The organism is Streptomyces caeruleatus, from assembly GCF_001514235.1.
GTDB lineage: Bacteria > Actinomycetota > Actinomycetes > Streptomycetales > Streptomycetaceae > Streptomyces > Streptomyces caeruleatus.
Window position 1 is genome coordinate 226650 of record NZ_KQ948935.1, and the last position, 57671, is coordinate 284320.

At 72.8% G+C, this 57671-nt stretch carries 31 protein-coding genes (2 of these 31 cut by a window edge); 15 read left to right on the forward strand and 16 right to left on the reverse strand.

The window, feature by feature from the left end:
• From AQJ67_RS32725 to AQJ67_RS32750, 6 genes are all read left to right on the forward strand, one after another.
• Positions 1 to 6429, forward strand: partial view of a non-ribosomal peptide synthetase gene (locus AQJ67_RS32725; RefSeq protein WP_062722965.1) — the 3' portion only. The gene continues 1161 nt to the left of window position 1, outside the view; 6429 of the gene's 7590 nt are visible here — the last part of the coding sequence; its start codon lies beyond the left edge, outside the window; the stop codon is at positions 6427 to 6429.
• Entirely contained in the window at positions 6426 to 14090 is a 7665-nt protein-coding gene (locus AQJ67_RS32730; protein WP_062722966.1) for a non-ribosomal peptide synthetase, read from the forward strand. Before AQJ67_RS32725 ends, AQJ67_RS32730 begins: the two co-directional genes overlap by 4 nt.
• A gap of 138 nt (positions 14091 to 14228) precedes the next feature.
• Positions 14229 to 31691, forward strand: a complete 17463-nt coding sequence (locus AQJ67_RS50255; RefSeq protein ID WP_062722967.1) for a non-ribosomal peptide synthetase — start codon at positions 14229 to 14231, stop codon at positions 31689 to 31691.
• A gap of 25 nt (positions 31692 to 31716) precedes the next feature.
• Positions 31717 to 31929 carry an MbtH family protein gene (locus AQJ67_RS32740; RefSeq protein ID WP_062722968.1) on the forward strand — a complete coding sequence of 71 codons (213 nt, stop codon included), beginning with the start codon at positions 31717 to 31719 and terminating at the stop codon, positions 31927 to 31929.
• A 21-nt stretch (positions 31930 to 31950) separates the two neighbouring features.
• Positions 31951 to 33177: a cytochrome P450 gene (locus tag AQJ67_RS32745; protein ID WP_062722969.1), complete on the forward strand. Its 1227-nt coding sequence runs from the start codon at positions 31951 to 31953 to the stop codon at positions 33175 to 33177.
• A gap of 223 nt (positions 33178 to 33400) precedes the next feature.
• Entirely contained in the window at positions 33401 to 33895 is a 495-nt protein-coding gene (locus AQJ67_RS32750) for a Rieske (2Fe-2S) protein (RefSeq protein ID WP_062722970.1), read from the forward strand.
• Here AQJ67_RS32750 and AQJ67_RS32755 read toward each other — a convergent pair.
• Positions 33882 to 34529 (reverse strand): cysteine hydrolase family protein, encoded by a 648-nt coding sequence (locus AQJ67_RS32755; protein WP_062722971.1) that lies wholly within the window; start codon positions 34527 to 34529, stop codon positions 33882 to 33884. The genes AQJ67_RS32750 and AQJ67_RS32755 overlap by 14 nt on opposite strands.
• 160 nt (positions 34530 to 34689) lie before the next feature.
• Between AQJ67_RS32755 and AQJ67_RS32760 the strand changes: the two genes are divergently transcribed.
• Positions 34690 to 35157: a pyridoxamine 5'-phosphate oxidase family protein gene (locus tag AQJ67_RS32760; RefSeq protein ID WP_062722972.1), complete on the forward strand. Its 468-nt coding sequence runs from the start codon at positions 34690 to 34692 to the stop codon at positions 35155 to 35157.
• 38 nt (positions 35158 to 35195) lie between these two features.
• Here AQJ67_RS32760 and AQJ67_RS32765 read toward each other — a convergent pair whose 3' ends face one another.
• Positions 35196 to 36098 carry a LysR family transcriptional regulator gene (locus AQJ67_RS32765; RefSeq protein ID WP_062722973.1) on the reverse strand — a complete coding sequence of 301 codons (903 nt, stop codon included), beginning with the start codon at positions 36096 to 36098 and terminating at the stop codon, positions 35196 to 35198.
• A 38-nt stretch (positions 36099 to 36136) separates the two neighbouring features.
• Between AQJ67_RS32765 and AQJ67_RS32770 the strand changes: the two genes are divergently transcribed.
• Positions 36137 to 37123 (forward strand): DMT family transporter, encoded by a 987-nt coding sequence (locus AQJ67_RS32770; protein WP_062722974.1) that lies wholly within the window; start codon positions 36137 to 36139, stop codon positions 37121 to 37123.
• 123 nt (positions 37124 to 37246) lie between these two features.
• On the opposite strand, the gene AQJ67_RS32775 is transcribed toward AQJ67_RS32770, so the two are convergent.
• Entirely contained in the window at positions 37247 to 38578 is a 1332-nt protein-coding gene (locus tag AQJ67_RS32775) for an aminotransferase class I/II-fold pyridoxal phosphate-dependent enzyme (protein WP_062722975.1), read from the reverse strand.
• A 65-nt stretch (positions 38579 to 38643) separates the two neighbouring features.
• Here AQJ67_RS32775 and AQJ67_RS32780 point away from each other — a divergent pair, with 65 nt between their 5' ends.
• Both AQJ67_RS32780 and AQJ67_RS32785 read left to right on the forward strand, forming a co-directional pair.
• Complete coding sequence (locus AQJ67_RS32780) at positions 38644 to 39327, forward strand: pyridoxamine 5'-phosphate oxidase family protein (RefSeq protein WP_062722976.1); 684 nt, start codon at positions 38644 to 38646, stop codon at positions 39325 to 39327.
• Positions 39327 to 39959 carry an FMN-binding negative transcriptional regulator gene (locus AQJ67_RS32785; RefSeq protein ID WP_062722977.1) on the forward strand — a complete coding sequence of 211 codons (633 nt, stop codon included), beginning with the start codon at positions 39327 to 39329 and terminating at the stop codon, positions 39957 to 39959. Before AQJ67_RS32780 ends, AQJ67_RS32785 begins: the two co-directional genes overlap by 1 nt.
• A 51-nt stretch (positions 39960 to 40010) precedes the next feature.
• Here the strand turns inward: AQJ67_RS32785 and AQJ67_RS32790 are convergent, their stop codons facing one another.
• The 3 genes from AQJ67_RS32790 to AQJ67_RS32800 form a co-directional block, all read right to left on the reverse strand.
• The gene (locus AQJ67_RS32790; protein WP_062722978.1) at positions 40011 to 40955 is read right to left on the reverse strand and encodes a DMT family transporter; all 945 of its coding nucleotides are present in this window, start codon (positions 40953 to 40955) and stop codon (positions 40011 to 40013) included.
• Positions 40956 to 41131: 176 nt separating this feature from the next.
• Positions 41132 to 42124, reverse strand: coding sequence for an EamA family transporter (locus AQJ67_RS32795; RefSeq protein WP_425264196.1), 993 nt, complete (start codon positions 42122 to 42124; stop codon positions 41132 to 41134).
• 93 nt (positions 42125 to 42217) lie between these two features.
• Positions 42218 to 42802 (reverse strand): Clp protease N-terminal domain-containing protein, encoded by a 585-nt coding sequence (locus AQJ67_RS32800; protein WP_062722980.1) that lies wholly within the window; start codon positions 42800 to 42802, stop codon positions 42218 to 42220.
• 259 nt (positions 42803 to 43061) lie between these two features.
• Here AQJ67_RS32800 and AQJ67_RS32805 point away from each other — a divergent pair, with 259 nt between their 5' ends.
• Positions 43062 to 43511: a type II toxin-antitoxin system Rv0910 family toxin gene (locus AQJ67_RS32805; RefSeq protein ID WP_062722981.1), complete on the forward strand. Its 450-nt coding sequence runs from the start codon at positions 43062 to 43064 to the stop codon at positions 43509 to 43511.
• A gap of 144 nt (positions 43512 to 43655) precedes the next feature.
• Here AQJ67_RS32805 and AQJ67_RS32810 read toward each other — a convergent pair whose 3' ends face one another.
• Positions 43656 to 44279 carry a PadR family transcriptional regulator gene (locus tag AQJ67_RS32810; protein ID WP_062723029.1) on the reverse strand — a complete coding sequence of 208 codons (624 nt, stop codon included), beginning with the start codon at positions 44277 to 44279 and terminating at the stop codon, positions 43656 to 43658.
• A gap of 126 nt (positions 44280 to 44405) precedes the next feature.
• Between AQJ67_RS32810 and AQJ67_RS32815 the strand changes: the two genes are divergently transcribed.
• Both AQJ67_RS32815 and AQJ67_RS32820 read left to right on the forward strand, forming a co-directional pair.
• On the forward strand, positions 44406 to 45056 hold the full coding sequence (locus tag AQJ67_RS32815) for an HAD family hydrolase (protein ID WP_062722982.1): 651 nt from the start codon (positions 44406 to 44408) through the stop codon (positions 45054 to 45056).
• A 103-nt stretch (positions 45057 to 45159) separates the two neighbouring features.
• Entirely contained in the window at positions 45160 to 45972 is an 813-nt protein-coding gene (locus tag AQJ67_RS32820; RefSeq protein WP_062722983.1) for a PhzF family phenazine biosynthesis protein, read from the forward strand.
• A 6-nt stretch (positions 45973 to 45978) separates the two neighbouring features.
• On the opposite strand, the gene AQJ67_RS32825 is transcribed toward AQJ67_RS32820, so the two are convergent.
• A complete protein-coding gene (locus AQJ67_RS32825) occupies positions 45979 to 46758 on the reverse strand; it encodes a CPBP family intramembrane glutamic endopeptidase (RefSeq protein WP_244190644.1) in 780 nt (259 codons plus the stop codon).
• A gap of 189 nt (positions 46759 to 46947) precedes the next feature.
• Entirely contained in the window at positions 46948 to 48465 is a 1518-nt protein-coding gene (locus tag AQJ67_RS32830; RefSeq protein WP_062722985.1) for a glutamate-cysteine ligase family protein, read from the reverse strand.
• Positions 48466 to 49025: 560 nt separating this feature from the next.
• Here AQJ67_RS32830 and AQJ67_RS32835 point away from each other — a divergent pair.
• Together AQJ67_RS32835 and AQJ67_RS32840 are read left to right on the forward strand one after the other, a co-directional pair.
• Positions 49026 to 49628: a hypothetical protein gene (locus AQJ67_RS32835; RefSeq protein WP_062722986.1), complete on the forward strand. Its 603-nt coding sequence runs from the start codon at positions 49026 to 49028 to the stop codon at positions 49626 to 49628.
• Positions 49629 to 50085: 457 nt separating this feature from the next.
• Positions 50086 to 50292 (forward strand): DUF5999 family protein, encoded by a 207-nt coding sequence (locus AQJ67_RS32840; RefSeq protein WP_062722987.1) that lies wholly within the window; start codon positions 50086 to 50088, stop codon positions 50290 to 50292.
• A 130-nt stretch (positions 50293 to 50422) separates the two neighbouring features.
• On the opposite strand, the gene AQJ67_RS32845 is transcribed toward AQJ67_RS32840, so the two are convergent.
• From AQJ67_RS32845 to AQJ67_RS32875, 7 genes are all read right to left on the reverse strand, one after another.
• The gene (locus AQJ67_RS32845) at positions 50423 to 51466 is read right to left on the reverse strand and encodes an endo-1,4-beta-xylanase (protein ID WP_062722988.1); all 1044 of its coding nucleotides are present in this window, start codon (positions 51464 to 51466) and stop codon (positions 50423 to 50425) included.
• Positions 51467 to 51519: 53 nt separating this feature from the next.
• On the reverse strand, positions 51520 to 52284 hold the full coding sequence (locus tag AQJ67_RS32850) for a carbohydrate ABC transporter permease (protein WP_244190652.1): 765 nt from the start codon (positions 52282 to 52284) through the stop codon (positions 51520 to 51522).
• Positions 52285 to 52355: 71 nt separating this feature from the next.
• Positions 52356 to 53360 (reverse strand): carbohydrate ABC transporter permease, encoded by a 1005-nt coding sequence (locus AQJ67_RS32855; RefSeq protein ID WP_062722990.1) that lies wholly within the window; start codon positions 53358 to 53360, stop codon positions 52356 to 52358.
• A gap of 6 nt (positions 53361 to 53366) precedes the next feature.
• Positions 53367 to 54662, reverse strand: a complete 1296-nt coding sequence (locus tag AQJ67_RS32860; RefSeq protein WP_062722991.1) for an extracellular solute-binding protein — start codon at positions 54660 to 54662, stop codon at positions 53367 to 53369.
• A gap of 185 nt (positions 54663 to 54847) precedes the next feature.
• Complete coding sequence (locus tag AQJ67_RS32865) at positions 54848 to 55498, reverse strand: type III PLP-dependent enzyme domain-containing protein (RefSeq protein ID WP_062722992.1); 651 nt, start codon at positions 55496 to 55498, stop codon at positions 54848 to 54850.
• Positions 55495 to 55863 carry an SAV_915 family protein gene (locus tag AQJ67_RS32870; protein WP_062722993.1) on the reverse strand — a complete coding sequence of 123 codons (369 nt, stop codon included), beginning with the start codon at positions 55861 to 55863 and terminating at the stop codon, positions 55495 to 55497. Before AQJ67_RS32870 ends, AQJ67_RS32865 begins: the two co-directional genes overlap by 4 nt.
• Before the next feature lie 204 nt (positions 55864 to 56067).
• Positions 56068 to 57671: the 3' portion of a sensor histidine kinase gene (locus tag AQJ67_RS32875; RefSeq protein WP_062722994.1), read on the reverse strand. Its footprint extends 940 nt past the window's final position; only the last 1604 of its 2544 coding nucleotides appear in the window; its start codon lies beyond the right edge, outside the window; it ends in the stop codon at positions 56068 to 56070.

Here is a 57671-nt window from a genome sequence, read left to right on the forward strand (position 1 = left end):
AGGATCGACCTGGACGCGAGCTCCGCTCACTACACGGACTCCGAACTCACCGCGCACCACCGGCGGTTCACCCGCTTCGTGGAAGAGTTCGCCGCCGCCGCGGTAGGCCCCGGCACGCCCGTCGGGCGGGTCGGGACGACGCTGCCCGAAGAGCGGACACAGCTGCACGGCCGTACCGCACGGGACGACGAGTCGACCGTGCCCGCCGCGTTCGCGGCCCGCGTGGCGGCCGATCCGCACGCCGCGGCGCTCGCCCACGGCGACCGCGTCCTGACGTACGCCGAACTCGACGTCCGCGCCAACCGGCTCGCCCACCGCCTGCTGCGCCTCGGGCTCCGCCCGGAGGACCGGGTCGCGGTCCTGATGCGCCGGTCCGACAACCTTGTCATCGCGCTGCTGGCCGTCCTCAAGGCGGGCGGCGCCTACGCCGGCCTGGACCCGCGCGCGCCGCAACGGCGGCTGCGGCAGATCCTCGCCGGGACCGGCGCGCGGATCCTGCTGACGGACGGGCCGGCGGACGCGTACGACGACATGCGTCTCGTCACCGCCGACGATCCGACCCTCGCCGGTGAACCGGACACCGACCCCGACGCGCCCGTCCACCCCGGTCAACTGGCCTACGTCAGCTTCACCTCGGGTTCCACCGGCGCCCCCAAGGGCGTCGCCGTCACCCATCGCGACGTCATCGCGCTCGCCGCCGACTCGGTGTTCGACGGCGGTGCGCACGAGCGGGTGCTGGTCCACTCGCCGACCGCGTTCGACGCCTCCACGTACGAGATGTGGGTGCCGCTGCTGAACGGCGGCACCGCGGTGGTCGCGGGACCGGACGAGGACGTGGACGCCGCCACCGTCCACCGCCTGACGCGGCGTCACGACCTGACGGCACTGTTCATGACGACGGCACTGTTCCGGCTCGCGGCGGAGGAGGACCCTGCGTGCTTCGCCGGGCTGCGCCAGCTGTGGACCGGTGGGGAGGCGGTGCCGGCGGACGCCGTGCGCCGGGTCCGCGCCGCCTGCCCGGGCTTGACGGTCCACAACGTCTACGGCCCCACCGAGACCACCACCTTCGCCACCTGCCGCCCCTGCCCGGACGGCACCCCGGTGCCGGACCCGCTGCCCATCGGCCGCCCCTTCGACGGCATGCGCGCCCACGTGCTCGACGGTGCCCTGCGGCCCACTCCGCCGGGCACGGTGGGCGAGCTGTACCTGGCCGGCCCCGGCGTCGTACGCGGGTACCTCGGCCGCCCGGCCACGACCGCCGAGCGATTCGTCGCCGACCCCTACGGCCCGCCCGGCGCCCGTATGTACCGCACCGGCGACCGCGTCCGGCTCACGCCCGACGGCGAGCTGGAGTTCCACGGCCGTGCCGACGGTCAGGTCAAGCTGCGCGGCTTCCGGGTCGAACCCGGCGAGATCGAGGCCGTCCTCACCACCCACCCGGATGTCGCCCAGGCCATCGCCGTCGTCCGCGAGGACCGGCCCGGTGACCGGCGGCTCGTCGTGTACGCCGTCCCGTCCGACGGCGCCGTCGCCGACCCTGACGCCTTGCGCGAGCACCTCGCCGCACGTCTGCCCGACTCCATGGTGCCGTCCGTCGTGGTCCCGCTGGACCGGCTGCCGCTGACCGCCAACGGGAAGCTGGACAGGCGCGCGCTGCCCGCCCCCGCCGAGGTCGCCTCCGTCCGCTCCGAGGGCGCCGGGCGCACCCCGCGGGAGGAGGTCCTGTGCGCCCTGATCGCGGACGCCCTCGGCCTGAGCGACGTCGGCCCGCAGGACAACTTCTTCGACCTCGGCGGCCACTCACTGCTCGCCCTGCGGCTCGTCGGGCGGATCCGCACCGCGCTGGGCGCGGAGCTGACCCTGCGGGACGTGTTCGGGTCGCCCACCGCGGCAGGGCTGGCCCGGCTGGTCGACACGGGTACCGAGGCACCGCCCAGGCCGCGACCGACGCGGCGCGCGGACTCGGGCGCCGCCCCGCTGTCCTCGGCCCAGCGACGGCTGTGGTTCCTGCACCGGCTGGAGGGGCCCTCGGCCGCGTACAACATCCCCTACGCGATCCGGCTGATCGGCGGCCCGCTCGACTCCGACGCCTTGCGCACCGCCCTCGCCGACCTCGCGCAACGGCACTCGATCCTGCGTACCGTCTACCCGGACGCCGAGGGACTGCCGCGTCAGCGGACTCGTGAGAGCGTACGGCCCGAGCTGCGGGTCGAGCAGGTCGCGGAGGCCGAACTGGACGACCGGCTCACCGAGTTGGCGGCTCGGGGCTTCGACCTCGCCGAGGACATCCCCTTCCGCGCCCACCTCCTCGTCCTCGGCCCCGAGGACCACGTCCTGCTGCTCCTGCTGCACCACATCGCGGCCGACGGCTGGTCCCTCGACCCCCTCGCCCGCGACCTGGCCACCGCCTACCGTGCCCGCCAGGCCGCAACGGCACCCGACTGGGCCCCGCCGCCCCTTCAGTACGCCGACTACGGCGCCTGGCAGCAGGAACACCTCGGCCAGGACGAGGAACGTCAACTCACCTACTGGCGCTCGGCCCTCGCCGGCCTCCCGGACGAACTCCCGCTCCCCGCCGACCGGCCACGCCCGGCCCGCGCCACCCACCGGGGCGGCGACATCCCCGTCCGGCTGGACACGGACCTGCACCGGCGCCTGCGCCGACTCGCCACCGAGAGCGGGACTACCGTGTTCATGGTCGTCCAGGCCGGACTCGCCGCCCTGCTCACCCGGCTGGGCGCGGGCACCGACATCCCGCTCGGCACCCCGGTCGCGGGCCGGGCCGACGAGAGCCTCGACGACCTGGTCGGCTGCTTCCTCAACAACCTGGTCCTGCGTACCGACACCTCCGGCGACCCGACCTTCCGGGACCTGCTGGTCCGCGTCCGCGAAACGGACCTGGCCGCCTACGCCCACCAGGACCTGCCGTTCGAGCATCTCGTCGAGGCCCTCAACCCGCCCCGCTCCCTCGCCCGGCATCCGCTCTTCCAGGTGATGCTCGCCTTCCGCCCCACGTCCGGTCCCCGCCCGGACCTGCCCGGCCTGAGCGCCCGGCCCCTGCACGTGGAGACCGGCGCCACCAAGATCGACCTCACCTTCAATCTGGGCGAGCAGCGCGCGGCCGACGGCTCCCCGGACGGCATCGAGGGCGTCCTGCAGTACAGCGCCGACCTCTTCGACCGCGACACGGCAGAGGCACTCGCCGCCCGGCTGGAGCGGCTGCTGCGGGCCGCGGTGAACGATCCCGACCGGGTGATCGGTGCCCTCGACATCCTCGCGGACGGCGAACGGCACCGCCTGCTGGCCGAGTTCAACGACACGGCGCACGACGTGCCGGACACCACCTTCCCCCGCATGGTCGAGGAGCGTGTCGCCGAGCACCCGGACGCCGTCGCGGTGTCGGACGCCCTGTCCTGCCTGACGTACGCGGAACTCGACGCCCGCGCCGGGGCATTGGCGCGCGCCCTGACCTCGAACGGCGCCGGACCGGGCCGCATCGTCGGCTTCGCGCTGCCCCGGACGGTGGACCTCGCGGTCGCCGTGCTGGCCGTCCTCAAGGCCGGCGCCGCCTATCTGCCGCTCGACCCCGACCACCCGGCGGAGCGCACCGCGTTCCTGCTCGCCGACGCGGCCCCCGTGTGCGTGATCGCCACGGAGCCGCTCGCCGCCGACTGTCCGGTCGTGCACCCCGGGGCGGAGGGCCACCCGGACGTCCCGCTCGCCGCGGCCCGCCCCGCCGACCCCGCGTACCTGATCTACACCTCCGGCACCACCGGCCGCCCCAAGGGCGTCGTCGTCGAGCACCGCAACCTCACCACCTACGTGGCCCGGTGCGCCGAGGCGTATCCCAGCCTGCGCGGCGCCTCGCTGCTGCACGCCACCATGTCCTTCGACGCCACGGTGACGACACTGCACGGGGCGCTCGCCGCCGGCGGCCGTGTCCACATCGCCGCCTTCCACGAGGCCGGTGCAGCGCCCCTGCCCGACGGCTACACCTTCCTCAAGGCCACCCCCAGCCACCTCCCACTGCTCCCCGCGCTCCCGCACGACCTGTCACCCGCCGAGGAGTTCATGCTGGGCGGCGAGGCCCTGGTCGGCGAGGCCCTGCGGGCCTGGCGTGAGCATCACCCGGACGTCCGGCTGATCAACCACTACGGCCCGACCGAACTCACCGTCGGCTGCACCGACCACCGCATCGACCCCGGCGACGACCTCCCCACCGGCCCGGTGCCCGTCGGCCGCCCCATGTGGAACACCCGGGCCTATGTGGTGGACACCCGCCTGAACCCCGTACCGGTCGGCGTCGAGGGCGAGTTGTATGTGGCCGGCGACCATGTGGCGCGCGGCTACTGGAAGCGGCCGGGGCTGACCGGCGAGCGGTTCGTCGCCGACCCGTTCGGGGCGCCCGGGGAGCGTATGTACCGCACCGGTGACCTGGCCGTGTGGCGTGCCGACGGGACGCTGGAACTGCGCGGGCGGGCCGACGGCCAGCTCAAGATCCGGGGTCTGCGGATCGAGCCGGGCGAGGTCGAGGGTGTGCTCACCGCCCATCCCGCCGTCGTCCAGGCAGCGGTGGTGGTGCGCGAGGACCAGGCGGGCGTACGGCGCCTGGTCGGCTACGTGGTCGGGGCCGCAGAAGCCGACCTCCCGGCCGTCAGCGCCCACTGCGCCCGGCAGCTGCCCTCCCACATGGTGCCCGAGGCGCTCGTGACGCTGGACGCCCTGCCGATGACCGGCAACGGCAAGCTGGACCGCGCGGCACTGCCCGAGCCCGCCCGGGAGCCGGCCGCTACGGGCAGAGCGCCCGGCACACCTGAGGAGCGCGCTCTGCGGTCGCTGTTCGCGGAGGTCCTCGGCGTGGCCGAGGTAGGGGTGGACGACGGCTTCTTCGACCTCGGCGGCGACAGCATCACCTCGATCCACCTGGTGAGCCGCGCGCTCGCCGCGGGACTGAACCTGAGCCCGCGCGATGTGTTCGAGCAGCGGACCGTGGCCGCGCTCGCCACGCTGGCGGCCGGCCGGCCGGCTCCCGAGGGCCCTTCCGCGGCGGAGGAACCGGCGATCGGTGAGCTGCCGCTCACCCCGGCCCTGCACCGGCTGCGCGAACGCGGCGGCCCGATCGGCGCGTTCAGCCAGTCCGTCCTGCTCGTCACACCCGCCGACGCCGAAGAGAAGCGCCTCGCGGCCGCACTCCAGGCCCTCGTGGACCGCCACGACGTCCTGCGGATGCGGCTGAGCACCGACGGCTGGACGGCCGAGATCCCGCCACCGGGAAGCGTCGACGCGGGGGCGCTGCTGGAGCGGGTGGACCTGTCCGACGCGGCGCCCCGGCCTCAGCTCGACCCGGAGCGAGGCAGGTTGCTGCACGCCGTGTGGTTCGACGGCGGGACCGGCCGTCCCGGACGCCTCCTGCTGACGGTCCATCATCTCGCCGTGGACGGCGTCTCGTGGAACATCCTGTGCACCGACCTGGCCGCCGCCTGGCGCGAGGAGGAGCTGTCCGCGCCGGGCACCTCCTTCCGGCACTGGGCCCTGCTGCTGGAGCGGGCGGCGCGGGAGCGGTCGGCCGAACTCGACGTGTGGCAGCGGAGGTTGGAGCAGCCTGCCCCGCTCCTCGGCACCCGACGCCCCGACCCTGAGCGGGACCTGGTCGGCGCCATGCGCCACCTCACCCGGGAACTCCCGGCCGAGGTCACCGACGGACTGCTCAGCACCGTCCCGGCCGCCTTCCACGCGAGCGCCGAGGACGTACTGCTCGCTGCCCTGGCCACCGCCTTCGCACGGCGACTGGGGCACCGGGCGATGTTGATCGACATCGAGCGGCACGGCCGGGAGGAGATCGCCGACGGAGTCGACCTGTCGCGCACGGTCGGCTGGTTCACCAGCGTCGTGCCCGCCCGGCTCGACCTCACCGGTGTCGACCTCGGCGACCGGACGGACCTCCTCAAGAGCGTCAAGGAGCAGCTGAGGTCCGTGCCCGACCACGGCGTCGGCCACGGCCTGCTCCGGTACCTCAACCCCGAGACCGGTCCGGCCCTCGCCGCCCTCCCGGTCCCGGAGGTCGGTTTCAACTACCTGGGCCGCAGCGCCCGTCCGGCGGACACCGACTTCTCGCCGGCACCGGAGCCGCTGCGGAACCTGGGCGCGGCCCACGACCCCGCCACGCCCGTCGCGCACGGCCTGGAGGTCACCGCGGTGACCACGGCCGACGGCCGGCTCGACACCACCTGGTCCTGGGCGCCCGGCATCTGGTCCGAGGACGACGTCCGCGCCCTGGCCGACCTGTGGTGCGAGGAGCTGACCGCCCAGGCCGCCGGGACACCGGCGGGCGGACACACGCCGTCCGACCTGCCCCTGGTGTCCCTGTCCCAAGCAGAGATCGACGAACTCGAAGCCGAGTTCGGAACGAGTGGAGGTAACACACGGTGACACGGTCCGGAATCGCCGACATCCTGCCCCTGTCGCCGTTGCAGGAAGGGCTGCTCTTCCATGCCCTCTACGACGACGAGCAGTCGCCCGACGTCTACGCCACCCAGCAGGTGCTGGAGCTGACCGGCGCCGTCGACGCCGCCGCCGTACGCGCCGCCGGTCAGGCCCTGCTCGACCGCCACCCCAATCTGCGCGCCTGCTTCCGCCGACGCGACGCCGGACAGCCCGTGCAGATCGTGCCGGCGGACGTCGAACTTCCCTGGGCGCAGGCCGACCTGTCCGACCTCGGCGACGCCGAGCGGGACAAGGAGTGGGAGCGACTGCTCGACGAGGAGCGCACCCGTCGCTTCGACCTCGCGAAGCCCCCGCTGATCAGGTACCTGCTCGTCCGCCGGTCGGCCGACCGCCACCTGCTGGTGATCACCAACCACCACATCCTGCTCGACGGCTGGTCGAAGCAGTTGCTGGTCCGGGAGTTCGCCGCCCTGTACGCGGGCGAGCACCCGACCGCCCTGCCGCACGCGCCGGCGTACCGGGACTACCTCGCCTGGCTGAACCGGCAGGACCGCCCCGCCGCTCGGACGGCCTGGCAGGACGCCCTGACCGGCGTGAGCGAGCCCACCCTGCTAGTGCCCCGGCAGGCAACGTTTGCCGGGGCACTGGCGTCCGCGGCGGCCGGCGGCAGCAAGGCCGTCATCCCGGACGAACTCGTCGTCGAGCTGCCCGAAGAGGCATCCAGGGCGGCCCAGGCCACGGCCCGCTCACTCGGCATCACCCTCAACACCTTCGTCCAGGCCGCCTGGGGGGTGCTGCTCGGTCGGCTGACCGGCCGCACCGACGTCGTGTTCGGCCAGACCGTCACGGTCCGCCCACCGGACCTGCCGAACGTCGCCTCGCTGGTCGGTTTCTGCATCAACACCGTGCCCACGCGGGTGCGTTGGGACGACCGCGGCACCGTCGCCGACCTGCTCACCGGCCTCCAGGAGCGGCAGACCCTCCTGCTGCCGCACCAGCACCTGGGCCTGGCCGACATCCAGCGGGCGGCCGCCGTCCCCGAACTGTTCGACACCCTGCTCGCCTTCGAGAGCTACCCGGGCTCCAACGCCGCCGCGTCGCAGGTGACCCAGCTCACCGGCCGCGACGCCACCCACTACCCCCTCACCCTTTCCGTCCTGCCCGCCCAGCGCCTGGCACTGCGCCTGAGCTACCGGCCGGACCTGTACGACGAGACCGGCGCCCGTACGCTGCTGGACCGCTTGGCGGTCGTGCTGGAGGCCCTGGCCTCGGACCCGTCCCGTCGGGTGAGCGCGGTCGACGTGCTGTTGCCGGCGGAGCGGGAGCGGTTGCTGTCGCTGTCGCGGGGCGAGGTGTCGCAAGCGGCGGCCTCGACCCTGCACGGGCTGGTGGAGACGCAGGCGGCGCGTACTCCGCAGGCGTGTGCGGTGGCCTGTGCGGGCGTGGAGGTGTCGTACGGCGAACTGGTGCTGCGTGCCGAGAACTTGGCGCGGGCTCTGGTCGAGCGCGGTGCCGGGCCGGAGCGGGTCGTCGCGGTGGCCGTGCCTCGGTCGGTGGACACGGTGGTGGCGCTGTTGGCCGTACTCAAGGCCGGGGCGGCGTATCTGCCGGTGGATCCGGCGTACCCGGCGGAGCGGATCGCCTTCCTGCTGGCCGACGCGAAGCCCGTGTGCGTGATCACCCGGGTCGGCGTGGAGCTGCCCGAGGCCGGGGTGCCGGTGGTGGACGTGGACGTGGCGGGCGGCCGGGCGGAGCTCCCCGCTGCGTGCGACCCGCAGGGCGCCGCCTATGTGATCTACACATCCGGGTCGACGGGCCGCCCGAAGGGCGTCGTCGTCGGGCACGCGAGTGCGGTGAACCTGGTGCGCTGGGCGGTGGCGGAGTTCGGCGCCGAGGCCCTCGCGCGGACGGTGTGCTCGACGTCGTTCACCTTCGACGTGTCGGTGTTCGAGCTGTTCGCGCCGCTGGCCTGCGGAGGCCGGGTCGAACTGGTACGGGACGCGCTGGCGTTGGCCGAGCGGCCACAGGCCGGTCTCGTGAGCGGGGTCCCCTCGGCGCTGGCGACGGTCGTGTCGGCCGGGCGCCTGCCGGAAGGCGTGGGCACGGTCGTGCTGGCCGGCGAGGCCCTGCCGGCCTCGCTGGTGCGGGAGGTGTTCGAGGCGGCGCCCGAGGCGCGCCTGATGAACGCGTACGGGCCGACGGAGGCCACCGTGTACGCGGCGACCTGGTCGACCCGCGAGGCGGTCACGGGCGTCCCGCCGATCGGACGGCCGGTCGCCAACACGCGTACGTATGTGCTCGACGCGGGCCTGCGACTCCTGCCCCCGGGCGTGGCGGGCGAGCTGTACCTCGCCGGGGACGGTCTGGCGCGCGGCTACCTCGACCGTCCCGGGCTGACCGCCGGACGATTCGTGGCCGACGTCCACGGCGCCCCGGGCGAGCGCATGTACCGCACCGGTGACCTGGTGCGCTGGTCGGCCGACGGCGATCTGGAGTACCTCGGCCGGTCCGACGACCAGGTCAAGGTCCGCGGCTTCCGCATCGAACCCGGCGAGATCGAAGCCGTGCTGACCCGGCACGCGGACGTGACACAGGCCGTGGTCGCGGTGCGGGACGGGCGCCTGGTGGCCTACGTCGTCCCGAACGGCGCCGCCGACCCGGCCGCCCTGCGCCGCCATGTCGGCGCCACCCTGCCCGAGTACATGGTGCCCTCGGCCGTCGTCGTCCTGGACGCCCTGCCGCTGACGGCGAACGGCAAGCTCGACCGCACGGCCCTGCCCGCGCCCGAGACCCCGGGCGATACCGGCAAGCGGGCCCCGCGCACCCCGCGGGAGGAGATCCTGCGCGACCTGTTCGCCGGCGTGCTCGGCCTTCGGCCGCACCAGGTCGGCGTCGACGACGGCTTCTTCGACCTCGGCGGCGACTCGCTGCTCGTCATGCGGCTCGTCGACCGGATCCGGACGGCGTTCGGCACCGCCCTGCCCGTCCGCGCCGTCTTCGACGCGCCGACACCCGCCGAGCTGGCCGTCCGGCTCGATGCCGACGAGGACGTGCGGCGGCCCGAACTCGCCGTGCGCGAGCGGGACTCGGCGCCGATTCCGCTGTCGTACGCCCAGCAGCGTCTGTGGTTCATGAGCCGCATCGACGGCGGGAACACCGGCTACACCGTGCCGTGGGCCCTGCGTCTGACCGGGCCGGTCGACCATCCGGCGCTGGAGGCGGCCCTGGCCGACGTCGTGACCCGGCACGAACCGCTGCGCACACTCCACCCGGACTTCCAGGGCACCCCGTACCAGCGCATCCTCGACCCGGAGGCGGGACGCCCGAGCCTGTCCGTCGTGGCGACCACCGAGGCCGAACTGCACCCGCTGCTGACCGCCGCCGCCGCCCACCGCTTCGACCTGTCCACGGAAACTCCCCTGCGGGCCATCCTGTACACAATCGACGCGGATGTGCACGTTCTGCTGCTGCTCGCCCATCACATCGTCCTCGACGGCTGGTCACTGGCGCCGCTGATGCGCGACCTGAGCACGGCCTACGCCGCCCGTACGGCCGGGGAGAGCCCGGCCTGGGCACCCCTGCCCGTGCGGTACAGCGACTTCGCGCACTGGCAGCGTGACCTGCTCGGTGACGCGGCCACCACCGGCAGTCTGATGAGTCGTCAGATCGCCTTCTGGCGTGACGCGCTGGCCGGGGCGCCGGAGGAACTGCCACTCCCGGCCGACCACCCGAGGCCCGCGGCACCCAGCGGCCTCGGTGGCCGTGCCGACCTCCACGTCGACACGCAGTTGCACGCCGCGCTCGCCGACCTCGCCACGTCCTGCCGGGTCACCCCCTTCATGGTGCTCCAGGCCGCGCTCGCCGCGCTGCTGACCCGGCTCGGCTCGGGCACCGACGTCCCCATCGGCACCCCGGTCGCCGGCCGCCCCGACGGCAGGCTGGAGGACCTGGTCGGCTTCTTCGTCAACAGCCTGACCCTGCGCACCGACACCTCCGGCAACCCGACCTTCCGTGAACTGCTGGGCCGCGTACGCGACTTCGACCTGGCCGCCTACGCCCACCAGGACGTTCCCTTCGATCTCCTCGTGGACGCCGTCAGCCCGGAGCGCACCCTGTCCCGGCACCCGCTGTTCCAGGTCATGCTGGCCTTCACGGGCCATACGTCCGACGTCGGCCTGTCCCTGCCCGGTCTGGGCGTCGAGCGCGAGCTCGTCGAGACGGGGGCGGCCCGCTTCGATCTCTCCCTCTACCTGAGCGAGCACCGCCACGGCGACGGCACCCCGGCGGGCATCGACGGGGTCGTCGAGTACAGCACCGACCTGTTCGAGCCCGCCACCGCCGAGCGGCTCAGCCGGCAGCTCGTCCGCTTCCTGGCCGCTGTCGTCCAGGAGCCCGGCCTGCGGGTCGAGGACGTGGACCTCCTCGGCGACGAGGAGTACCGGCAGCTCGACGAGTGGAACGCCGCCGCGGCGGACGGGACGGTCCGCCCGATGTCGCTGGCCGAACTCTTCCGCGAGCAGGCGGGACGTACCCCGCAGGCCCCGGCGCTGGAGTCAGGGGCAGGCGTATCCACCTACTCCCAACTCCTCGCGCGTGCCGAACGGTTGGCGCGGGTGCTCGCCGGGCGCGGCGTCGGCCCCGGGGACGTCGTGGCCGTGCGGCTGCCGCGCTCGGCCGACCGGATCGTCGCCGTGCTGGCGGTGGCGCTGGCCGGGGCGGCCTTCCTGCCCGTGGACCCCGCGCTGCCTCGCGAACGCATCGACCTGATGCTGGCCGACGCCCGCCCGGCCCACGTGCTCACGGACGTGGACCTGGACGGCGAGCCGGGCGAACTGCCCGCCGCGTACCACCCGGGCTCGGCCGCCTACGTGATCTACACCTCTGGCTCGACCGGTGTCCCCAAGGGCGTGGTCGTCGAGAACCGGGGACTGGCCGCCCTCGCGGCGACCCAGATCGAGCGGTTCGAACTCGGCCCCCAGGCCCGGGTGTTGCAGTTCTCCTCGCCCGGCTTCGACGCCTCGGTGATGGAACTGCTGATGGCGTTCGCCGCGGGCGCGACCCTCGTCGTGCCGCCGGAGGGACCGCTGGTCGGCGAGATGCTTCACCAGGTTCTGACGGACGGGCGGATCACCCACGCCCTCATCCCGCCCGCCGCCCTCGCCACGCTCGCGACGCTCGCCACTGCCGAACTGCCCGGTCTGCGCACCCTGGTGGTGGGCGGCGAGGCCTGCTCCGGCGCGCTCGTGGCCCGTTGGGCGCCGGGCCGCCGTATGGCCAACGCCTACGGTCCGACCGAGTCGACGGTGTGCGCCACCATCAGCGTGCCCCTGAGCGGCGACCGGGCTCCGGCCATCGGGCGACCGGTCACGGGCACCCGGGCGCACGTCCTGGACGAGCGGTTGCGAGCGGTTCCGCCCGGTGTGGTGGGCGAGTTGTACGTCGCCGGTGACTCAGTGGCGCGCGGGTACCTGGACCGTCCCGGGCTGAGTGCCGGACGGTTCGTGGCGGACCCGTTCGGCGGGAGCGGTGAGCGGATGTACCGCACGGGGGACCTCGTCCGCTGGTCGGCGGACGGTGAGCTGGAGTACGCCGGACGGGCGGACGACCAGGTCAAGATCCGCGGCTTCCGCATCGAGCCGGGCGAGATCGAAGCCGTGCTGTCCCGGCACCCCGCGGTCGACCAGGCGGCCGTCGTCGTCCGCGAGGACGAGCCGGGTGAGAAGCGGCTCGTCGGCTACGTCGTCGGCCGGGCCGCCGAGCCGGAGGAACTGCGCCGCCACGCGGCCGCGTCGCTGCCGGACTACATGGTCCCGTCGGCCGTGGTCGTCCTGGACCGCATCCCGCTGACTCCGAACGGCAAGGTGGACCGCAAGGCGCTGCCCACACCCGACGCCGGCTCCGCGCCGACGGCGACCGGGCGAGCGCCCGAGACCCCCGCCGAGAAGGTACTCGCGGGTCTGTACAAGGAGTTGCTGAAGCTTCCGGACGTCGGTCTCGACCAGGGCTTCTTCGACCTCGGCGGGGACAGCATCACCTCGATCCGGCTGGTCAGCCGGGCTCGCGAGGCAGGTGTGGTGATCGGTCCGCGCGATGTGTTCGAACACCCGACGGTGGCCGCTCTGGCGGCTGCCGCCCGGGGGCCGGTCGGCGCGGCGGGGGCGCGGGGTGCGGGTGACGCCGCCCCTGACGACGGTGTCGGTTCGATACCGCTCACTCCGGTGATGCGGTGGTTGCTGGAGCGCGGTGGCCCGATCGGGAGGCTCAGCCAGTCCGTCCTGGTCACCGTCCCGGCCGGCGCCGAACTGCCGCGCGTGGCCGAGGCGTTGCAGGCTCTCCTCGATCACCACGCCATGCTGCGTTCCCGGCTCACCTCCGACCGGCGGCTCGACGTCAGCCCGGTCGGTCGAGTCCGGGCCGGCGACCTGCTCGACCGCCGTGACATCTCCGGCACCGACGACGTCCACGCCGCCGTGGCCGAGGAGTTCGACCGCGCGGTGGCCTCGCTCGATCCGACGACCGGCGCGATGGTGCGCGCCGTGTGGTTCGACGCCGGGCCGGATCGAGCCGGGCGCCTGCTGCTGACCGTGCATCACCTTGCCGTGGACGGGGTGTCCTGGCGGATCCTCGTCCCCGACCTGCGGGCCGCGTGGGAAGCGGTCGCAGCAGGCCGCAAGCCTGAACTGCCGCCCGTCGGCACGTCGTTCCGCCGGTGGTCGGCCCTGCTCGGCGAGGAGGCACGCCGGCCCGCCCGGGTTGCCGAGGCCGCACTGTGGCGCCGTACGGCAGCGGCCCCGCGTACCCCGCTGGGCGCCCGGCCGCTCGACCCCGACCGGGACACCGCGGCCACCGCGCGCACGCTGCGCCTCACCCTGCCGGCCGACGTGACCGGGCCCCTGCTCACCGCCGTACCGGCCGCGTTCCAGGCCGGTGCGCAGGAAGTGCTGCTCAGCGGGCTCGCGCTCGCCGTCGCCGAGCGGCAGGGCGGCGGGCATGTCCTGGTCGACGTGGAGGGGCACGGGCGTGAGGAGATCGCGGACGGGATCGACCTGTCCCGCACGGTCGGCTGGTTCACCTCGCTCTACCCGGTCCACTTCGACCTGAACGGCGTGGACGTGCGCGACGCGCTGGCCGTCGGGCCCGCCGCCGACACCGCCGTCCGGCACGTTCGCGACCGGCTGCGGGAACTGCCCGACCACGGCATCGGACACGGTCTGCTGCGGTACCTCAACCCGGACACGGCGACCGCGCTGGCCAAGCCGTCCGTCCCGCTGATCGGCTTCAACTACCTGGGCCGGTTCGCGGCCCCGAGCGGCGCGGACGACACGACGCCGTGGGCCTTCGCCCCCGAGTCCTCCGCCCTCGGCAACGGCACCGACCAGGAGCTGCCCGCCGCGCACGCCCTCGACCTCAACGCCGTCGTCCACGACTCCGACGACGGCCCCCGCCTGGTGGCCGACTGGACGTGGCCCGAAGGTGTCCTGAAGGAGCCGGACGTCCGTGCCCTGGCCGAGTCCTGGTTCGCGGCCCTGACCGCACTCACCGCTCGTGCGGCGCGGTCCGCCGAGGCGGAGTACGCGGACCTGTCGCTGGGTTCGCTGAGCCAGGACGAGCTCGACGAACTCGAAGCGGACCTCGATCTCGACTAGCGGCGGCCGGCAGGCCCGGCAGCGAGCACCGAGCACCGAGCACCGAGCACCCAGCAGCGAGCACCGATCAGGAACGACCGGCGAGCACCGCCGTAGAGACGAACCGGCGGGCAACGCCGAAGAAACGGTGAGACCGACATGACGCACCCCACCCTGTCCGACGTCCTCCCCCTGACCCCCCTCCAGGAGGGTCTGTTCTTCCACGCCCTGTACGAGGCACCGCACGAGCGGGAACAGCCCGCGGCGGACGTGTACCTGGTCCAGCTCGTCGTGGAACTGGAGGGCACGGTGGACGCGGAGCGGCTGCGCGCCGCCGGGCAGGCGCTGCTGGTGCGGCACCCGAATCTGCGGGCCGCCTTCCGGCAGCGTCGGGGCGGACAGCCGGTGCAGGTCGTCCCGCGTCGCGTCACGCTGCCGTGGGCCGAGGCCGACCTGACCGAGGCCGGCGGCGACCCGGAGCAGGAGTGGAACCGGCTCCTGGACGAGGACCGGGCCCGGGGCTTCGACCCGGCCACCCCGCCGCTGCTGCGGTTCACCCTGGTCCGCACGGCCGAGCGGCGCCACCGGCTCGTCATCACCCACCACCACATCCTGCTCGACGGCTGGTCGGTCTCCGTCCTCTTCCGCGAATTGCTCACCCTGTACACCGCGCACGGGGACCCGTCCGCCCTGCCGCCCGTCCCGTCCTACCGGGCCTTCCTGGACTGGCTCGCCCGGCGGGACCGGCCCGCCGCCGAGGCTGCCTGGCGCGACGTGCTGTCCGACGTCGGCGAGCCCACCCGGCTGGCCCCGCCCGCCCCGGGCGAGGCGGCGGCCGAGGACCTGGCACAGGCCAGGACCGAACTGTCCGGGCCGACCGGCGCGGCGCTCACCGCACGGGCCCGTGAACTCGGCGTCACCGTCAACACCCTCGTCCAGACCGCCTGGGCGGTCGTCCTCGGTCGGCTGACCGGCCGCGACGACATCGTCTTCGGTACGACCGTCTCCGGCCGCCCGCCCGAGCTGCCCGGCGTCGAGTCGATGGTCGGCCTGTTCATCAACACCATCCCCACCCGGATCCGGCTGCGCCCCGACGAGCGGCTCGACGGCGCGCTCACCCGCATCCAGGGCGAGTACGCCGGCCTGCTCGACCACCACCACCTCGGACTCGCCGACATCCAGCGCGCGGTCGGCGCCCCCGAACTCTTCGACACCCTGCTGGTGTTCGAGAGCTACCCCGTCGACCCGGCGGCCACCGGCGGTGAACGGGACGGTGACGGCGACGGGCTGCGGGTCCTCGGCGCCACCGGCCGGGACGCGACCCACTACCCGGTCACCCTCGTCGCCGTCCCGGGCCCGCGCCCCCGCTTCCGGCTCGCCTACCGGCCCGACCTGTTCGACGCCGACTGGGCCGACGCCACCCTCGCCCGGCTCGTCCGTGTCCTGGAGGCCATGGCCGCCACCCCCGACCTCCCGCTCGGCCGCGTCGAGATCACCACACCCGAGGAGCGCCACCGGCTCACCGCCGCGACGGACACGCCCCCGGCCACCCGTACCCTCCCCCAACTGTGGGCCGCCCAGGCCGCCGCCACCCCGGACGCCGTGGCCGTCCTCGACCACGGCACCCACCTCACCTACCGCGAGGCCGACCAGCGGGCCGAGCGGCTGGCCCGCCGCCTGACCGCACGCGGCGCGGGCCCGGAACGCCCCGTCGGCATCGCGCTGCCGCGCACGGCGGACATGGTCGTCGCGCTGCTCGCCGTCCACAAGGCAGGCGGCGCGTACCTGCCGCTGGACCCCGCCTACCCGGCCGACCGCCTCGCCTACATCGTCGAGGACGCCGGCCCGGCGGTCGTGATCGCCACCACCGCCACCGCCTCGGCCCTCCCCGAGGGCACCCCGCTGCTCACCCTGGACACCGCCGACACCGACGGGGAACTGCCCGGCTGCGAACCGGCCCTGACGGCCGATCACCCCGCGTACGTCATCTACACCTCCGGCTCCACCGGCCGCCCCAAGGGGGTGCCGGTCACCCACCGCAGCGTGGTCGAACTGGTCGAGTGGGCGCACGCCGAGTTCGGCGCCGACCGGCTGGCGAAGGTGCTGTTCTCGACCTCGCTCAACTTCGACGTGTCCGTGTTCGAGATCTTCCCGCCGCTGCTGTGCGGCGGCCGCATCGAGATCGTCGAGAACCTCCTCGCCCTCGTGGAGGAGGAGCGCGACGGCTGGGACGTCGGCCTGGTGAGTGGTGTGCCGTCGGTCGTCGCCGCCGTGGTCGCCGCCGACCGGCCCACCGCCGCCCCGCACACCGTCGCCCTGTGCGGCGAGGCCGTCACCGAACAACTCGTCATCGACCTGGAGGCGGCGTTCCCCGGCGCGCGGATCGCCAACATCTACGGCCCTACCGAGGCGACCGTGTACGCCACCGCCTGGTACGCCGACGAGGACCCTGACGGCAAGGGCACCCCGCCCATCGGCCGGCCCATCGCCCGCAACCGTGCCCACGTCCTGGACCGGACCCTCCAGCCCGTCCCCGAAGGCGTCGTCGGCGAGCTGTACCTCGCGGGCGGCGGCCTGGCCCGCGGCTACCTGAACCGGCCCGGACTGAGCGCCGGACGCTTCGTCGCCGACCCGTACGGCGCCCCCGGCGACCGCATGTACCGCACCGGCGACCTCGTCCTGCGCCGCCCCGACGGACAGCTGGAGTTCATCGGCCGCGCCGACCACCAGGTCAAGGTCCGAGGCTTCCGCATCGAGCTGGGCGAGATCGAGTCGGTCCTCAGCCGGCACCCCGCCGTCGCCCAGGCGGCCGTCACCGTCCGTGAGGACCAGCCCGGCGACCAGCGGATCGTGGCCTACGTAGCGCCCACCGGGGCGGACGCGGACGCCCCGGCCGAGTCCTCGGCGGCGGCCGACCCGGCCGCCGCCCTGCGTGACCACCTCGCCCGCACCCTGCCCGCCTACATGGTCCCCTCCGCGTTCGTCGTCCTGGACGCCCTGCCGCTGACCGCCAACGGCAAGCTGGACCGCAAGGCCCTGCCCGCCCCGGACATGGCAGGCGACTCGGGCGACGGAGCCCCGCGCACCCCGCAGGAGGAGATCCTGTGCGGGCTCTTCGCGGACGTGCTCGGCCTGCCCGAGGCCGGCGTGCACGACAGCTTCTTCGACCTCGGCGGCCACTCCCTGCTCGCCACCCGGCTGACCTCCCGGATCCGTTCCGTCCTCGGCGCCGAACTGCCGGTGCGGGCCGTGTTCGACGCCCCCACGGTCGCCGGACTCGCCCGCCGCCTCACGGGCGGCACGGCGGGCCGCCCCACTCTGCGGCCGGTGCCCACGCCCGAGCGCCCCGACCCGCTGCCGCTGTCGTACGCCCAGCAGCGCCTGTGGTTCCTCGACCGGCTGCACGGCCCCGGCGCCACCTACAACATCCCGCTGGCCGTACGGCTGACCGGCCCACTCGACACCGCCGCCCTGCGTGCCGCCCTACACGACCTGACGGAGCGTCACGAGAGCCTGCGCACGACGTTCCCGGACACGGACGGCCGGCCCCACCAGCACATCGCCGCCGTGGACGCCGTAGCTCTGACCACCGCGGCGACCACGGAGGACGACCTCCCGGCCGCGCTGACCGAGGCCGCCGGGCACGCCTTCGACCTGGCCACCGAACCGCCGCTGCACGCCTGCCTCTTCGCGCTCGGCCCCGAGGAACACGTCCTGCTCCTCGTCGTCCACCACATCGCGGCCGACGGCTGGTCCTCCGGCCCGCTCGCCCGCGACCTCGGGCTCGCCTACACCGCCCGCTGCCAGGGACGGGCACCGCAGTGGCGGCCGCTGCCCGTCCAGTACGCCGACTACACGCTCTGGCAGCGGGACTGGCTCGGCGACGCCGACGACCACAGCAGTCCCATGGCCCGCCAACTCGCGTTCTGGCGCCGCGCCCTCGACGGGCTGCCGGAGGAGCTGAACCTGCCCGCCGACCGCCCCCGGCCCGCCGAGCCCGGCAGCGGCGGCGGCAGCGTCCCGCTGGAGATCGGCCCCGGTCTGCACCGCGCCCTGACCGACGTCTCGGTGCGCAACCGGGCCACCCTCTTCATGACGGTCCAGGCCGCCCTCGCCGCCCTCCTGCACCGGCTCGGCGCCGGCGACGACATCCCGCTGGGCAGCACCATCGCGGGCCGCACCGACGAATCCCTCGAATCCCTCGTCGGCTTCTTCGTCAACACCCTCGTCCTGCGCACCGACGTCTCCGGTGACCCGACCCTCGCCGAACTGATCGGCCGCGTCCGGGACTTCGACCTGGCCGCCTACGAGCACCAGGACGTGCCCTTCGAGCACCTGGTCGACGTGCTGGCCCCGGAACGCTCGCTCTCCCGCCACCCCCTCTTCCAGGTCCTGCTCGCCTTCCAGAACACCGCCCGCGCCGACCTGGGCCTGCCGGGCCTTCAGGTGCGCGGCGAGCCCGTCGACACCGCGACCGCCAAGTTCGACCTCTCCTTCCACTTCCGCGAGCGGCGCGGCCCGGACGGCACTCCGCAGGGGCTGGACGGAGAGATCGAGTACAGCGGCGACCTGTTCGACCGGGAGACCGTCGAGGCGCTGGCGGCACGGCTGGTGCGGGTACTGGGAGACATCGCTGCCCAGCCCTCCCGGCGGGTGAGCGCCGTCGACGTGCTGTTGCCAGGGGAGCGGGAGCGGCTGCTGTCGCTGTCGCGGGGTGCGGGGACCTCGCATTCCGACCCGGTGACCCTGCATGGGCTGGTGGAGTCCCAGGCCGCGCGCACTCCGCGGGCGCCTGCCGTGGTGTGCGACGCCGTGGAGCTGTCGTACGGCGAACTGCTCGCGCGTGCCGAGCGGTTGGCGCGGGTGCTGGTCGAGCGCGGGGCGGGGGCCGAGCGTGTCGTCGCGGTGGCCGTGCCGCGCTCGGTGGACACCGTGGTGGCGCTCTTCGCGGTGCTGAAGGCCGGGGCGGCGTATCTGCCGGTGGACCCGGCGTATCCGGCGGAGCGGATCGCGTTCATGCTGGCCGACGCGCGGCCGGTGTGCCTTGTCACGGCGCCCGGTGTGGAGTTGCCCGAGTCCGACGTACCGCGCGTGGACGTCGGTGCGGGGCCGGGCAGCGACACCGCGCCCCCGGCCGGAGCCGACCCGCGTGCGGCGGCCTACGTGATCTACACCTCGGGGTCGACGGGCCGCCCGAAGGGCGTCGTCGTCGGGCACGCGAGTGCGGTGAACCTGGTGCGCTGGGCGGTGGCGGAGTTCGGCGCCGACGCCCTCGCTCGGGTGCTGTGCTCGACGTCGTTCACCTTCGACGTGTCGGTGTTCGAGCTGTTCGCACCGCTGGCCTGCGGCGGCCGCGTGGAGATCGTGGCCGACGCGCTGGCGCTGACCGAACGGGATCCTGCCCGGGGCGGGGTGAGCCTGGTCAGCGGGGTGCCGTCGGCGCTCGGCGCGGTGGTGGCACAGGGGTGTCTGCCCGCGGGCGTGGGCACGGTCGTGCTGGCCGGTGAGGCGCTGCCGCCGACGCTGGTGACCGATGTGGTCGAGATGATGCCCGGGACGCGGGTGGTGAACGCGTACGGGCCGACGGAGGCCACCGTGTACGCGGCGGTGTGGTCGACGCGGGAAGCGGTGCCGGGCGTGCCGCCGATCGGCCGCCCGCTGGCCGGCACGCGGGCGTATGTCCTGGACGAGCGGCTGGGGCTGGTGCCGCCGGGTGTGGTGGGCGAGCTGTACCTCGCCGGGGACGGTCTGGCGCGCGGCTACCTGGACCGTCCCGGGCTGAGTGCCGGGCGGTTCGTGGCCGACCCGTACGGCGGTACGGGCGAGCGGATGTACCGCACGGGCGATCTGGCGCGCTGGTCGGCGGAAGGCGAGCTGCAGTATCTCGGCCGGTCCGACGACCAGGTCAAGATCCGCGGTTTCCGTATCGAACCCGGCGAGATCGAAGCCGTGCTGACCCGGCACGCGGACGTGACACGGGCCGTGGTCGCGGTGCGGGACGGGCGCCTGGTGGCGTACGTCGTGCCGCAGGGCGACGTCGATCCGTCCGACCTGCGGCGACACGTGGCCGCCGCACTGCCGGACCACATGGTGCCGTCGGCGGTCGTGGCACTGGAGCGTCTGCCGCTGACCGCGAACGGCAAGCTCGACCGCAAGGCACTCCCCGCGCCCGAGGCCCCCGTCGACGGGGAGAAGCAGGCCCCGCGCACGCCGCGGGAGGAGAGCCTGCGCGACCTGTTCGCCGGCGTGCTCGGCCTTCAGCCGCACCAGGTCGGCGTCGACGACGGCTTCTTCGACCTCGGCGGCGACAGCATCGTCTCCCTCCAGCTGGTGAGCCGCGCCCGGGCCGCCGGTCTGGTGATCAGCGCGCGGGACGTCTTCGTGCACCGCACCGTCGCCGAACTGGCCGCCGCCGCCCGTGCGCAGGCGGCGCCGACGACCGCCGAGGACGGGGTGGGAACGTTGCCCGCCACTCCCGTCATGCACTGGCTGGTCGGCCGCGACACGCCGTACGGAGAGTTCTGCCAGGCCGTGGTGGTGCGGACCCCGGACGACATGGGCCTGGACCGGCTCGTCACCGCCGTTCAGGCTCTCCTTGACCACCACGACGCCCTGCGGCTTCGCGTCGGCCCCGGACCGACGGCGGATGTCGCCCCGCGCGGAGCCGTGCGTGCCGGTGAACGCGTCCGGCGTACACCGGCCGACGGCCTGGATGACGAGGCGTGGCTGCGCCTGCTGGAGGGCGAGGCGCGGGCGGCCCGATCCCGGATGGACGTCACGGCCGGGCAGTTGGTGGACGTCGTCTGGTTCGACCGGGGGCCCGACCGGCCCGGGCGGCTGCTGATCACGGTGCACCACCTGGCCGTGGACGGCGTGTCGTGGCGGATCCTCACCGAGGACCTGGCCACCGCGTGGCGGGGCGATCGGCTCGTGCCGGTGGCCACGTCGTACCGGCACTGGGCACTGCGGCTGGCCGAGGAGGCCGTCGCACCGTCGCGGGCAGCCGAACTGGAGCTGTGGCAGGGCACCCTCGACCGGCCCGATCCGCTCCTCGGCCACCGGCCGCTCACGCCTCAGCGGGACACGGCCGGGACGGCTCGCAGCCTCACCCTGCCGCTGCCCTCCGACCTGACGGACCGGCTGCTCACGGAGGTCCCGGCGGCCTTCCACGCCCAGGTCAACGAAGTACTGCTCGCGGGCCTGGCCCTGGCGGTCGAGCGGTGGCGCGAGCGGCGGGGGCAGCAGACCGGAGCGGGCCTGCTGGTCAGCGTCGAGGGCCACGGCCGGCAGGAGATCGCGGACGGCATCGATCTGGCGCGCACCGTGGGCTGGTTCACCGCCATCCACCCCGTGCGGCTGGACGTGACGGGACACACCGCTCCCGGGGACGCGGTCAGCGAGACCAAGGAAGCCCTGCGGACGCTGCCCGACCATGGCATCGGCTACGGCCTGCTGCGCTACCTGAACGCCGAGACCGGCTCCGTGCTGGCCGGGCTCCCCGGCCCCCAGATCGCCTTCAACCACCTCGGCCACTTCCGGACCCCGGCCGCCGGGTCCGGCTCCGCCGGCGCCTGGTCCTACGCCCCCGAACGCCCCGCCCTCAGCGGCGGCGACGCCGGGCTCGCCCTGGCGCACGTCCTGGAACTGACCACCGCCGTCTGGCACACCGAGGACGGCCCGCGGTTGGACGCGGGATGGAGCTGGGCCGGTGACCTCCTCACCGAGGCGGAGGTGCGTGAACTGGCCGAGCTGTGGCGGCTGGCGCTGGAGCAGCTGTCGGCGGCGCGGGCGACGGGCGGTCACTCGCCGTCGGACTTCCCGCTGGTGTCCGTGACGCGGGAGGAGATCGACGCCTGGGACACCCCGCACGCCGGGCTGGCGGACGTGTTGCCGCCGACGCCGCTGCAGGAAGGGCTGCTGTTCCACGCCCTGTACGACACGCAGGGCCCGGATGTGTATGCGGTGCGGTTGGTGCTGGAGCTGGAAGGTGAGGTGGACGCCGCCCGGATGCGGGCCGCGGGTCAGGCGTTGCTCGACCGGCACGCGAACCTGCGCGCCGCTTTCCGGCAGCGCGAGGGCTGTCGCCCGGTCCAGGTGATCTACGGTCAGGTGCCGTTGCCCTGGCAGGAGGTGGACCTGTCGGGATGCGGGACCGAGGAACGCGACACCGCCTGGGCGCGGCTGCTGGTGGAGGACGACTCCCGGCGCTTCGACCTCGCGGACGCGCCACTGCTGCGTATGACGCTCGTGCGGTGGGGGCCGGGCCGCGTCCGCCTGATGCTGACGCATCATCACATTCTCCTGGACGGCTGGTCGACGCCGATCGTGGTGGGTGACCTGCTCACCCTGTACCGGGGTGCGGAGCTCCCCGAAGTGGCCCCGTACCGGGAGTACTTGGCGTGGCTTTCCCGGCAGGACCGGGCCGCCGCGGAGGAGTCCTGGCGTACCGCGCTCGCGGGCTTGGAGGAGCCCACCCGCCTCGTGTCCTCGGACGCCACCGCCACCGCCACCGCCACCGCTTCCATACGGCCCGAGCGGGTCGTCGTGGATGTGCCGGAGGACCTGACCGGGGCGCTCGGCGACCTCGCGCGTGGCCAGGGCGTCACCCTCAACACCGTCGTCCAGTCCGCCTGGGCGCTGCTGCTCGGACAGCTGACCGGCCGCTTTGACGTCGTCTTCGGTACGACGGTCGCCGGACGGCCGCCGGAGCTGACCGGGTCCGAGTCGATGGTCGGCCTGTTCATCAACACCGTCCCCGTCCGGGTGACCCTCGATCCCGCCGAGCCCCTGAGTGCTCTGCTCGGGCGGGTGCGGGACGAGCAGGCCGAGTTGATGCCGTATCAGCACCTCGGACTCGCCGACATCCAACGGATCGCCGGACTGGGCGAGTTGTTCGACACGGCGGTGGTGTTCGAGAACTACCCCGTGGACCCCTCGGCGGTCGCCGACGGGGAGGTCCGGCTGGTCGGCGGTGAGACCCGGGACGCCACGCACTACGCGCTGACGCTGGTGACCATGCCCGGCGCGCGGCTGCGGCTGCGCCTCGACCACCGCCCGGACCTCGTCGGCAGGCAGGAGGCGCACCGGATCGCCGCCCGCCTGGTCCGCCTGCTTCAGACGCTGGCGGCGGACGCCTCCGTCCCCGCCGGCCGCGTCGATGCCCTGGAGCCCGCCGAACGCAGGCGCCTGCTCACCGAGTGGAACGGGACGAGCCCGGCCACCGGACCGACGGCCACGCTGCCCGAGCTGTTCGCCGGCCGGGCGGCCCGCACCCCCGACGCCGTCGCCGTCACGCACGACGGGACCAGCCTGTCGTACGCGGAACTCGACGCGCGCGCCAACCGCCTCGCCCACCTGCTGGCCGCCCGTGGCGCGGGCCCCGAACGCCTGGTCGCGCTCGCGCTGCCCCGCTCGGCGGACCTGGTCGTCGCGGTGCTCGCCGTCCTGAAGTCCGGTGCCGCCTACGTCCCGCTGGATCCGCAGTACCCGGCGGACCGGCTGTCCTTCATGCTGAGCGACGCCCGGCCCACCCTCCTTGTCACCACCGAGGCCAGCGCCGCCGGACTCCCCGCGCACGACGCACCCCGCCTCGTCCTGGACGCCGAGGACACCACGGCCGCCCTGGCCGAGTGCCCGGACAGCGACCCGCACCCCGAACTCACGCCCGACAACACGGCGTACGTCATCTACACGTCCGGCTCCACCGGGCGGCCGAAGGGCGTGGCCGTACCGCACGGCAATGTGGTGCGGCTCTTCGACGCCACCGAGCACTGGTTCGGCTTCGGACCGGACGACGTGTGGACGCTGTTCCACTCGTACGCCTTCGACTTCTCCGTCTGGGAGTTGTGGGGTGCGCTGCTGCACGGCGGCAGGCTGGTCGTCGTCCCGTTCGCCGTCAGCCGCGAGCCGGAGGCGTTCCTGCGCCTGCTCGTCGAGGAACGCGTCACCGTCCTGAACCAGACGCCCTCCGCCTTCGGCCAACTGCTGGGCGCCGACGCCGAGTCGCCCGGCCTCGGACGTCGACTCGCGCTGCGGTACGTGGTCTTCGGGGGTGAGGCCCTGGACCTCCGGCAGGTCGCCGAGTGGTACGCGCGGCACTCGGACGACGCCCCGGTCCTGGTGAACATGTACGGCATCACCGAGACCACCGTCCACGTCACCCACCTGGCCCTGACGGCCGACCGGGTACACGGCGCGGACGCCGGCCTCATCGGCGGTCCCCTCCCCGACCTGCGACTGCGCGTCCTGGACCCCGCGCTGCGGCTCGTACCGCCGGGAACGGCCGGCGAGTTGTACGTGGCCGGCGCGGGCCTCGCGCGTGGCTACCAGAACCGGCCGGGGCTGACGGCCGGCCGGTTCGTGGCCGACCCCTTCGGCGGGCCGGGAGAGCGGATGTACCGCACCGGTGACCTGGTGCGCCGGTCGGCCGACGGTGAGCTGGAGTACCTGGGCCGGGCGGACCACCAGGTCAAGATCCGCGGCTTCCGGATCGAACTCGGTGAGGTCGAGGCGGCGGTCGCCGGGCACGCGGACGTGGCGCAGGCGGCGGTGCTCGTACGGGACGGGAAGCTGGTGGCGTACGCGGTACCGCGCGGCGGCACCGAGCCCGACCCCGCCGACGTACGCCGCCACACGGCCGCCGCCCTGCCGGAGCACATGGTCCCCGCGGCCGTCGTGGTCCTGGACCGGCTGCCGCTGACCGCCAACGGCAAGCTCGACCGCAAGGCGCTGCCCGCCCCCGACTTCGCCACGACCGCCACCCTTCGTGCGCCCAGGACACCGCGCGAGGAGATCCTGTGCGCGCTGTTCGCCCAGGTGCTCGGCGTGGACCGGGTCGGCGTCGACGACAGCTTCTTCGATCTCGGGGGCGACAGCATCGTCTCCATCCAGCTGGCCGGACGCGCACGCGCGGCCGGACTGGGCGTCACACCGCGCGACGTCTTCGAACACCGCACCCCGGCCGGCCTGGCGGCCACCGCCCGCGAACTGACCGCGCCGGCCCCGGAACCCGACGACGGCACCGGACACGCCGAACCGACGCCGATCACGCACTGGCTGCGCGACCTCGACGGCCCGATCGGCCGCTACCACCAGGCCATGCTGCTCCAGGCCCCCGCGGACGCGGAACTGTCCCGCATCGTCACCGCCGTGCAGGCCCTGCTCGACCACCACGACGCCCTGCGCATACGCCTGCTGCCCGACTGGACCCTGGAGGTGGGCCGGCCCGGCACCGTACGCGCCGCCGACCTCGTACGCCGGATCGACGCCGGCGGACCGGAGCGGGTCGACATGGCCCGGGTGACCGAGGAGGCACGCGAGGCCGCCGGCCGACTGGACCCCGAGGCCGGGGTCATGGTCCAGGCGGTGTGGTTCGACCGTGGCCGGGACGAGCCCGGACGCCTGCTGCTCACCGTGCACCACCTGGCGGTGGACGGCGTGTCGTGGCGGATCCTGACGGAGGATCTGGCGACCGTGTGGCGGGGCGAACAGCCCGTGCCGGTCGTCACCTCGTACCGGCGGTGGACGCGGCTGCTCGCCGAGGAGGCCCTTACGCCTTCCCGGACGGCCGAGGCCGACATCTGGCGCGGCATGCTGGACGGACCGACCGAACCGCCGCTCGGCGCCCGCCCGCTGGACCGCGACCGCGACACGGTCGCCACCGCCGAGGCCGTGACGGTCAGCCTGCCGCTCGCCTCGGATGTCCCGGCCGCCTTCCACGCCGGCGTCCACGAGGTGCTGCTGGCGGGGCTGGCCTCGGCCGTCGGGCGGTGGCGCGAGAAGCGGGGACAGGAGTCCGGCGCGGGTGTGCTGGTGCACGTCGAGGGCCACGGCCGCGAGGAGTTCGCCGACGGCATCGACGTGTCCCGCACGGTCGGCTGGTTCACCAGCCTCTACCCGGTCCGGCTGGACACGGACGCCGACACCGCCCGCACGGTCAGGGACGTCAAGGAACGGCTGCGGACCCTGCCCGACAGCGGGATCGGCTACGGCCTCCTGCGCCACCTGAACCCGCAGACCGGTCCCGTCCTGGGCCGGCTCCCTTCGCCCCAGATCGCGTTCAACTACCTCGGCCGCTTCACGGACGGCTCACCCGACGCCCGCTCCACGACCGACTGGGCGCCCGCCGCGGAGACCGGCCCCCTCGGTGGCGGCTCGGACCCGGGCATGCCGCTCGCCCACGTCATCGAGGTCAACGCCTGGACCCTGGACGGCGCCGAGGACGCCACTCTCACGGCGACGCTCTCGTGGGCCGGCGGGATCCTCACCGAGTCGGAGGTGCGCGAACTGGCCGAGCTGTGGCGGCTGGCACTGGAGGAGCTGACGGCCGGCCGGGCGGGCGGTCACTCGCCGTCGGACTTCCCGCTCGTGTCGGTGACGCAGGGGGAGATCGACGTCTGGGACAGCGTCGAGGCTCCGCTTGACGACGTGTTGCCGTTGTCGCCCTTGCAGGAGGGCCTGCTGTTCCATGCCTCGTACGACACGCAGGGTCCGGATGTGTACGCGGTCCGGCTCGCGCTGGAGCTGGAGGGCGACGTGGACGGCGCCCGACTGCGGGCGGCGGGGCAGGCGTTGCTGGACCGGCATGCCAATCTGCGGGCTGCTTTCCGGCAGCGCGAGGGGGGCCGCCCGGTTCAGGTGATTTATCGTCAGGTGGCCTTGCCCTGGCGGGATGTCGACCTCTCCGGTCTGGACGCGGAGGAGCGCGAGCGCGCCTGGGCACGGCTGCTGGAGGACGAGCAGCACGACCGCTTCGACCCGGCCGAGGCGCCGCTGCTGAGGCTGACGCTGGTGCGGTGGGGGCCGGACCGGGCCCGACTCGTGCTGACGCATCATCACATCTTGCTGGACGGCTGGTCGACGCCGATCGTCGTGGGGGACCTGCTGGCCTTGTACCGGGGCGACGAACTTCCTGAAATGGCCCCGTATCGCGACTACTTGGCGTGGTTGTCCCGGCAGGACCGGACCGCCGCCGAGGAGGCCTGGCGCACCGCCCTGGCCGGTCTGGCGGAGCCGACCCGCCTCGCACCGGCCGCCGACGCGCACCCCGCCGGGCCGCCGCGGCGGCACACCGTGGACCTGCCCGAAGAGCTGACCCGAAGGCTCACGGACTGGGCGCGTGCCAACGGCCTCACCCTCAACACAGTGGTGCAGGCGGCCTGGGCACTGCTGCTGGGGCAGCTGACCGGCCGCCGTGACGTCGTCTTCGGTACGACCGTCGCCGGACGGCCGCCGGAGCTGGCGGGGGTGGAGTCGATGGTCGGCCTGTTCATCAACACCCTGCCCGTCCGTGTGACCCTCGACCCCACCGAGCCGCTGGAAGCGCTGCTGCACCGCCTGCAGGGCGAGCAACTGCGTCTCATGCCCCACCAGCACCTGGGCCTGAGCGAGATCCAGCGGCTGGCCGGGCTCGGCGAACTCTTCGACGTCGCCATGGTGTTCGAGAACTATCCCGTCGACCCGGCGACCCTCCAGGGCCCCGCCGCGGACATCCGGCTCACCGGCGCCCGGACACACGACGCGACCCACTACGCCCTCGCCCTGACGGTGCTCCCCGGGCGCCGCCTGACACTACGGGTCGACCGTCGCTCCGACGTCCTCACCGAGGACCAGGGCCGAGGCGCCGCCGCCCGACTCGGACGACTGCTGGAGGCACTCGTCACCGACCCGGCCCTGCCGGCAGGCCGGGTGGACGTCCTCGACGCCGACGAGCGGCGACGGATCGACGGGTGGAACGCGACCTCGCGCGAGGTGCCCACCGCCTCCCTGGCCGAGCTGTTCCGCGGGCAGGCCGTACGCACCCCCGACGCCCCCGCGCTCAACGAGCTGACGTACGCCGAACTCGACGCCCGCGCCGAGCGACTGGCCCGCGTGCTGGCCGGGCGCGGCATCGGCCCCGGGGACGTGGTGGCCGTACGGCTGCCGCGCTCGGTGGATCGGGTGGTGGCCGTGCTCGCGGTGGCCCTCGCGGGTGCCGCCTTCCTGCCGGTGGATCCCGAACTGCCCGCCGAGCGGGTCGACTTCATGCTCGCCGACGCGAAGCCGTCGTATGTGCTCGACGACCTCGCGGTCGACGGAGACCCAGGCGGGTTGCCGGTCGCGTACGAACCCCACCAGGCCGCATACGTGATCTACACCTCGGGCTCGACCGGCCTGCCGAAGGGCGTAGTGGTCGAGAACCGCGGGCTCGCCGCGCTGGCGACGACACAGCGTGAACAACTCGAACTCACCCCCGGATCACGGGTGTTGCACTTCTCCTCACCCGGCTTCGACGCCTCGGTGTTCGAGCTGCTCATGGCCTTCGCCTCGGGCGGGACGCTGGTGGTCCCCGCGCCCGGTCCGCTCGTCGGGGAGGCGCTGGAGCGCGTCCTGACCGACGGGCGCATCACGCACGCGGTGATCCCGCCCGCGGCACTGGCGACCTTGCCGTCGGGCGAGTTCCCGCACCTGAGGTCGCTGATGGTGGCGGGCGAGGCGTGTCCGGGTGAGCTCGTGGCGCGGTGGGCGCCGGGGCGGAGCATGGCGAACGGATACGGGCCGACCGAGACGACGATCTGCGCGAGCATCGCTGTGCCGCTGCACGGCGACGCGGCTCCGCCGATCGGGCGCCCGGTCGTGAACACGCGGGCGCATGTACTGGACGGCAGCCTGCGTCCGGTGCCCGTCGGCGTGGTGGGCGAGCTGTATGTGGCCGGTGCCGGCCTCGCCCGCGGTTACCTGAACCGGCCGGGGCTGAGTGCCGAACGGTTCGTGGCCGATCCGTTCGGGGCGCCTGGGGAGCGGATGTACCGCACCGGGGACCTGGTGCGCTGGTCGGAGAGCGGCCGGCTGGAATACGTGGGCCGGGCCGACGACCAGGTCAAGATCCGCGGCTTCCGCGTCGAACCCGGCGAGATCGAGTCGGTGTTGTCGCGCCAGGCGTCGGTGTCCCAGGCGGCTGTGATCCTCCGGGACGGGCGTCTGGCCGCCTACGTGGTGCCGGCCGCCGGCGCTGTGGACGCGGCCGCCCTGCGCGACCACCTCGCCCGCGTCCTCCCCTCCCACATGGTCCCCTCGGCCGTCGTCACCCTCGACGTCCTGCCGCTCACGCCCAACGGCAAGGTGGACCGCAGGGCCCTGCCCTCGCCGGAGGTCACCACGGGTGGCGAGATGCTCGCCCCGCGCACACCGGGCGAGGAGACCCTGCGCGACCTGTTCGCCGACACCCTTGGCATCCCGAAGGACCGGATCGGCGTCGACGACGCCTTCTTCGACCTCGGTGGAGACAGCATCGTCTCCATGCGCCTGGTCAGCCTGGCCCGGGCCGCCGGTCTGGAGCTCACCCCGCAGGACATCTTCCGGCACCGCACCGTGGCCCGGCTCGCCGCCGCGGCCCGCCGACCCGAACAGAGCGCACCGCGGCCGGCGGACGACGCCACCGGGCCGGTCCCGCTCACCCCGGTGATGCGCTGGGTGGCAGGCCTCGGCGGCCCGCTCGACGGGTTCTGCCAGTCGGTGCTGCTGACCACCCCCGCCACCGCCGGCCCGGAGCGTCTGACCGCCGTACTGCGGACCCTGGTCGACCGTCACGACTCCCTGCGCCTGCGCGCCGGCCACGACTGGACGGACCTGGAGATCCTGCCGCCCGGCTCCGGCCCGGACGCAGCCCTCGTACGGAGGGTCGACGCGACCGGGGCCATGGGCCCCGAAGAGTGGAACGCGCTGCTGCGGGACGAGGCGGCCGCCGCCCGCGCGGACGTGGACGTGCCCACCGGCAGGCCCCTCGCGGCGGTCTGGTTCGACCGCGGCCCCGAGCGTCCGGGACGGCTCCTGCTGGTCCTCCACCACCTCGCGGTGGACGGCGTGTCGTGGCGTGTCCTCACGGCGGACCTGGCCCACGCGTGGCAGGCGGTCGAGAAGGGCGGCGCGCCTCAACTGCCGCCCGTCGGCACGCCGTTGCGCCGCTGGGCCCGGCTGCTCCGAGCCGAGGCCCACGACCCCGTGCGGGTCGCGGAGTCCGGGATGTGGCGGGAGCTGCTCCGGACCCCGGAACCGCTGCTCGGCACGCGACCGCTCGACCCCGCGCGCGACACCAACGCGACCGCCGGCCTGGTCACGCTCTCCCTGCCGCCCGCCCTGACCGGCCCGCTGCTGACCACCGTGCCCGCCGCCTGCGGGACGCGGGTCAACGAGGTGCTGCTCACCGCCCTCGCCCAGGCCGTCACCCGGTGGCGCGAACGGCGCGGGCAGGACACGGCCCCCGGTGTCCTCGTCACCGTCGAGAACCACGGCCGGGAGGAGCAACTGGCCGACGGCACCGATCTGTCCCGTACGACAGGCTGGTTCACCGTCGTGCATCCGGTACGGCTCCACGCGGCGGGCCTCGACCCGGTGGCCGCGGTCCGCGAGACCGCGCACCGGCTGCGGGCCCTGCCCGACCACGGCCTCGGGTACGGCCTGCTGCGCCACCTGAACCACGAGACCGGAACCGAGCTGGCCGAACTGCCCCTCCCCCAGATCTCGTTCAACTACCTCGGCCGTGTCGACGGAGTCGACGCGACCGCCGAGTGGAGCCGGGCCGAGGAGGAACTGCCCACCGCGACCGACCAAGGTCTGCCGCTCACCCACACCCTCGGCGTGAACGCTGTGGCCCGGGACACCGACGACGGACCGCGCCTGGACACCGGCTGGTCGTGGCCGGCCGGCGTGCTGGACGAGACGGACGTACGCGAACTGGGCGGGCTGTGGCGCGCGGCCCTGGCAGAGCTCGTCGGGCGGTACACGGACGACACCCCCGCGTCGGCCCCGGCGCCCACCGGTGCCCAGCGCTCCCCAAGCGGCCTTCTGGACGTGCTCATGCCGCTGCGGCCCAAGGGGAACCAGTCACCGCTGTTCTGCTTCCCGCCGGTCTCCGGACTGGGCTGGAGCTTCGCGGGACTCGCCCGGCACCTGGACGCCGAACGGCCACTGTTCGCCTTCCAGTCGCCGGGCCTGAACGGGCGGGAAGCCCCGGCTCGGAACCTCGCCGCCCTCGTCGAGGACTACCTCGACCGTCTCCGCACCGTCCAGAAGGAGGGCCCGTACCACCTGCTCGGCTGGTCGATGGGCGGTCTCGTCGCCCACGACGTCGCCACCGCCCTGCAGGCCGCGGGCGAGGAGGTCGCCCTGCTGGCGATGCTCGACTCCTTCCCGGTGCGCACCCCCGCCGAGCGCCGCCCACACGGTGACCCTCGACAGGCCGCCTTCCTCGACCTGCTGGACGTCCTCGGCCGCGACACCGGCCACGAACGTGACGGCGAGCTGACCGAGGCCCGCTTCCTCGAACTGGTCCGACGGGTGCCCGACCTGGCCGCCGGCCTCGACGACACGGAACTGCTGGCCCTCGTGGACGTCACCGCTCACAACCGCCGCCTGGTCGAGGAGTTCTCCCCACGTTCGTACCGAGGTGATCTTCTGTTCTTCACCGCTGCCGAAGATCCGGACGCGGACCTCTACACCCCCGTCTCGTGGCGGCCGTACGTGACAGGCCGGATCGACCACCACGACCTCCCCTGCACCCACGACGAGATGACCCGGCCGGACGCGCTCGCCCGCATAGGCGCGTCGCTCACGACACGGTCCAAGGCCACCGATCCCCGACAGTGAACACCCCGACAGCAAGGAGCCGGACATGACCACCAACCCCTTCGACGACGACACCCTTGAGCACTACGTCGTCGTGAACGACGAGGGTCAGCACTCGCTGTGGCCCGCCTTCGCCGAGGTCCCCGCCGGATGGACGGTCGTCCACGGCCCGGCCGCGCGTCAGTCCTGTGTGGACTACGTCGAGGAGCACTGGACCGACATGCGCCCCAAGAGCCTGATCCAGGCCATGGGCGAGTAGTTGACCCCGGAAGGAACACACATGACCACACGGCGGACGATCGCTCCGGAAGAGCTCGACACGCTCAACCTGGCCGACCCGCGCCTCCACGCCGAGAGCGATCTGTCCGCCGTATGGCACCACCTGAGGGAGCATCAGCCGGTCCACCGGAACCCGGCGACCGACAGCGCCCCCGGCTTCTGGGTGGTGACCCGGCATGCCGACGTCACCTCCGTGTACCGCGACAACACGGTCTTCACCTCCGAGGGCGGCAACGTCCTGGAGACGCTGCTCGCCGGCGGCGACTCCGCCGCCGGCCGCATGCTCGCGATCACCGACGGGGACCGGCACCGGCAGCTGCGCCGCATCCTGTTGTCGGCGTTCTCCCCGCGCGCCCTGGAGCCGATCGTCGCCAGTGTGCGGCGCACCGTGGAACGCCTCCTGCGGGAGGCGATCGAGAAGGGCAGCTGCGACTTCGCCGCCGACGTGGCGGCCGGGATACCCCTGGGTGCCATCTGCGACCTGCTGGGCGTGCCCGACCGCGACCGGGCCTATGTGCTGAGCCTGACCTCCTCCGCGCTGGGCTCGCACGAGGCGGACAGCACGGCGGCGGACGCGTGGATCGCCAAGAACGAGATCCTGCTCTACTTCGCCGACCTGGCCCGGGACCGGCGCGACAGCGGACATGCCGACGTCATCGCGCTGCTGGCGGGCAGCCAGGTGAACGGGCTGCCGCTGGACGACGACGAGATCATGCTCAACTGCTACAGCCTGATCCTCGGCGGCGACGAGACGGCCCGTCTGTCCATGGTCGGGGCCGCCCTCGCGCTGCTGGAGCACCCCGACCAGTGGCAGGCCCTGAAGCGTGGTGACGCGGCGATCGACACGGCCGTCGAGGAGATCCTGCGCTGGACCACGCCCGCCCTGCACTCGGGGCGCACCGCGACGACCGACACCGAGGTCGGCGGCCACCTCGTCAGGGCGGGGGAGATCGTCACCATCTGGAACGCGTCCGCCAACCAGGACGAGCGGATCTTCGACGCCCCCGGCGAGCTGCGCCTGAACCGCACCCCCAACAAGCACGTCACCTTCGCCTACGGCCCCCACTTCTGCCTCGGCGCCTACCTGGCCCGGGCGGAGATCGGGGCCGTACTGGCCGGCCTGCGCGACCTGGTGGCGCAGATGGAGCAGACAGGACCCGCGAAGCCCGTCTACTCCAACTTCCTCAGCGGCCTCAGCACACTGCCGCTCGCCCTGAAGGCCGCTTGACCTCAGTGTGGCGGGCCGTGGTTCCGCGGCGCGACGCAGGGGCGGGGCGGGCGGCGACGGGTTGGCGCCGACAGCGGATCGACAGCTCTGGACAGTGAACCGACAGCTCCGCTTTACCCACCTCTTCACCGGACCGGGTCAGGATTTCGACTGCGTCTGAACAGCCGGTCCCGAAGGACCGTACCTCTCGGCAGATCAAGAATCCTCGGAAGGAAACGTCAGCATGACCAGCGAATCAGTTCAGCCGGTGTCGAGTCCGAGCCGCCGTACCGTCGTGGCGGCGGTCGGCGCGGCGGGGCTCGCCGTGGCGCTGACCGCGTGCGGGTCGGACGACGACGCGTCCGGCTCGTCCACCGAACAGGGCGCCCCCGCCGGCGGCGGCGCGAGCACCGAGGCGGGCGGCGGCTCGTCCCCGGAGGCGGGCGGCGGCGGTGCCGCGCTCGCCAAGACCGCCGACATCCCGGAGGGCAGTGGCAAGGTCTTCAGCGACGAGAAGGTGGTGGTCTCGCAGCCGACGGCGGGCGACTACAAGGCCTTCTCGACGATCTGCACCCATCAGCAGTGTCCGATGACGGACCTGCAGGGGGACACTCTCACCTGCGCCTGCCACAAGAGCCAGTTCTCCGTGCTGGACGGCAGCGTGAAGAAGGGGCCGGCCACCCAGCCGCTGGCCGCCAAGGAGATCAGTGTGACGGGCGACTCGATCACGCTCGCCTGACACGCGGACGCTTGAGGCCGTCCAGCACCTCGTCCGTGGTCGCGACCGTGGCGACCAATGCGAGGGTGTGGCGGATCATCGCCGGGGTGTAGTCGCAAGGCACCCCGGCGACGGCGTCCCGCGGCACGACCACGACGTACCCCCGGTTCACGGCGTCGAAGACCGCGTTGGGGATCGCCACGTTGGCCGAGACGCCGGTGACGATCAGGGTGCGGCAGCCGACGTTGCGCAGCAGGGCGTCGACGTCGGTGCCCTGGATCGGGGACAGGCCGTGCAGCCGGCGTACGACGAAGTCCTCCTCGGCGACCTCGATCGGCGCCGCCACGCGGACCGCCTCGCTGCCGGACAGCTGCTGGACGGGGAGCCGTTCGGCGGCACGGAAGAGGCGGGCGTTGCGGCTGGCCCCGCGTCCGTCGGGGCGGCGTTCGGCGAGGGCGTGGATCACCTGGACGCCGCTCGCGTGGGCGGCGGCGACCAGCCGGGCGGTGTTGGCGAGGGCGCCCGAGGAGCGGGCCTCGGCGGCGAGTTCGGGCAGCGCGCTGACCGTTCCCACGACGCCCTCCTGGCATTCGACGGTGAGCAGGACGGTGGTCGCGGGGTCGAGGAGTTCGCTGAGTTCGGCGTACGACGGCATGGGTCCCCCTGTGCCCGACGGCGGCGTGGGCGGGCGAGCGTAGCCATGTTCGAGCGAGGACGGAACCACCATTGCCTCTTCGGGGAAGACGACCCATCCTTTTCTGACGTGATGTCAGAGGATCTCTCCTCTGGCACGACGTGAGAGAAGAGGGGGCCGCATGACCGTCACTCAGCGCCGGGGCCGGAAGATCATGATGACGCCCGGTGAGCTGGACGAGTTCCTCACCACCCAGCGCACCTGCCGGGTCGCCACGGTGTCCACCGATGGCTTTCCGCATGTCAGCGCCCTGTGGTTCGCCTGGGACGGCACCTCGCTGTGGCTGTACTCGGTCGTCCGCAGCAAGCGGTGGGCCGATCTGTGCCGCGATCCGCGGGTCGCGATCGTGATCGACACGGGTGAGGAGTACGAGCAGCTGCGCGGCGTCGAGCTGTCCGGCACCGTCGAGTTCGTGGGCGAGAGCCCTCGCGTCGGCGAGCTGCGCGCCGAACTCGACGTCCCCGAGACGCTGTTCGCGCGCAAGAACTTCGGCCTCGACGAGATGCCGCACGACGGCCGGCACGCGTGGGTGCGGCTGACGCCGGAGAAGATCGTGTCCTGGGACTTCCGGAAGCTGGGCACGCCCTAGGCCCGGCCCGGCGGATCAGGCCGGCGTCGTGGGCGGCGTCAGGAGACCTTCTCCCCCGCCTCCCGCAGCGCCCGCACCGCCGCCCGGATGGACGGGCGGCGGTCGGCGTCGGCACGCCAGACGACGTACACATGCCGTCGCACCCGCTGCTTCAACGGCACGGTCACCACTCCGGCGGGCATCGGATGGCGGCCGAGCAGTGGCGCGATGCACACGCCGAGTCCGGCCGCCACCAGCGCGAGCTGGGTGTGCGTCTCGGGGGCGCGGTGGCCGAGCAGGGGCTCGATGCCCTTGGAGCGCAGGGTGAACATCAGCCACTCGTGGCAGAACTCGCCCTCGCCCCAGGTGATCCACTCGTCCTCGGCGAACTCGGCGAGGTCCACCTCGTCCCGGTCGGCGAGCCGGTGACCGACCGGCATCGCCACGTCCGCCGGGTCGTCCAGGATGTGCGCCTTGACCAGGCCCTCGGGCAGCGCCATCGGCTTGTTGTACCAGTCGAGGACGACGGCCAGGTCGAAGTCGCCGCGGATCACCCCGGCGATGCCGTTCTCCGGCTCCAGTTCGCAGGAGCGCACACGCAGCGCGGGGTGCTCGGCGCGCAGGGCGGAGAGTGCGGCCGGGAACAGGCCGCGCGCGGCGGTCGGGAACGCCGTCAGTCTCAGTTCGCCGACGACCTTGCCGCGCTGCGCCTCCAGGTCGGACTGGGCCAGCTCGACCTGCGACAGGATGCGCGAGGCGTGCTCGGCGAGCAGCCGTCCCGCGTCCGTGAGCCGGACGCCCCGGCCGTTCTTGGCGAGCAGCTGCTGGCCCACCTCGCGCTCCAGCTTGGACATCTGCTGCGAGACGGCGGACGTCGTGATGTGCAGCCCCTCCGCCGCGCCGCTGACCGAGCCGTGCCGGGCGAGGGCGTCGAGGGTGCGCAGGCGCTCCAGGTTCAACATGTAAGCAATGCTACGAGATATCGCGTGCGAAATCTCGATTGTGCTACGAAGTCATGTGCCGCATCGTTGCCGCCATGACCACTGCCGCCGTCTCGCGCGTTCCCGCCGATTCCGCTCCCCGCCCCGGCTCCCGCCCTGGCCATCGCCCTCGCGCGCGCCTCGACTGGCGTCTGCGTTTCGCCGCCCTCTCGTTGATCTGGGGGTTCAGTTTTCTGCTGATCAAGGTGGGCACCCAGGGATTCGCCCCCTTCCAGGTGACCCTCGGGCGGCTGGTGTTCGGTACGGCGGTACTGGCGGCCGCGATGGCGGTGAAGCGGGAGCGGTTGCCGCGCGGGGCGCGTACATGGGGGCATCTGACGGTCGCCGCGTTCTTGCTGAACGCGCTGCCGTTCTCGTTGTTCGCGTACTCCGAGCTGACGATTCCCTCCACCCTGGCGGGTATCTGCAACGCGACCTCGCCGCTGTGGGGCATGACCCTGTCCCTGGTCGCGCTCTCGGAGGACCGGCCGACTCGGGTCAGGGTGGCGGGGCTCGGGGTCGGGTTCCTCGGGGTGCTCACGGTGCTCGGGGCGTGGCAGGGGTTTCATGGGCTGGATGCCACGGGGACGGTGATGGCGCTGCTGGCGTCGTTGAGCTATCCGATCGGGTGGATATACGTCCGCCGGACGCTGGCCGGGTCCCGTGAATCGCATCTGTCGCTCACGGGGGCGCAGTTGTTGCTGGCGACGGTTCAACTGGCTGTGGTCACGCCCGTGTTCACGTCCCTGCCCAGCGGCTTTGCGGTGGTGCCTCTGCTGGCGGTCGTGGGGCTGGGGGCGCTCGGTACGGGGCTTGCGGTGCTGCTGCAGTACGGGTTGGTGGCGGAGGTGGGGCCGACGACGGCTCAGATGGTCACGTACTTCATTCCGGTCATCGCCACGGCTGCGGGGGTTGCGGTGCTGGGGGAGTCGCTGAGCTGGTCGACGCCGGTTGGTGCGGTGGTCGTTCTTGTGGGGGCGGCGCTTACTCAAGTGAAGCGCGCCTAAGGGGGTGGGGGCGTGGGAGTGTTGGCGTGCGCAGGCCGTGTGTGGTTGATCGCGCCCACGCGGCGGAGCCGCATGTCAACACAGCCCCGCGCCCCCAAGAAGGGCTGGCCGCACCCCTCCTGTCTAGACGTAACCCCTTGTCGGCGCTGGGCCCACCGCCGTCGCCACCGCATCCGCCAGGGGGGCCACCTCCTCGGCGGCAAGCGTCGCGATGGTGATGCGGATACCGGGCGGTGCGCTCATGCGGAAGCGGGCGCCCGGAGCCACCGCCCAACCCGCGTGCAGCAGGCGGGAGACGGCGCCCGTCTCGTCGGGGACCGGGATCCAGACGTTGAGGCCGCTGCGGCCGTGGGCGGTGATGCCCCGGTCCGACAGGGCCGCGATCAGTGGGTCCCGGCGGGCGGCGTACGCCGCTGACACGGCCTTCGGGTCCACGGCGCCCTCGGCCCACAGCCGGACCAGGGCACGCTGGGTGAGGCGGCTGACCCAGCCGGGGCCGAGGCGTTGGCGGCCGCGTACCCGGTCGACCGTGACGGGGTCGCCGGTGAACACGGCGAGGCGCAGGTCGGGGCCATAGGCCTTGGCGGCCGAGCGGACGAACGCCCAGGTGCGGGTGGTGCCGGTCAGGGTGTGCAGGGGCAGGTCGACGATGCCGTGGCCGTGGTCGTCCTCGATGAGCAGGACGTCCGGGTGGGCCTTCAGCACGGAACGCAGGGCACGCGCGCGTGCGGCACTCACGACCGCTCCTGTCGGGTTCTGCGCCCGGTCGGTGACGATGAGGGCGCGTGCCCCCGCCTCCAGGGCCCGGCGCACGTCGTCCGGGAGCGGGCCCTCGTCATCCACACCGACCGGGGCCGTCCGCAGTCCGACGGCCGGGACGAGGTCGAGCAGGCTGCCCCAGCCGGGGTCCTCGACGGCGACGGTGTCGCCGGGCTTGAGGTGGGCCGCGAGCACGCGCTCGATCATGTCGAGCGAACCCGAGGTGACGGCGATCGGTCCGTCCGGAACGCCGTCGGCGTCGAACGCGGCCCGCGCGGCACGCGCCAGTTCAGGTTCCACGGCCGGGTCCCCGTACATGACCGGCTCCCGGTCGTTCTCCTCGGCGGCCGCCGCGTACACCCGGGCCAGCCGTGGGAGCAGCAGCGGGTCCGGGTTGCCGGTCGCCACGTCCCGGACGCCCTCCGGTACGTCCACCCGGATGGACTCGCGCGCGGTCGTGGCCGGTTTGGGCCGCACTCGGCTGCCCCGCCGCCCGGCCGTCTCGATGACCCCGCGCTCCCGCAGGATGCGGTAGGCGGCCGCGACGGTGTTGGGATTCACGCCGAGCTCCACCGCCAACTCCCGCATGGGAGGCAGAAGTTGGCCCGGCTCCAGCTCGCCGGCACCCACCGCGCGTTCGACGCTCGCCGCGATCTCCGCTGCACGGCGCCCTTCGATCCGATATCCTCCTAGCACAAAGCAGATTATGCACTAGTGCAATAGCGGGTGCAAGAGCGCACCCGAACGCAAGGGAGACCGTCATGCAGGGGACCGAGACGCCGACATCGCCGGCCGCCGTCTACACGCCGACCGACCGCACCGTCCCCACCCGTTCCCCGAACCGGGCGTCGTACGACAAGGAACTGGTGCACGCGATACTCGACGAGGCCTACGTCTGCCACCTCGGCTTCGTCCGCGACGGCGCGCCGGTCGTGTTGCCGACGCTGTACGGCCGGGTCGGCGAGACGCTCTACGTCCACGGCTCGACGGGTTCGCGCCCGCTGCGGATGACCGGGCAGGCGGACCCGGGGCTTGCGGTGTGTCTGACGGTCACGCACGTCGACGCGCTGATCCTGGCCCGCTCGGCGTTCCACCACTCGATCAACTACCGGTCCGTGGTGGTGCACGGCACCGCGTACGACGTGACGGACCCGGAGGAGAAGCGGGTCGCTCTGGACGCGCTGGTCGATCACGTCGTGGCCGGCCGGTCCCGTGACTCGCGGCCCGCCAACAAGAAGGAACTGGCCGCCACCGCCGTCATCCGCCTCGACCTGAACGAGGTCTCCGCCAAGCTCCGCACCGGCGGTGTCAACGACGAGCCCGAGGACCTCGCCCTCCCCCACTGGGCCGGCGTCGTCCCACTGCGCAAGGGGTACGGCACGCCGGTCGGCGACCCCGGCCTGGCGCCCGGCACCGAACTCCCCGGCTACCTCGGGGCCCTGTGATGCTGATCCACCCCTGGGACGCGCCCCGTGAGGACGCCGAATGGCAGCGGTGGCTGGCCGTCCACGACTTCGGGCAGCTCGTCGTCAACGGCCTGGACGGCGAACCGCCGCACGTCCAGCCGCTGCACTTCGCGTACGACGGCGAGCGCGGCGAGGCCGTCACCCACCTGGCCCGGCCCAACCCGATCTGGCCCGCGCTGCTGGCGCGTCCCGAGGTCGTGCTGAGCGTGGTCGACGACTACGTCTATGTGCCCGGCCCCTGGCAGGCGGACCCGGACGTCGCGTCCGAGCACGGCGTGCCGACCAGCTTCTACGCGGCCGTCCAACTCCGCTGCCGCGCCCATGTCGTGGACGACCCGGCTGAAAAGGCCGAGCTGCTCAACCGCCAGGTCGGTCATTTCCAGCCCGAGGGCGGCTCGGCGGAAGTGGCGGTCGGCGAGGCCCCGTTCGGCCGCCTCCTGTCCGGAATTCGCGGTCTGCGCCTCGAAGTCACCGGTGTCCGCGCCAAGTTCAAGTACGCGGGCCGGCGGACGGAGGAGGTCCAGGACCGGATCGCCGTGCAGCTGACGCAGCGGGCGGGTCCGGGCGACGTCGAGGCGCGCGAACACATGCTGCGCCGCCGCCCGGCCTGAGCGGAGGACGCCCCCGGTTTCCGCCGCGCGGTGCGGGGGCGTCCCCTGGTGTCAGGCCGGCAGCCGCCCCGCGCCCCGGGCCTCCGCCAGAGCCAGCCCGGTGACGGACCCGAGCATCAGCAGGGTGCCCGCGAGGGTCGCGGTCGTCAGGTGCTCGCCGAGGAGGACGACGGCGAGCACGGCCGCGCTGACCGGCTCCAGCAGCATGATCACGGAGACCGTGGCCGACCGTACGGCGGCCGCGCCCGCGAAGTAGAGGGCGTACGCGAGCGCCGTCGGGACGGCCGCGATGTAGATCAGGAGCCAGCCGAGCCGGACGGGTTCGGTGGTGTGCGGCACGAGTCCTTCGGCGAGGGCGAAGGGCAGCAGGCTGAGGCTGGTGACCGCGAAGGCCCACAGGGACGTACTGGCGGCGTCGGTCCCGCCGTCGCGGCCCCACTTGCGGGTGAGCAGGGTCATCACGGAGTACGCGGCCGCGGACACCAATGCCAGCAGCACCCCCAAAGGCCGCACGGTCGCGCCCTCGCCGCCGAGTGCCAGCACCGCGAGACCCGCGAGCGCACCGGCCACGGCCGCGACGCCGCCACGGCCGAGCCGCTCGCCCAGGGTCAGCCGTGCGCCGAGCGCGATGAACACGGGCCCGGCGCCGAGGGTGACGACGGTGCCCACGGCGAGCCCGGTGGCGTCCACCGCGGCGAAGTAGGCCGTCTGGAACACGGCGAGCCCGATGCCCGTGGCCCCGGCCCGCAGGACCTTGCGGCCGAGAGGCTCGGACGCTCCGGTGCCCCGAAGGGGGCGCGGGCGCAGGAGGCGGACGGCGAGCAGCAGCACGAAGCCGGCCGCGCAGCGCCAGAAGGAGAGGGCGATCGGCCCCATGTCACTGGCCCGGTAGACCAGGGAGGCGGCGGCGCCCGCGGTGCCCCATGCGGCACCGGCGACGATCAGACAGAGAAGGCCACGCCCGATGGGCAGGCCGGAGACAGCAGCGTTCGACACGAGTTTCTCTCCGCAGACATGCAGAAGTTCTGGAAGGACCGCGGCTCAGCGGGGTCCGTGGACTTCGTCTGCGGGCAGCACCGTTCCGCCCGGCGTGACGCCGGGCGGGCGTTCCGGAGGGCCCGCCTCAGGCGGCCGGAGGCGGAAGAACGAGCGTCGAAGGCATGTTCGGCACCTTATGCGAGCGTCGAGCGGGTGGACAAATCCCTGTCCGGCCCACCGCTCGCCACCGGCTCGGGCGAGCCCTTCGCGGGCGCCGACGACTGCGCGATGAAGGCGCCGGCCAGGACGATCGCCCCGCCGACGAGCTGTGGGGCGGAGAGGTGCTCGCCGAGCAGGACCCAGGCGAGGACGGTCGCGATGACCGCTTCGAGGCAGGCGACGACACCGGCGACCTGCGGCGAGAGCCGGCGTACGGAGACGACGCCGGTGACGTAGGCGATGACGGTCGCCACCAGGACGATCCAGGACAGCAGCAGGGGCGCCGCGACCGGGGTGCCGTTCATGTACGCGGTGCCGCCCAGCACGGACCAGTCCATCGTCCAGGGACGTGCCACGACCGTGAGGACGCTTGTGCCGACCAGGAGGCCGTACGCGATGACGCCCAGCGGGTCGGGGGCGCCGGCGCCGGAGTCGCTGCCCTGGTCGGACAGGACGAAGTAGCCGACCTGGCAGCAGGCGGCGCCAAGCGCGAGGAGCAGGCCGAGCGCGTCGAAGCTCAGCCCCGACCAGACCTCGACGACACAGGCGAGCCCGCCGACCGCGAGGACGACACCGAGCGCGGCGGCGGGCGTGACGGGCCGTCGCTGCACGAACCGCACCCAGCCGAGGACCAGCGCCGGGGCGAGGTACTCGACGAGCAGCGCCACCCCGACCGGGATGCGGGATATCGAGGCGAAGTAGAAGGCCTGGACGCCGGCCACGCCGAGCAGTCCGAACCCGGCGAGCAGCGCGGGCCTGCGGCGCAGCAGCGCCCGATGGCGCACGGCGAGCGGCAGCATCACGAGGGCCGCGCCGGCCACGCGCAGCCACACCACGTGGAGCGGGTCGAGCCCCGCCTCGATCAGCGGCTTGGCCGCCACCCCGGATCCGCCGAAGGCGACCGCCGACACCATCGCCAGACCGAGCCCGACGCCCTTGCCCCGGCCGGCCGCACTGCTCTCAGACATACGCACCGGCACATGATGGCAGGCGATGACATGAGCGTCACCCCCAATGACACCTGTCTCGCCGAGTGGACAGTGAGGGGGAGGGACGTCGATCTAGAGAGCGGTGTCGCCGTCACCTACGCCGCCACCGCCGCCGCCACCGACGGCGTACTCGTCCCGGCGTTCGTCGATCCGGGCCCGCAGCACTGCCGCGTCGATGCCGGCCCGGGCGAGCACCTCGACGGCGCGGGCCTGCGGGTCCGCCACGATCGCGGCGAGCAGGTCGATGCCACGGGCCTGCGGGTCGCCGCGCCGGGCGGCCCGTCGGGAGGCGTGCTCCATCGCGCTCGCGGCCAGCGGCGAGAAACCCTCGCCGTCCCTCAGCACGGGTACGGCGCCGGAGTCCTCGACGGTGCCTTGCCAGCGCAGCCCGTAGCCGATGGTGCGTTGCACGAGGTAGCCGAGGAGGCGGGCGATCTGCGGCCCCTCGCCGAAGACGGCGTACACATCCCGGTCGTGCTCCAGGAGCGAGTGCAGCAGTTGAGCCGAGTCGATCTGCCGGTCCCCGTCCCTGACCGCCCGGCGGCGGGCGCCCGAGACCACCGCTGCCAGCTCGTCACTGAGCCTGGCACCGTCCGCGACGGCCGGGCGCCGACGGTCCTGCTCCTGGGCCGACTGCCGGGGAATACGGGGTTGCACATCCCCTACCCCATCAACCACTTCGAGCCGGGTCATCCCCGGGAGGAAGCATTCTCGCGTCCCACGCGGAGTGGACCCGGTGGGCCGATATCTCCTCCCTACGGATGAGATCACGCCGAACACCCCTGAGAGGCGCGCGCCGTCTTGCCCTGGGCCCTTCGCGCGTCTCCACATTTCCTGACGGTTCATCAGTATTGAATGTTCCAGGCCCCGGGGCTACGTTCCGCGACACCGTAGCCCGATACGAAGGGGTGGTCGCATGGCCGAAGTCAGCGCCGAGGCACGCATCGAGGCACCGGCCGAGAAGGTCTGGGCACAGCTGACGGACTGGTCGGCGTACGGCGAGTGGAACGCGACCCACACCAGCTTTCCGGGCGGCGGCCCCTCGGCCCTCGAAGTGGGCGGGACCTTCCAGGAGAACATGAAGCTGATGGGGTTCCCGGCGGAGGTCGAGTGGACCATCGAGGAACTCAAGCCGGCACGGGTGCTCGCCATTCGCGGCAAGGGCCCGATGGCGGTGACCGTGGCCACGCGCTACACGCTGACGCCGGTCGGCGACGGCGGGGGCGGGGGCGGGGGCGCCACGACGGTCCGGATCGACGGGGAGTTCACGGGCGCGGCCGTGTCGCTGATGGCGGGCAAGCTCAAGGACTCGGCCACGGCGGCGCTGAACGAGTCACTGCGCAAGCTGGCCGGCCTGGTGACCTGAGCGCCCCCGGCGCACACCCCTGACCCCGGCCGGCGCGCACCCGCGGCACCCTGGCCGCACACGCGCCACCTCGACAGACGAAGGCGCCCCGCGGTTCAGCCCACGGGGCGCCTTCACTCGGGGCGGACCGGCCGCCGGCCCGACTCAGTCCTCATCGGCGAGGATGAGATACAGCCTCTTGCGGGCGTCGTTGATGACGGTCAGCGCCTTCTCGCGCTGCTCCTTGCTGCCCGTCTTCCAGACCTGCCCGAAGGCCTCCATCAGCCCGAAGCCGGCCTGCCGGATCTCGCCGAGGGCCTCCCAGTCGACGCCGCGGGAGGCTTCCTCCCAGGGCGCCTCGGGCCCCGCCTCGGCCGCCTCGCGGCCCGACTCCGTGAGCGAGAACAGCTTCTTGCCGCCTTCGCTCTCGCTGACGATCAGCCCCTCGTCCTCCAGCAGCTGGAGGGTGGGGTACACCGAGCCGGGACTGGGCTTCCACGCCCCGCCGCTGCGCTCGGCGATCTCCTGGATCATCTCGTAGCCGTGCATGGGGCGGTCCTTCAGCAGGGCGAGGATCGAGGCGCGCACATCACCGCGCCGCGCCCTCCCTCGCGGGCCACCGCCCCGGCCGCCCTTCGGCCCCCAGGGGCCGGGCCCGAACCCGGGTCCGCCGAAACCACCGGGGCCGCCCGGACCGAAGGGCCCGAACGCGCCACGAAGGCCTTCGAAGCCGCCTCGGCCGTGGTGACCGTGTCCACCATGCCCACGCTCGAATCCATGGGAACGCATCGCCATCACTCCATTCCATCGTTGATCTGTCGCGATGCTTCAACGATATATCGGAATAGTTCGCATGGCAAGACCCATCGAGGCCCAGGCAACCGCCGTGCGCCCTTCCCGTGCTCTACTGCCGCCATGGCGCTCCTGCTGCTGGACCTGGACAACACGCTGGTCGACCGGGACGCGGCGTTCCGTGATGCCGCCGCCGACTTCCTCGCCGAGCACGGCCTGCCCGCCTCCGACCTCGGCTGGGTGACGGCCACGGACGCCGGCGGCTACACCCCGCGCCCCGAGCTGGCCGCGGCCATGACCGGCCGATACGGCAGGGCGGTGCCGGACACCGCCATCCGCTGTCTGCTCGACACCGGCGTCGCCGACCGCGTCGTCCTGGCGCACTCCACCCGCCGGGCACTGGAGCGGGCCCGGGCCGCCGGCTGGACGTGCGTGGTCGTCACCAACGGCCGGGTCGTCCAGCAGGAGGCGAAGATCCGCACCACCGGGCTGGACCGGCTGGTCCAGGGCTGGGTCGTCTCCGAAGCCGTGGGCCGCAAGAAGCCCGAACCGGAGATCTTCCAGGCAGCGGCCGCGACCGTCGACGTCCCCCTGACCGGCGCCTGGGTCATCGGCGACTCACCGCACGCCGACATCGCGGGCGCCGACGCGCTGGGTCTGCGGAGCGTGTGGGTGACGAACGGACGCGACTGGACCGAGGGGTCCTACCGCCCCACGCATGCCGCCCATGACGTGGCCTCCGCCATCCGCCACGCCGTCGCGGCGCCCCGCTGAGCCACTGCGTCCCTGTCAGCACCGATACACCTGCCGAAAAACGGTCCAGCGCCCCCGAATTGGCCTTGGCCGTCCCCTCCCCCACCCCCCTAGCGTCAGCGTCATGCGGATTCGAATCGTCGACGCCTTCACCGACCGTCCCTTCGCCGGAAACCCGGCCGGGGTCCTGCTTCTCGACGGCTTCCCGGACGACGACTGGCTCCAGAACGTGGCCATGGAGGTCAACCACGCCGAGACGGCGTTCGCGCACCGGCTGCCCGAGGGCGGGGAGGCCGACTGGGCGCTGCGGTGGTTCACACCGGTCACCGAGGTGGCGATGTGCGGACACGCCACGCTCGCCACGGCCCATGTGCTGCACAGCACCGGCGCCCACCGGGGACCCGTGCGGTTCGCCACCCGCAGCGGGGTGCTCGTCGCCACGCCTGGCGAGGACGGCTCGATCACGCTGGACTTCCCGACCGCCCCGCTCACACCCGTCGAGGTCCCGGCCGGGATCGCGGACGCGCTGGGTTCCGAGCCGCTCGTCGCCTTCGACACCGGCCCGAACGTCGGCGACCTGCTCGTCGAACTCGCCGACGAGAAGACCGTGCACGCCCTGTCCCCCGACCTCAGGGCCCTCGGCGCCCACTCCGAGCGCGGCATCATCGCCACCGCCCGCGCCGAGCACCCCGCGCGGGGCTACGACTTCGTCTCCCGCTGCTTCTTCCCGAACGTCGGCATCGACGAGGACCCGGTCACCGGCAGCGCCCACACCGCCCTCGCCCCCTTCTGGACCGAGCGCCTCGGCCGGGCCGGGCTCACCGGCCTCCAGGCGTCCCCCCGCTCCGGTCACGTCCGCACGGAGCTGCGCGGCGAACGCACGCTGCTGAGCGGCCGCGCGGTGACCGTGATCGAGGGGGAGCTGCTGCTCGCCTGAACCGGCTCACGCGGTCGGGAGCCACCCGACCTTCCCGGCCAGCAGCGCGTACCCGACGAACGCCCCTATGTCGAGCAGGGAGTGCGCCACGACCAGGGGGCCGACCCGGCCCCAGCGCCGGTACAGGTACACGAACACGACGCCCATGGCCATGTTGCCGATGAAGCCGCCGATGCCCTGGTAGAGGTGGTACGAGCCGCGCAGTACGGAGCTGGCCACCAGCGCGGTGCCGGGCGTCCAGCCCAGCTGGCCCAGCCGGCGCAGCAGATAGCCGACGACGATGACCTCTTCCAGGACGGCGTTCTGCAGCGCCGACAGGATCAGTACCGGGTATTTCCACCACACGTCGGGGAGGGCCTCGGGCACCACGGTGAGGTTGAAGCCCAGGCCGCGGGCGGCCAGGTAGAAGGCGATTCCGGTGCTGCCGATCACCGCGGCGACGGCCGCTCCCCGGCCGAGGTCCGGCCAGGGCCGGGTGCGGTCGAAGCCGAGGGTGCGCAGGCTCCGGCCCTCGCGCAGCAGGAAGTGCGCGACGAGGGCGACGGGGATCAGGGCGGTGGTGATGCCGAACAGCTGCCACGCGAGGTCGAGCCAGGGGCGGCCGGGGGCGGCCGAGGCGTTGAGGGTGGCCGCCTGGTCCTTGAGGCCGCCCGGCTTGGTGACCGAGCCGACAAAGCTGATCAGGGCGGACACACCGCTCGCACCGAGCGACAGGCCCAGGACGAGCAGCGTCTCGTCACGGAGGATCCGTCGCGAGGGCCGCTCATGAGGAAAAGATTCGGCCATGGGGCCTGCCTCGCCCTGCACACCTGCCTCCAGTGAGTATGTCCGCCTCGTCCGCGACAGGGAGGGGCACCACCGTCATGGGACGTCACAGCTTGCCCGATCAGTATGGGCGGGGCGACGTCGACCCCCTCGACGCGACGGTGCGCAGGAGGCCCCAGGCACCCCCTGCGCACCGCCCCGTACCGGCCGTCACCCCAGCGGCACCGGCTCCAGCAGGCCGACCGGCCAGGTGTGGACCGGATCGCCGCGGTGCATGAGCTCGCGGTAGCGGCGGGTCGTGGCCGCGAGGGCCGCGTCCCTCGTCAGGCCCGCCTCCAGGGCCTGGTGGAAGGTCGCCGCCTGCCAGGACGCGCCGTTCGTCCGCCTGCGGCACCGCTCCTCGATGACACCCAGGTAGAAGTCGCGGTCGGCCCGCTCGACGCCCCACGCGTTGAGGCCGACCTCGGCCAGCGGCAGCAGTTCGTCGCGTACGAGGCTCACCGCGTCGACCTCGGTCGTCCCGCTGTACCGCCCCCGCCGGGGCCAGCGCAGCCGCGCGTCGATGCCGTGCTTGCACGCCGCGTCGAAGTTGGCGGCGGCCGCCTCGAAGGGGAGCCGGGTCCACACGGGCCGTGACTCCTCGGCGAGGGCGCGGACGACGCCGTAGTAGAAGGCCGTGTTGGCGATGACGTCCGTGACGGTCGGCCCCGCGGGCAGGACGCGGTTCTCGACGCGCAGGTGCGGGACGCCGTCGGCGACGCCGTAGACGGGCCGGTTCCAGCGGTAGACGGTGCCGTTGTGCAGGACGAGTTCGGCGAGCGTCGGGGTGCCTCCGGCGTCGATGATCTCGAGCGGGTCCTCCTCGTCGCAGATCGGCAGCAGGGCCGGGAAGAACCGCAGGTTCTCCTCGAAGAGGTCGTACGCCGAGCTGATCCACCGCTCCCCGAACCAGGTGCGCGGCCGTACGCCCTGGGCCTGGAGCTCGGGCGGCCGGGTGTCCGTGGACTGCTGGAACAGCGGCGGGCGCGACTCCCGCCACAGCTCGCGTCCGAACAGGAACGGCGAGTTGGCACCCACGGCGACCTGCGCGCCGGCGACCGCCTGGGCGGCGTTCCAGACGTCGGCGAAGCGGCCCGGGGTGACCTGGAGGTGCAGCTGTACGGAGGTGCAGGCGGCCTCGGGGGCGATGGAGCCGGAGGTGCAGGTCAGGTGCTCCACGCCGTCGATGTCGAGCGTGAAGTCCTCGCCGCGGGCGGCCACGATCTGGTCGTTGAGGAGGGTGTAGCGGTCGACGGCGGAGAGGTTCGAGGAGACCAGGTCGTCCCTGTCGAGGGTCGGCAGAATGCCGATCATCACGATTCCCGCGTCGAGCTCACCGGCTTTTCGGTCGGCATATGCCAGTGACGTACGGAGTTCCTCCGCGAGCTGGTCGAATACCCGGCCCTGGAGCGGGTGTGGGGCTATGTTCACTTCCAGGTTGAACATGGCGAGTTCTGTTTGGAAATCGCGGCTCGCGATCCGCTCCAGCACCTGCATGTTCAGCATTTTCGGCATGCCGTCGGCGCCGGTGAGGTTCAATTCGATCTCCAGCCCCATCAGGTTCCTGGGGCGGTCGAACCGCTTCTCCTCCAGCAGCCTCTCCAGGCCCGTCAGACACCGCCGCAGCTTCTCGCGGTAGTGCTGGCGATCGGACAGATCGAACCGACCTGCCACGACCTTCTCCCCCATCGAAGCTTCCCTCCTCGGATGGGCGGGCCGAGTTTACGGCCGCCGGTGTCCCGGGTCAGGTGGGATGATGCCCAGCCGACGCGATCGATAACGTCCCGCTTCGACCCGGCGCCCGCTACTCTGTCGGACGTGACCGGCGGCACATTCACCAGGCATGCGGCACTCCGCAGTTGCGGACTCCGCACGAACTCGTGAAAAACGCCGACGAGAATTGGCCGTCCGCGCCCGGGATATTTTTCGAGGTCATCGCCGTATGATCGGTCGGCACTCAGGATGATTCCCGCATATCACCGGCCGAATGAACCCTTGCCGGGTGCACCGATATCGGCTAGATGAAACATCGTCTGAACACTCGTCGTATAAACTCCGCAATCAAGGCAGAGGGTTGGCGCCCACGGTCCCAGGAGTCCTGCCGTCACGTCACGTACGGCAGACCCCACTCACCCCCCTCGCGCTTCCCGACCCCGGCCCCCGCCTCTCTGACCCCCGTGAGCAGACAGCGCCGTCCGCCCCCGTCACGCCCTCGCGCCACCGGCTCTCCGAATGAGAGGCGACCCACCATGCCGCTGCATGTTCCCCCGGCTCCCGCGCCCGCACTTCGCTCCGTCCTCACCGCCCTCGGCTCGCCCACCGCGGTCAGTGAGGCCCGAACGCCCTCCCTGCGCGCCGCACAGGGGCCCGCCACACCCGAACTCCCGCTGCCCGTGCACGTCCTGGACGAGATCACCCCGGCCGGGGTGACCGCGACCCGGCTGGCCGGCTGGCGCTTCCTGATCCGCTGCGGGGAACGCGCGGTGGCCGCGGCCGAGACCCGGCTGACCCCGGACGGCTGGACCTTCTCGCACTTCTTCGAGGGGCCCTACGTCGCGTCCACCGAGCGGGCACTCCAGCAGGCCGAGACGATCGCGCAGCCCTACCAGCCGCGTCTGCTGTCGTTCCCCGGCCTCTACATGCTCACCCTGTGGCTGCACGGCGACTGCACCGCGGACGGCGCCACCGGCCACCCCGCCGCCACGGACATCCTCGTGCCGCTGGCCCCGGCACCGCCCGGCATCGCGGCCCACCTGCCGCTGCGGGTCGCCGAGCTGCTCCCGGTGCTGACCCACCGGGCGACACCGGCCCCACTGCCGCCCCTGCCTCCCCTGCTGGGCTCCCCCGCCTGACAGCGCACGGCGCGAGCGCCTCCGTACCCCGTCACCCGTTTTCCGGGCGGCGGGGTACGCCGCTGTCCGGCCGCGGGATTAGGCTCGTATCGGACAACAGGAAATCGAGCAACGTAAACACGCAATGGTTTCGCTCGCGCGAGCGACAATACGCTCGAACGAGCTCCCCAGGGCTTCCGGGCCACCCGGACTAGCCCCATCCGACCACGCAGAACCACCCGAAGTGACAGTGGAGTTGGGATGAACCGTCGGCGCCGCCGACGCGTCATCAACCTGTGAGAAAGCGGTGCTGCGAAATCCCTGCGGATTGACGCCCGTGGGGCAACACTGGGTTCCGACCGACTAATCACAACGGGGGGCGGCCATGAACGAAGCTTCACGCCGCGAAACAGACACGACAGCCACCACCGTCACGACATCCACCTCAACCGCCACAACAGAGCGAAAGATCCCCTCCATGTGCCAGCACCAGCTACCGTGCCCCTCAGCCGACTCCGCCGACCGGGAATCCGCCCGTCTCGTGGCGCACCACCCGGAGCAGGGATGGAGCCTGCTGTGCAACGGTGTTCTGCTCTTCGAGGACACCGGTGAGCTCCTGCCGGACGGCCAGATCATCGCCCCGCACCGTCCGCTGGGCACCGGCAAGGTGATGACCGCCGCGTGACGCCTGCCCGGCGTCACACCACCGGGCGGAGTGACGAACGCCCGGCGTACTCCCAGGGGCCGGTCGCAGACCCTGACTGCGAGCCGGCCCCCACGTGTATCGGGAGTCAGTCACTCACCGTAGCCGGAGGCTACTTCAACGCTTCCCGCAGCGCGAAGTACGCCGGCTTCGGGCGCAGCTGTTCGTCCCACGGCAGCGCGGCGCCCTCGCCCGGGAAGACCGCCGGGATCCAGCTGTACTTGTCCGTGTAGTCCCAGACGGTGATACCCACGCACCGGCGCACCGCCAGACAGGCCTCGGTCATGTCCCGGTACCAGTCGGCCTGCTGGGCCAGCTTCTCCTCGGTGACGGGCAGCTGCATCCGTACGTCGACCTCGGTGAGCGCGGTGTCGAGGCCGAGCCGGGAGAAGCGGCGGAGGTTGTCCTCCAGGGTGGTCGGATAGCCGTACTGGAGTGCCAGATGGGTCTGGAGGCCGAACCCGTGCAGCGGGACGCCCTGTGCCCTCAGCTCCTTGGCCAGTCTGTAGTAGGCGTCGCTCTTGGGGCCGATCGCCTCGACGTTGTAGTCGTTCAGGTACAGCCTGGCCTTCGGGTCGGCCTGGTGGGCCCAGCGCAGGGCGTCGGCGATGTAGCCGGGGCCGAGCGTCTTGTAGAAGACCGTCTCGCGGTACGTGCCGTCCTCGTTGAAGGCCTCGTTGACGACGTCCCAGGCGTAGATCTTGCCCCGGTAGTGCCGTACCTCGGTCTGGATGTGCTTCTTCAGTACGGCCCGCAGCTCGGGCGCCGTCCACTCGCGGCCGGTGACCCAGCCGGGCAACTGGCTGTGCCAGACGAGGGTGTGGCCGCGTACCTTCTGGTGGCGGGCGCGGGCGAGGTCCACGATCTCGTCGCCCTTGGCGAAGTCGAACACGCCCTGCTGGGGCTCGGTGGCGTACCACTTCATGCCGTTGCCCGGCGTGATCTGGTCGAACTCGCTGCCGAGGAGCGCCTTGTACGGCTCGTCGACGAGTTCGGGGTTGTCGGTCGCGCTGCCGAAGTAGCGGCCGTGGCGCTGGGCGAGGTCGGCGAGGGTGGGCGGCTCGTGCCGTGCCTGGGCGGGCGGGCCCGCGCCGATCCCGGCGGCGACCAGGAGCGCGGCGAGGGCGCCGACGAGTCTGAGACGGTTCTTGCGCATGGTGCGACTCCTCACGGTGCGGATGTGTGGGTAGCCGTACGTCCGCCTGCGCGTCACCCCTTGGTGGCGCCGGCGGTGAGGCCGCCGACGAGCTGGCGCTCGGCGACCGAGTAGAAGGCGAGTGCGGGGACCATGGCCAGCACCAGGTAGGCGAAGACGCGGGCGTAGTCCGCGGCGTACTGGCCCTGGAACTGCTGGACGCCGACCGGGATGGTCCACCAGGTGGAGTCGGTGAACACCAGCAGCGGCAGGAAGAAGTTGTTCCAGCTGGTGACGACGGCCAGGACCGAGACGGTGCCCAGCGCGGGCCGCGCCATGGGCAGCAGCACGCGCCAGAAGAACCCGAAGGAGCTGCACCCGTCGAGCGTGGCCGCCTCCTCCAACTCGCCGGGAATGTCCCGGAAGAAGCCGCGCAGGATGATGATGGTCATCGGCAGTCCGAACGCGGCCTGGGGAAGGATCACGCCGAGCGGGTTGTCCAGCAGGTCCATGGAGCGCAGCAGCAGGAACAGGGGCAGGGCCGCGACCGCGAACGGGAACATCAGGCCCATCGTGAAGAGGGTGAACAGTCCCTCCCGGCCGCGGAAGGCGAACCGCGCGAAGGAGAACGCCGAGAGCGCGGAGACGGCCACGACCAGCACGGTCGTACCGATCGCGATCAGCGTGCTGTTGCCGATCAGCCGCCAGAAGTCGCCTGAGCCGAGGATGTCCGTGTAGTTGCCGGTCACCCAGGACTCGGGCAGACCGACCGGGTTGCGGGAGAGTTCGTCGGTGGACTTGAAGCCGGACAGCACGGCGTAGAGCAGCGGCACGACCATCACCGCGCCGACGAACACGAGGATCACGTGCAGCGGCAGGTTCCTTCTGTTCCGCCTGTCCGACCTTGCCGTCACTTGCCGCCTCCCCGCATCGTCGTGGTGGCTCCCTGGAGGTCGCGGCGGAGCACGAACCGCTGGTAGGCGAGGGCGAAGACGAGGCTGATGCCGAACATGGCCACGCTGATCGCGCTGGCGTAGCCGACCTGGTAGCGCTTGAAGCCGTACTGGAACAGGGTCACGGCCATCGTCTCGGAGTGGTGGTCGGGGCCGCCCGCGGTGGTCACCCAGACCAGGTCGAAGAGCTGGATCGACCCGATGACGGACAGGAACACGCTGATCCGCAGGGTGGGTGCGAGGAGCGGCAGGGTGACGTTGCGGAAGCGCTGCCAGGCGCTCGCGCCGTCGATGAGTGCGGCCTCGGTCAACTCCCGGGGGATGGACTGGAGTCCGGCCAGGTAGAGCATCATGTGGAAGCCGAAGTACTTCCACGTCATGACCAGGAACAGGGTGGCCATCACGGTGGACGGGTCGGCGAACCACTCGCCGCCGAGCCCGTCGAGGCCGACGCCGCCGAGGATCTGGTCGGCGAGGCCGTCGTCGGGGGCGAAGATCATGCCGAACAGGACGCCGGTGATCGCCTCGGACAGGACGTACGGGCCGAAGAACAGCATCCGGTAGAACGCCCGGCCGCGCAGCCTCTGGTTGAGGAGTACGGCCATGGCGAGCGCGAACGGCAGCTGGATCGCGAGGGACAGGACGACCAGGACCAGGCAGCGCCACAGGTCGCCGAGGAAGACGGGGTCGTCGAGGAGACGGGTGAAGTTGTCGGCGCCGATGTAGTCGGACGGCATGCCGAAGCCGCCCCAGCGGAAGAAGGCCGCGTACAGGGCGAACAGCATGGGCAACAGGACCAGGACGAGGAAGAGCACCAGCGCGGGCACCTGGAAGGCGACCGCGGTGAGCCAGTGCAGCAGCCGGCGCCGGGCCCGCCCCCGGGCCGCGCCGGCCGGCGGGGGCGGAAGGTCGACGCCGGGGCCGGGCTGCTTGTCGGCGGACGGCAGGAACGTGGAGGTCATCGCCGGCTACTGCTCTTCCTTCGCGGTCCGCGTGATCGCCTCGGTGACCTGTTGCGGGGACTTGGACCCGGCGACGAGCCCGGCGACGCTGTCGTTGACCTCCTGGCCGACGGCGGGCGCGTAGGCCTGGTCGAGGTAGAGCTGGAAGCCGGTGGCGGCCTTCAACTGTGCTTGTACGGCCTTGATGTTGGGGTCGGTGATGGCGCTCTCGGCGGCGGGGACGACGGGGAGGACGCCGGTCTTCTTGACCAGTTCCGCGTCGGTCGCCTCGGAGGCGAAGAACTTCAGGAAGTCGACGGCGGCCTGCGGGGCCCCGCTGCGCAGGGCGTGTCCGCCGCCTCCGCCGAACACCTCGGTGATGCTGCCCTTGCCGCCGTCGACCGCGGGGAACGGGAAGAAACCGAGGTCGTCGCCGAGCCCCTTGCCGGCGTCGGCCTGTACGACCGGGGCCCACTGGCCCATGAGTTCCATCGCCGCCTTGCCGTTGCCGACGGCCGCGGCCTGCCCGGTGGGGGTGGAGTAGGCGGCGCCGAGGAAGCCCTTCTGGAACGGCTGGAGGTCGACGAGCTCCTGGAGGTGCTGTCCGGCCTGGACGAACGGGTCGCTGGTGAAGTCCTTGTCGTCGTACGCCTTCTGGAGGGCTGCGGCGCCCGCGGTGCGCATCGAGAGGTAGGCCCAGTAGTACATGCCGGGCCACTTCTCCTTGCCGGCCAGGGCGAGCGGGGTGGTGCCCTTCGCCTTCAACTTCCGTACGGCGTCGAGGAATCCGCTCCAGGTGGCCGGCGGCTCGGCTATGCCCGCGTCCTTGAAGAGCGCCTTGTTGTACCAGAAGCCGATCATGCCGATGTCGAACGGGATGCCGTACACCTTGTCGTCGAGGAGGTACGGCTCCTTGGCGACCGGCAGCAGGCCCTCGGCGAAGTCCTTGGTGCGGTCGGTGAGGTCCTCGACGAGACCGGCGTCGACCTGCTGCTTGAGGACGCCGCCGCCCCAGGTGTGGAAGATGTCGGGGAGCTTCCCGGAGGCGGTCAACGCCGTCATCTTCGACTTGTAGGCGTCGTTCTCCAGCTGGACGATCTTCACCTTGACCTTGGGGTTCTGGGCCTCGAACTTCTTGGCCAGCGCCGCCCAGACGCCCTTCGTCGGCTCGGTCGTGGAGATGTTCCACCACTCGATGGTGGTCGTGCCGTCCGACGACCCTCCCTCCGAGTCGCCGCCGCAACCGCTCAGTGCCGTCATGCCCACCCCGGCCGCGGCGGAGACCGCCAGGAAGCCTCTGCGGGACAGTCCCGGGTCGCCCATCATGCGCTCCTCGAAAGTTTCGGTCCTGATCCAGAAAGCTGCGTTGCTGCCGCACCCTAGAGACAGCTTTCAAACGGTGGCAACCCCTTGGACACAGTGAATCTGCCGCTGATCGTCAAGACAGAGGCAGCGGCTGGGGAGCGAGCGAAACATTCGATTCGGCTGGCGATCCTTACGGGACCCCGCTACAGCCCCACGTCGCGGCTGCGGATGTCCTCCAGGGACTCGCGGCGGATCAGCAGCCGGGCCCTGCCGTCGTCCACGGCGACCACCGGCGGGCGGCCGACCAGGTTGTAACCGGAGGCCATGGACAGGTGGTAGGCGCCGGCCGCCGGGACGGCCAGCAGGTCCCCGGGCCGGATGTCGCCGGGGAGTTCAACGTCGTCGGCCACGACGTCGCCCGCCTCGCAGTGCCGGCCCACCACGGTCACCGCGGCCGGGGCGGCGGCGCTGTGGCGCGGGGACTTGGCGTTGCCGTGCAGCACGATCCGCTCCGGCGGAAACCCGGTGGTGACCGCCAGCTCCAGCTCACCGGCCGAGCAGACGTCAAGACCGAGGCCCTCCTCGGCCACCCAGCGGGCCATCGCGCGGCACAGGAAGGCCTTGGCCGCGTACAGGACGTCGGCTTCGGGGAAGGCGAGGCGGTAGGTGCGGCAGCGTTCGCGTACCTCGTCCTCGTCGAGGACGTAGACGGGCGTACCGAAGCGGTCGGCGACCTCGGCCAGCGGCACCCCGCCGACGGTGAGTTCGCCCTGCCGGGGCTCGACGGCCGAGGCGGGCCACACCGAGAGCGCATCGGCCGAGGCGGTGACGGCGGGTTCGTGCAGGGTGGTCATCGGGGGTCCCCCTGCAGCGTGAACTGCCGTGCCGCCGGCTGTCGCACGGGCTCGGCGTCGGCCGGCGTGGCGGGGGCCGGGGCGGGTGCGCGGAACTGGGGGTCGAGCGTGACGGTGGTGACGCCGAGGGGCGCGGTCAGGGCGCGCAGGGCCGGCTCGGCGAGCCGGATCCAGGGCTGGTCGGGGCCGAGGGTCGCGGTCAGCCGCCGCAGCGAGGTGAACCCCACGGCCGTACGGTCGCCGAGGGGTGTACGGAACAAGCGGGCCGCACAGGCGGCGGGTCCCGGCCGGACCGGAACGTACAGGGGGCCGGCCGGGAACCGATCGGAGGGCTCGGGGTCCTCGTCGGACAGGATGTCTGCCATGGATGCCTCCGTGAGGGGCGGGCGAGTACCTTGACGGCCCCGGACGCGGGGAGGCGGACCGGGGCTCGACACCGACGCTATGCCCGGTGCGGCGGGGTCCCCCATGCCTCATGACGTGATGCTGACGGAGATCCGACGGACGTTGACGGGATGCTGACGCCGGAGAGCGCCGCCGTCCTGAAGCGACCCGACCCTGCCGAGCCGCTACGAAGCCACCGCCGCCGGTGTCTCCGGCTCCCCCGGGTTGCGCCCCCGTGCCATCCGCAGGCTCAGCACCATGGTGAGGCCGCCGCCGGGTGTGTCCTCGGCGTTGATCGTGCCGCCCATGGCCTCGGCGAAGCCGCGGGCGACCGCGAGGCCGAGACCGACTCCGGCGCCGCGCGGGGCGTCGCCGTAGCGCTGGAAGGGCTCGAAGATGCGTTCCTTGGCGTCGTCGGGGACGCCCGGTCCGCGGTCGACCACCCGCACCTCGACGCGGTCGGCGAGGGCGCTGGCAAAGACCAGCACCGGCTCGTCCTGGCGGCTGTACTTGACGGCGTTCTCGACGACGTTGGCGACGACGCGCTCCAGCAGGCCCTTGTCCACGGAGACCATGGGGAGGGTCTCCGGGATGTCCAGTTCCACGCTGAACTCCGGGAGCCCGCCGAGCGCCATCGGCACCACCTCGTCGAGGTCGATCTCGCGGATCAGCGTGGTGACCGTGCCGGTCTGCAGGCGGGACATGTCCAGCAGGTTGCCGACCAGGTGGTCCAGGCGGTCGGCGCCCTCCTCGATGGCCTCCAGCAGTTCCGCCCGGTCCTCCTCGGACCACTCGACGTCGTCCGAACGCAGCGAGGAGACCGACGCCTTGATCCCGGCGAGCGGGGTGCGCAGATCGTGGCTGACGGCGGCCAGCAGGGCCGTACGGATCCGGTTGCCCTCGGCGAGTTCCTTGGCCCGGCCGGCCTCGTGCCGCAGGCGCCTGCGGTCCAGGACGACGACGGCCTGGGCGGCGAAGGCGGCAAGCACCCGGCGGTCCTCGGCGGGCAGCACCCGGCCGGTCAGCGCGAGCGCCATGTGGTCGCCGACCGGCATGTCGGCATCCGCCTCCTCCGGGCTCCGGCAGGGACGGGGGCCCACGCTGCCCGCGCAGGTCCAGGGGGCGACGTCGCTCTGCCGTTCCAGCAGTGCCACCGACACCATGCCGAAGGTCTCACGGACGCGTTCGAGCAGCGCCTCCAGGCTGCTCTCGCCGCGCAGCACGTTCCCGGCGAGGAAGGAGAGGATCTCCGACTCGGCGCGCAGCCGGGCCGCCTGGTGGGTGCGGCGGGCGGCGAGGTCGACCACGGAGGCCACCGCCACCGCCACTCCGACGAAGATCGCGATGGCGACCATGTTCTTCGGGTCGGCGATGGTCAGCGTGTGGACGGGCGGGGTGAAGTACCAGTTCAGCAGCAGCGAGCCCACCACCGCCGAGGCCAGTGCCGGCAGCAGGCCACCGAGGAGCGCCGCCGCCACCGTCAGTGTCAGGTACAGCAACATGTCGTTGGCGAGGCCGACTTCGGGCGCGACGTGCGTCAGCAGCAGGGTGAGCAGGACCGGGCCGAGCACTCCGACGAGCCAGCCCCGGACGATCCGGGACCGGCCGAGGCGCGCTCCGCGGGCCACGGGCAGTCCGCGTCCCTTGCCCGCCTCGTCGTGGGTGATCAGGTGGACGTCGAGGTCGGGGCCGGAGTCCCGGGCGACCGTGGCGCCGACGCCGGGTCCGAGGACGTACTGCCAGCTCTTGCGACGGGAGACGCCGAGGACGATCTGGGTGGCGTTCACTC

Bases quoted from the DNA above. Each gene is read 5' to 3' on its own strand.
- AQJ67_RS32740 (WP_062722968.1), top strand. From the start codon at position 31,717: ATGACCACCAACCCCTTCGACGACGACACCCTTGAGCACTACGTCGTC.
- AQJ67_RS32795 (WP_425264196.1), bottom strand. From the start codon at position 42,124: ATGTCTGAGAGCAGTGCGGCCGGCCGGGGCAAGGGCGTCGGGCTCGGT.
- AQJ67_RS32860 (WP_062722991.1), bottom strand. From the start codon at position 54,662: ATGGGCGACCCGGGACTGTCCCGCAGAGGCTTCCTGGCGGTCTCCGCC.
- AQJ67_RS32835 (WP_062722986.1), top strand. From the start codon at position 49,026: ATGCCGCTGCATGTTCCCCCGGCTCCCGCGCCCGCACTTCGCTCCGTC.
- AQJ67_RS32780 (WP_062722976.1), top strand. From the start codon at position 38,644: ATGCAGGGGACCGAGACGCCGACATCGCCGGCCGCCGTCTACACGCCG.
- AQJ67_RS32820 (WP_062722983.1), top strand. From the start codon at position 45,160: ATGCGGATTCGAATCGTCGACGCCTTCACCGACCGTCCCTTCGCCGGA.
- AQJ67_RS32870 (WP_062722993.1), bottom strand. From the start codon at position 55,863: ATGGCAGACATCCTGTCCGACGAGGACCCCGAGCCCTCCGATCGGTTC.
- AQJ67_RS32745 (WP_062722969.1), top strand. From the start codon at position 31,951: ATGACCACACGGCGGACGATCGCTCCGGAAGAGCTCGACACGCTCAAC.
- AQJ67_RS32760 (WP_062722972.1), top strand. From the start codon at position 34,690: ATGACCGTCACTCAGCGCCGGGGCCGGAAGATCATGATGACGCCCGGT.
- AQJ67_RS32750 (WP_062722970.1), top strand. From the start codon at position 33,401: ATGACCAGCGAATCAGTTCAGCCGGTGTCGAGTCCGAGCCGCCGTACC.
- AQJ67_RS32865 (WP_062722992.1), bottom strand. From the start codon at position 55,498: ATGACCACCCTGCACGAACCCGCCGTCACCGCCTCGGCCGATGCGCTC.
- AQJ67_RS32815 (WP_062722982.1), top strand. From the start codon at position 44,406: ATGGCGCTCCTGCTGCTGGACCTGGACAACACGCTGGTCGACCGGGAC.
- AQJ67_RS32845 (WP_062722988.1), bottom strand. From the start codon at position 51,466: ATGCGCAAGAACCGTCTCAGACTCGTCGGCGCCCTCGCCGCGCTCCTG.
- AQJ67_RS32810 (WP_062723029.1), bottom strand. From the start codon at position 44,279: ATGCGTTCCCATGGATTCGAGCGTGGGCATGGTGGACACGGTCACCAC.
- AQJ67_RS32840 (WP_062722987.1), top strand. From the start codon at position 50,086: ATGTGCCAGCACCAGCTACCGTGCCCCTCAGCCGACTCCGCCGACCGG.
- AQJ67_RS32830 (WP_062722985.1), bottom strand. From the start codon at position 48,465: ATGGGGGAGAAGGTCGTGGCAGGTCGGTTCGATCTGTCCGATCGCCAG.
- AQJ67_RS32755 (WP_062722971.1), bottom strand. From the start codon at position 34,529: ATGCCGTCGTACGCCGAACTCAGCGAACTCCTCGACCCCGCGACCACC.
- AQJ67_RS32855 (WP_062722990.1), bottom strand. From the start codon at position 53,360: ATGACCTCCACGTTCCTGCCGTCCGCCGACAAGCAGCCCGGCCCCGGC.
- AQJ67_RS32765 (WP_062722973.1), bottom strand. From the start codon at position 36,098: ATGTTGAACCTGGAGCGCCTGCGCACCCTCGACGCCCTCGCCCGGCAC.
- AQJ67_RS50255 (WP_062722967.1), top strand. From the start codon at position 14,229: ATGACGCACCCCACCCTGTCCGACGTCCTCCCCCTGACCCCCCTCCAG.
- AQJ67_RS32785 (WP_062722977.1), top strand. From the start codon at position 39,327: ATGCTGATCCACCCCTGGGACGCGCCCCGTGAGGACGCCGAATGGCAG.
- AQJ67_RS32825 (WP_244190644.1), bottom strand. From the start codon at position 46,758: ATGGCCGAATCTTTTCCTCATGAGCGGCCCTCGCGACGGATCCTCCGT.
- AQJ67_RS32805 (WP_062722981.1), top strand. From the start codon at position 43,062: ATGGCCGAAGTCAGCGCCGAGGCACGCATCGAGGCACCGGCCGAGAAG.
- AQJ67_RS32850 (WP_244190652.1), bottom strand. From the start codon at position 52,284: ATGGTCGTGCCGCTGCTCTACGCCGTGCTGTCCGGCTTCAAGTCCACC.